This is a genomic window from Bradyrhizobium sp. WSM1253 (genome assembly GCF_000244935.1).
Classification (GTDB): domain Bacteria; phylum Pseudomonadota; class Alphaproteobacteria; order Rhizobiales; family Xanthobacteraceae; genus Bradyrhizobium; species Bradyrhizobium canariense.
On record NZ_JH600072.1, the window covers coordinates 202,023 to 258,443 of the forward strand.

Annotated in this window: 49 protein-coding genes and 2 pseudogenes (1 of these 51 cut by a window edge); 25 read left to right on the forward strand and 26 right to left on the reverse strand. The window is 59.8% G+C overall.

The genetic code is table 11. The features are described 5' to 3' along the window. The first annotated feature begins 782 nt into the window (after positions 1 to 782). Positions 783 to 1,025, forward strand: a complete 243-nt coding sequence (locus tag BRA1253DRAFT_RS44965; protein ID WP_245285834.1) for a transposase — start codon at positions 783 to 785, stop codon at positions 1,023 to 1,025. Positions 1,026 to 1,211: 186 nt separating this feature from the next. Here the strand turns inward: BRA1253DRAFT_RS44965 and BRA1253DRAFT_RS00945 are convergent, their stop codons facing one another. After that, complete coding sequence (locus tag BRA1253DRAFT_RS00945; RefSeq protein ID WP_009859325.1) at positions 1,212 to 2,186, reverse strand: integrase arm-type DNA-binding domain-containing protein; 975 nt, start codon at positions 2,184 to 2,186, stop codon at positions 1,212 to 1,214. 1,090 nt (positions 2,187 to 3,276) lie between these two features. On the opposite strand from BRA1253DRAFT_RS00945, the gene BRA1253DRAFT_RS00950 reads away from it, so the two are divergent. From BRA1253DRAFT_RS00950 to BRA1253DRAFT_RS00960, 4 genes are all read left to right on the forward strand, one after another. Continuing rightward, positions 3,277 to 4,599: an MFS transporter gene (locus BRA1253DRAFT_RS00950; protein WP_009859327.1), complete on the forward strand. Its 1,323-nt coding sequence runs from the start codon at positions 3,277 to 3,279 to the stop codon at positions 4,597 to 4,599. A 145-nt stretch (positions 4,600 to 4,744) separates the two neighbouring features. Beyond that, positions 4,745 to 5,662, forward strand: coding sequence for an NADP-dependent oxidoreductase (locus BRA1253DRAFT_RS00955; protein WP_009859328.1), 918 nt, complete (start codon positions 4,745 to 4,747; stop codon positions 5,660 to 5,662). A 156-nt stretch (positions 5,663 to 5,818) separates the two neighbouring features. Continuing rightward, positions 5,819 to 6,070 (forward strand): hypothetical protein, encoded by a 252-nt coding sequence (locus BRA1253DRAFT_RS44970; RefSeq protein ID WP_245285835.1) that lies wholly within the window; start codon positions 5,819 to 5,821, stop codon positions 6,068 to 6,070. Positions 6,071 to 6,333: 263 nt separating this feature from the next. Continuing rightward, positions 6,334 to 6,753, forward strand: coding sequence for a cupin domain-containing protein (locus BRA1253DRAFT_RS00960; protein WP_009859329.1), 420 nt, complete (start codon positions 6,334 to 6,336; stop codon positions 6,751 to 6,753). Between the two features lie 605 nt (positions 6,754 to 7,358). Here the strand turns inward: BRA1253DRAFT_RS00960 and BRA1253DRAFT_RS00965 are convergent. Continuing rightward, positions 7,359 to 7,553 carry a hypothetical protein gene (locus tag BRA1253DRAFT_RS00965; protein WP_035992154.1) on the reverse strand — a complete coding sequence of 65 codons (195 nt, stop codon included), beginning with the start codon at positions 7,551 to 7,553 and terminating at the stop codon, positions 7,359 to 7,361. Between the two features lie 761 nt (positions 7,554 to 8,314). On the opposite strand from BRA1253DRAFT_RS00965, the gene BRA1253DRAFT_RS00970 reads away from it, so the two are divergent. The 4 genes from BRA1253DRAFT_RS00970 (at position 8,315) to BRA1253DRAFT_RS00995 (ending at position 12,800) form a co-directional block, all read left to right on the forward strand. Beyond that, on the forward strand, positions 8,315 to 8,692 hold the full coding sequence (locus BRA1253DRAFT_RS00970) for a cytochrome c family protein (RefSeq protein ID WP_009859330.1): 378 nt from the start codon (positions 8,315 to 8,317) through the stop codon (positions 8,690 to 8,692). A 115-nt stretch (positions 8,693 to 8,807) separates the two neighbouring features. Beyond that, the gene (gene gorA, locus BRA1253DRAFT_RS00975; protein ID WP_009859331.1) at positions 8,808 to 10,283 is read left to right on the forward strand and encodes a glutathione-disulfide reductase; all 1,476 of its coding nucleotides are present in this window, start codon (positions 8,808 to 8,810) and stop codon (positions 10,281 to 10,283) included. A gap of 1,254 nt (positions 10,284 to 11,537) precedes the next feature. Further along, positions 11,538 to 11,807: a hypothetical protein gene (locus BRA1253DRAFT_RS00990; RefSeq protein ID WP_009859332.1), complete on the forward strand. Its 270-nt coding sequence runs from the start codon at positions 11,538 to 11,540 to the stop codon at positions 11,805 to 11,807. Between the two features lie 123 nt (positions 11,808 to 11,930). Continuing rightward, positions 11,931 to 12,800 (forward strand): hypothetical protein, encoded by an 870-nt coding sequence (locus BRA1253DRAFT_RS00995; RefSeq protein ID WP_051058377.1) that lies wholly within the window; start codon positions 11,931 to 11,933, stop codon positions 12,798 to 12,800. A 499-nt stretch (positions 12,801 to 13,299) separates the two neighbouring features. Here BRA1253DRAFT_RS00995 and BRA1253DRAFT_RS01000 read toward each other — a convergent pair whose 3' ends face one another. Next, positions 13,300 to 13,923 carry a hydrolase gene (locus tag BRA1253DRAFT_RS01000; protein ID WP_009859334.1) on the reverse strand — a complete coding sequence of 208 codons (624 nt, stop codon included), beginning with the start codon at positions 13,921 to 13,923 and terminating at the stop codon, positions 13,300 to 13,302. Between the two features lie 20 nt (positions 13,924 to 13,943). Further along, positions 13,944 to 14,462, reverse strand: a complete 519-nt coding sequence (locus BRA1253DRAFT_RS01005) for a Rid family hydrolase (protein WP_009859335.1) — start codon at positions 14,460 to 14,462, stop codon at positions 13,944 to 13,946. A gap of 687 nt (positions 14,463 to 15,149) precedes the next feature. Between BRA1253DRAFT_RS01005 and BRA1253DRAFT_RS01010 the strand changes: the two genes are divergently transcribed. From BRA1253DRAFT_RS01010 to hemC, 5 genes are all read left to right on the forward strand, one after another. Further along, complete coding sequence (locus BRA1253DRAFT_RS01010; protein ID WP_009859336.1) at positions 15,150 to 16,550, forward strand: cbb3-type cytochrome c oxidase subunit I; 1,401 nt, start codon at positions 15,150 to 15,152, stop codon at positions 16,548 to 16,550. 8 nt (positions 16,551 to 16,558) lie between these two features. After that, entirely contained in the window at positions 16,559 to 17,869 is a 1,311-nt protein-coding gene (locus BRA1253DRAFT_RS01015) for a c-type cytochrome (RefSeq protein ID WP_245285836.1), read from the forward strand. A gap of 9 nt (positions 17,870 to 17,878) precedes the next feature. Then, positions 17,879 to 18,121 (forward strand): hypothetical protein, encoded by a 243-nt coding sequence (locus BRA1253DRAFT_RS43260; protein ID WP_009859338.1) that lies wholly within the window; start codon positions 17,879 to 17,881, stop codon positions 18,119 to 18,121. Positions 18,122 to 18,125: 4 nt separating this feature from the next. Further along, positions 18,126 to 18,581 carry a cytochrome C gene (locus BRA1253DRAFT_RS40900; RefSeq protein ID WP_371261295.1) on the forward strand — a complete coding sequence of 152 codons (456 nt, stop codon included), beginning with the start codon at positions 18,126 to 18,128 and terminating at the stop codon, positions 18,579 to 18,581. A 572-nt stretch (positions 18,582 to 19,153) separates the two neighbouring features. Continuing rightward, positions 19,154 to 20,083, forward strand: coding sequence for a hydroxymethylbilane synthase (hemC, locus tag BRA1253DRAFT_RS40905; RefSeq protein ID WP_009859340.1), 930 nt, complete (start codon positions 19,154 to 19,156; stop codon positions 20,081 to 20,083). A 662-nt stretch (positions 20,084 to 20,745) separates the two neighbouring features. On the opposite strand, the pseudogene BRA1253DRAFT_RS44975 reads toward hemC, so the two are convergent. The 4 genes and pseudogenes from BRA1253DRAFT_RS44975 to BRA1253DRAFT_RS01055 form a co-directional block, all read right to left on the reverse strand. Continuing rightward, positions 20,746 to 20,949, reverse strand: a pseudogene (locus BRA1253DRAFT_RS44975) ((2Fe-2S)-binding protein); the annotation flags it as partial. Between the two features lie 152 nt (positions 20,950 to 21,101). After that, a complete protein-coding gene (locus BRA1253DRAFT_RS01045; RefSeq protein ID WP_009859341.1) occupies positions 21,102 to 22,868 on the reverse strand; it encodes a GMC family oxidoreductase in 1,767 nt (588 codons plus the stop codon). A 24-nt stretch (positions 22,869 to 22,892) separates the two neighbouring features. Further along, on the reverse strand, positions 22,893 to 23,645 hold the full coding sequence (locus BRA1253DRAFT_RS01050) for a gluconate 2-dehydrogenase subunit 3 family protein (protein ID WP_009859342.1): 753 nt from the start codon (positions 23,643 to 23,645) through the stop codon (positions 22,893 to 22,895). Next, positions 23,642 to 24,949 (reverse strand): DUF3095 domain-containing protein, encoded by a 1,308-nt coding sequence (locus BRA1253DRAFT_RS01055; protein ID WP_009859343.1) that lies wholly within the window; start codon positions 24,947 to 24,949, stop codon positions 23,642 to 23,644. The genes BRA1253DRAFT_RS01050 and BRA1253DRAFT_RS01055 overlap by 4 nt, the downstream gene beginning before the upstream one ends. 1,131 nt (positions 24,950 to 26,080) lie before the next feature. Between BRA1253DRAFT_RS01055 and BRA1253DRAFT_RS46070 the strand changes: the two genes are divergently transcribed. Continuing rightward, entirely contained in the window at positions 26,081 to 26,263 is a 183-nt protein-coding gene (locus tag BRA1253DRAFT_RS46070) for a LysR family transcriptional regulator (protein WP_371261297.1), read from the forward strand. Next, on the forward strand, positions 26,263 to 26,889 hold the full coding sequence (locus BRA1253DRAFT_RS46075; RefSeq protein WP_083869752.1) for a LysR family substrate-binding domain-containing protein: 627 nt from the start codon (positions 26,263 to 26,265) through the stop codon (positions 26,887 to 26,889). Before BRA1253DRAFT_RS46070 ends, BRA1253DRAFT_RS46075 begins: the two co-directional genes overlap by 1 nt. Positions 26,890 to 28,174: 1,285 nt before the next feature. Here BRA1253DRAFT_RS46075 and BRA1253DRAFT_RS01060 read toward each other — a convergent pair. The 6 genes from BRA1253DRAFT_RS01060 to BRA1253DRAFT_RS01085 all read right to left on the reverse strand — a co-directional run bounded on the left by BRA1253DRAFT_RS01060 (position 28,175) and on the right by BRA1253DRAFT_RS01085 (position 34,648). After that, a complete protein-coding gene (locus tag BRA1253DRAFT_RS01060) occupies positions 28,175 to 28,408 on the reverse strand; it encodes a hypothetical protein (protein WP_009859344.1) in 234 nt (77 codons plus the stop codon). 102 nt (positions 28,409 to 28,510) lie between these two features. Then, positions 28,511 to 30,454, reverse strand: coding sequence for a Na+/H+ antiporter NhaA (gene nhaA, locus BRA1253DRAFT_RS01065; RefSeq protein ID WP_009859345.1), 1,944 nt, complete (start codon positions 30,452 to 30,454; stop codon positions 28,511 to 28,513). Between the two features lie 27 nt (positions 30,455 to 30,481). Next, positions 30,482 to 31,543 carry a nitrogen regulation protein NR(II) gene (locus BRA1253DRAFT_RS01070; protein ID WP_009859346.1) on the reverse strand — a complete coding sequence of 354 codons (1,062 nt, stop codon included), beginning with the start codon at positions 31,541 to 31,543 and terminating at the stop codon, positions 30,482 to 30,484. A gap of 1,312 nt (positions 31,544 to 32,855) precedes the next feature. Continuing rightward, positions 32,856 to 33,344 carry a bacterioferritin gene (bfr, locus tag BRA1253DRAFT_RS01075; protein WP_009859347.1) on the reverse strand — a complete coding sequence of 163 codons (489 nt, stop codon included), beginning with the start codon at positions 33,342 to 33,344 and terminating at the stop codon, positions 32,856 to 32,858. A 113-nt stretch (positions 33,345 to 33,457) separates the two neighbouring features. After that, positions 33,458 to 33,721, reverse strand: a complete 264-nt coding sequence (locus BRA1253DRAFT_RS01080) for a bacterioferritin-associated ferredoxin (protein WP_028141268.1) — start codon at positions 33,719 to 33,721, stop codon at positions 33,458 to 33,460. A 132-nt stretch (positions 33,722 to 33,853) separates the two neighbouring features. Next, positions 33,854 to 34,648 (reverse strand): caspase family protein, encoded by a 795-nt coding sequence (locus BRA1253DRAFT_RS01085; RefSeq protein ID WP_157158506.1) that lies wholly within the window; start codon positions 34,646 to 34,648, stop codon positions 33,854 to 33,856. Between the two features lie 2,578 nt (positions 34,649 to 37,226). Here BRA1253DRAFT_RS01085 and BRA1253DRAFT_RS01095 point away from each other — a divergent pair. Then, entirely contained in the window at positions 37,227 to 37,772 is a 546-nt protein-coding gene (locus tag BRA1253DRAFT_RS01095) for a carboxymuconolactone decarboxylase family protein (RefSeq protein WP_009859354.1), read from the forward strand. Between the two features lie 43 nt (positions 37,773 to 37,815). Next, complete coding sequence (locus tag BRA1253DRAFT_RS01100; protein ID WP_009859355.1) at positions 37,816 to 38,178, forward strand: DUF488 domain-containing protein; 363 nt, start codon at positions 37,816 to 37,818, stop codon at positions 38,176 to 38,178. 141 nt (positions 38,179 to 38,319) lie between these two features. On the opposite strand, the gene BRA1253DRAFT_RS45790 is transcribed toward BRA1253DRAFT_RS01100, so the two are convergent. The 4 genes from BRA1253DRAFT_RS45790 to BRA1253DRAFT_RS44985 all read right to left on the reverse strand — a co-directional run bounded on the left by BRA1253DRAFT_RS45790 (position 38,320) and on the right by BRA1253DRAFT_RS44985 (position 40,465). Continuing rightward, complete coding sequence (locus BRA1253DRAFT_RS45790) at positions 38,320 to 38,442, reverse strand: hypothetical protein (RefSeq protein ID WP_256375782.1); 123 nt, start codon at positions 38,440 to 38,442, stop codon at positions 38,320 to 38,322. 638 nt (positions 38,443 to 39,080) lie between these two features. Further along, positions 39,081 to 39,767 (reverse strand): antibiotic biosynthesis monooxygenase, encoded by a 687-nt coding sequence (locus tag BRA1253DRAFT_RS01110; RefSeq protein ID WP_009859356.1) that lies wholly within the window; start codon positions 39,765 to 39,767, stop codon positions 39,081 to 39,083. A gap of 387 nt (positions 39,768 to 40,154) precedes the next feature. Next, complete coding sequence (locus BRA1253DRAFT_RS44980) at positions 40,155 to 40,319, reverse strand: hypothetical protein (RefSeq protein WP_245285837.1); 165 nt, start codon at positions 40,317 to 40,319, stop codon at positions 40,155 to 40,157. Beyond that, on the reverse strand, positions 40,316 to 40,465 hold the full coding sequence (locus tag BRA1253DRAFT_RS44985) for a DUF1003 domain-containing protein (RefSeq protein WP_245285847.1): 150 nt from the start codon (positions 40,463 to 40,465) through the stop codon (positions 40,316 to 40,318). The genes BRA1253DRAFT_RS44980 and BRA1253DRAFT_RS44985 overlap by 4 nt, the downstream gene beginning before the upstream one ends. Positions 40,466 to 41,645: 1,180 nt before the next feature. Here BRA1253DRAFT_RS44985 and BRA1253DRAFT_RS46080 point away from each other — a divergent pair. The 4 genes and pseudogenes from BRA1253DRAFT_RS46080 to BRA1253DRAFT_RS40935 form a co-directional block, all read left to right on the forward strand. Continuing rightward, positions 41,646 to 41,813 (forward strand): peptide-methionine (R)-S-oxide reductase, encoded by a 168-nt coding sequence (locus BRA1253DRAFT_RS46080; protein ID WP_354167354.1) that lies wholly within the window; start codon positions 41,646 to 41,648, stop codon positions 41,811 to 41,813. Between the two features lie 344 nt (positions 41,814 to 42,157). Next, on the forward strand, positions 42,158 to 42,547 hold the full coding sequence (locus BRA1253DRAFT_RS01120; RefSeq protein ID WP_035992376.1) for a hypothetical protein: 390 nt from the start codon (positions 42,158 to 42,160) through the stop codon (positions 42,545 to 42,547). Between the two features lie 286 nt (positions 42,548 to 42,833). Beyond that, entirely contained in the window at positions 42,834 to 43,346 is a 513-nt protein-coding gene (gene msrA, locus BRA1253DRAFT_RS01130; protein WP_009859360.1) for a peptide-methionine (S)-S-oxide reductase MsrA, read from the forward strand. Between the two features lie 1,063 nt (positions 43,347 to 44,409). Then, positions 44,410 to 44,667: pseudogene (locus BRA1253DRAFT_RS40935) on the forward strand (IS3 family transposase); the annotation flags it as partial. Between the two features lie 246 nt (positions 44,668 to 44,913). On the opposite strand, the gene BRA1253DRAFT_RS01135 reads toward BRA1253DRAFT_RS40935, so the two are convergent. From BRA1253DRAFT_RS01135 to BRA1253DRAFT_RS01145, 3 genes are all read right to left on the reverse strand, one after another. Continuing rightward, entirely contained in the window at positions 44,914 to 45,963 is a 1,050-nt protein-coding gene (locus tag BRA1253DRAFT_RS01135) for a hypothetical protein (protein ID WP_009859361.1), read from the reverse strand. A gap of 132 nt (positions 45,964 to 46,095) precedes the next feature. After that, positions 46,096 to 46,665: a cytochrome P460 family protein gene (locus BRA1253DRAFT_RS01140; RefSeq protein ID WP_009859362.1), complete on the reverse strand. Its 570-nt coding sequence runs from the start codon at positions 46,663 to 46,665 to the stop codon at positions 46,096 to 46,098. An 11-nt stretch (positions 46,666 to 46,676) separates the two neighbouring features. Continuing rightward, positions 46,677 to 47,351 (reverse strand): cytochrome P460 family protein, encoded by a 675-nt coding sequence (locus tag BRA1253DRAFT_RS01145; RefSeq protein ID WP_009859363.1) that lies wholly within the window; start codon positions 47,349 to 47,351, stop codon positions 46,677 to 46,679. Between the two features lie 1,460 nt (positions 47,352 to 48,811). On the opposite strand from BRA1253DRAFT_RS01145, the gene hemA reads away from it, so the two are divergent. The 3 genes from hemA to ccmB all read left to right on the forward strand — a co-directional run bounded on the left by hemA (position 48,812) and on the right by ccmB (position 52,072). After that, the gene (gene hemA, locus BRA1253DRAFT_RS01150; RefSeq protein WP_009859364.1) at positions 48,812 to 50,170 is read left to right on the forward strand and encodes a 5-aminolevulinate synthase; all 1,359 of its coding nucleotides are present in this window, start codon (positions 48,812 to 48,814) and stop codon (positions 50,168 to 50,170) included. Positions 50,171 to 50,652: 482 nt separating this feature from the next. After that, positions 50,653 to 51,279 (forward strand): heme ABC exporter ATP-binding protein CcmA, encoded by a 627-nt coding sequence (ccmA, locus tag BRA1253DRAFT_RS01155; RefSeq protein WP_009859365.1) that lies wholly within the window; start codon positions 50,653 to 50,655, stop codon positions 51,277 to 51,279. Between the two features lie 130 nt (positions 51,280 to 51,409). Next, a complete protein-coding gene (gene ccmB, locus BRA1253DRAFT_RS01160) occupies positions 51,410 to 52,072 on the forward strand; it encodes a heme exporter protein CcmB (RefSeq protein WP_009859366.1) in 663 nt (220 codons plus the stop codon). Between the two features lie 97 nt (positions 52,073 to 52,169). On the opposite strand, the gene BRA1253DRAFT_RS01165 is transcribed toward ccmB, so the two are convergent. From BRA1253DRAFT_RS01165 to BRA1253DRAFT_RS01185, 5 genes are all read right to left on the reverse strand, one after another. Further along, complete coding sequence (locus BRA1253DRAFT_RS01165; RefSeq protein ID WP_009859367.1) at positions 52,170 to 52,646, reverse strand: cytochrome c-type biogenesis protein; 477 nt, start codon at positions 52,644 to 52,646, stop codon at positions 52,170 to 52,172. Further along, positions 52,643 to 54,643 (reverse strand): heme lyase CcmF/NrfE family subunit, encoded by a 2,001-nt coding sequence (locus BRA1253DRAFT_RS01170; RefSeq protein ID WP_009859368.1) that lies wholly within the window; start codon positions 54,641 to 54,643, stop codon positions 52,643 to 52,645. The genes BRA1253DRAFT_RS01165 and BRA1253DRAFT_RS01170 overlap by 4 nt, the downstream gene beginning before the upstream one ends. Then, positions 54,640 to 55,137, reverse strand: a complete 498-nt coding sequence (gene ccmE / locus BRA1253DRAFT_RS01175) for a cytochrome c maturation protein CcmE (protein WP_009859369.1) — start codon at positions 55,135 to 55,137, stop codon at positions 54,640 to 54,642. Before ccmE ends, BRA1253DRAFT_RS01170 begins: the two co-directional genes overlap by 4 nt. Before the next feature lie 3 nt (positions 55,138 to 55,140). After that, positions 55,141 to 56,250, reverse strand: a complete 1,110-nt coding sequence (ccmI, locus tag BRA1253DRAFT_RS01180; RefSeq protein ID WP_009859370.1) for a c-type cytochrome biogenesis protein CcmI — start codon at positions 56,248 to 56,250, stop codon at positions 55,141 to 55,143. A gap of 151 nt (positions 56,251 to 56,401) precedes the next feature. After that, a protein-coding gene (locus BRA1253DRAFT_RS01185; protein WP_009859371.1) for a DsbE family thiol:disulfide interchange protein crosses the window boundary here: on the reverse strand, positions 56,402 to 56,421 show its final stretch. 604 nt of this gene lie beyond the right edge of the window; the window shows 20 of its 624 coding nt (coding positions 605-624); its start codon lies off the right edge, out of view; it ends in the stop codon at positions 56,402 to 56,404.

The following is a 56,421-nucleotide window of genomic DNA, read 5'->3' on the forward strand; positions in this document are numbered from 1 at the left end:
ACGTGTAGTGGCGCTGTGTATTTCGGCGGGGCTGGTCGGAGGCGAAGCGTTCTCAGTCGATGCGAGCCTGATCAAGGCCGATGTGAACAAGACTAGGCGACTTCCCGGCGACCAGCCTATTACCTGGCCAAAGGCGGAGGAAGCATCCCATGCGGTGCGCGAGTACATCGCAGCGCTTGATGCCGCCAATAGCGATAAGGACGGCGATGAAGACGGCGGCGGTTCAAGTGAAGGCAGCCGTCGCCGCAAGCCTCCCAAGGAAGTCTCGCTCACCGATCCGCAAGCAACATGGGTTACGAGGCCGGGCGTGGATCCATTCTTTGCTTATGATGCGAACTATCTGATCGACAACAAGGCCGGGATCATCCTCGATGCGGTAGGCACGCGCGCGAACCGTGCAGTTGAGATTGCTGTCACCCAGATCATGGTGGACCGTGTTGAGCGTCGCTTCGATCTGCGCCCCAAGAGATTGGCAGGCGACACGGCTTACGGCGCGGTCAGATTGCTCAAATGGCTAGTGGATCGCAAGATCACGCCGCACGTTCCGGTGTGGGACAAGTCGGCACGCCCCGATGGCACCTTTAGCCGAGCGGACTTCGTCTTCGACAAAAAGCGCAATGTCTATGTTTGCCCGGGTGGCGCGGAACTGACCAGCACCGGCAATATCGATCAAGGTCACATCGTTTACTACAGGGCCAGCAAGAGCGATTGCTCTAGCTGCGCCTTGAAGCCCAAATGCACGACAGCGGTCGTGCGCAAAATTACCCGTGACGTCAACGAAGATGTGGCGCGATCATGTCCGTGCGCTGGCGAATACGGAAGCCTTCGAGCAATCGCACCGCGAGCGCAAAAAGGTCGAGATGCGGTTTGCTCATATGAAACGCATTCTCAGGCTCGACCGGCTTCGGTTGCGGGGCCTGAATGGCGTCAGGGAGGAAGTGCTGCTCACAGCCACCGCGCAGAACCTGAGGCGGCTGGCCAAGCTAATCTGCCGTCTCCCGCCACAACTGGCAGTCCCGTGCTGAAATCCACCAGCAAAATGGAAACCGCCGACACGCCGTACCAAAAAAACCGCCGAAACTCCAAAGCCAAGCTCGCCCCCAAGTCAGAAACGAGTTTTGCAACACAATCTGGGGCAGACCGGACGTAATCGAGACTGTGCGCAACCAAGGCTTTCAAGCCTTAATGTCCTGTGGGTTGCCACGGACGCCCTACCCTGTTCTCTGGCCGTACAATCGGCTCACATGGGCGCCGCCCAGGAATACGGCCCAATCCTTCATCAACGCCCGGCGCTTTTCCAACTTCTGGCCTCGGTGATAAGCTGCGGTGGTTTCGCTCTCGTACTTGTGCGCCAGCGCGGCCTCGCGTACGCCGTCCGGATAGTCCGTGCATTCCTCAGCCCAGGTTGCGAAGGTCGACCGGAAACCGTGCACCGTTACGTGTCCGTAGTGAAGGCGATCAAGTACCGCGAGCATGGCGTTTTCGGCTGCCGTCCCAGACGCACCGGCAAGTTGCTTCATGAACGCCGGTGCCTCGATGTACGGCAGGGCTGGATGATGACGGACGACCCTCTTGGGTCGCTTTGGCAGCTTCTCACGCGGGTTGCGGAAGTCTGCATCGTCGATATCGACGTTCTTTGCGATGATCGTTTCGATCCGACCGCGGACACGGTTCGCGGTCTCGCGCTTCTCCACCCAAATCGGCTTCAGCAGATCGTGGATCTGGCTCGGCTTGATCTCCGGGACCGTGAGCCTGCCGATGGTAGGATTGGCGTAGCGCTTGAGGGAAGACGGCCACTGATCGCGATGCTTCTCGCTCCAGGTCGACCAGTTCGCCCGGATGTAGGCTTCCGCGCATTCCTCGAACGTCGATAACACCACCTTGGCGTCGACAGCTTTCGCCTCTTCGCGTGCCTTTTGCCTCTCTCTTACAATGTCGACGCCGGCAATGCTGCGATCGCCTTTCACGCGCAACCGCGCCGCATCACGGGCGAGCCGCGCATCCTTGAGCGACACGTTCTTAAAGGAGCCAAGACCGTGCCAGCGCTCCTTGCCATCTTTCCAATACCGATATGACCAGCTCTTCGATGTTGGTCCGGTGACGATCAAGTACAGGCCTTCGCCATCGGCATATTTGCCGGGCTTGTTTTGGCGCTCTACGTCGAGTGGTTTAAGCCGTCCAGCCATTGTTCCTCCAGGAAAAACCGTCCTCCGAACCGACGGTCCAAAGCTACGGTCAGCCTCCCGACTATGGAGAACATCGACGAACTGCGAAGTACAGGTCTTCGATGCAAGTAACTGATTTTGCTGTGGAGTTCGAACGACTGCGAACAGAGGAGAACAATATACTGGCGGAAGGGGAGTCGGCCTCCGGGCCGGGCCTGGAGCGATCCACGGCGGCGGTAGGTCCCTGGGTAATCAGGGACCGCGCCTCGTGCTGGTTTCCTCCAGCGTTGGAAGCCAAGTACAGGCTCCGAAGGAGATCACCATTCACCGTCGAATCGCTAGACGATCGTTATTGCCGCTCGCCGCGCGCCGTGACGCGGTCGCCGGCTGCGCAACGTACCTCGGTTATGAATGGAAGAGAGGACTGTCGCAGCACAATTCCCCGCGGGTATGAAAACTATTCGTATCGGATATTGGAAACTGTCGTCCCGCGCTGCGACCAATAACAACTCACCGCCGCGGATTAATCGAATAACGCCAGGGCAACCATTTCAGTCAACACGAAGCAGGAATCCGTGATGTCCGGCTCCTATCCGCTCCCTACTGAACCCGAAGGCATTGTCGCGCCGCTGCTCAAGCGATTTCACTCCGGTGAGATCAGCGCGATAATGCCCCCGTACGACGCAGAGGCGTATTCATCGCGAGTAAGAGGGAACCATCACTGATCACACCGAAATCGCCGCCCGACTCGGGCGCGATCTCACGGTCTGTCCAATGGTGAAGGCCAAGGCGCGACATGTGTTCGTTGCTGGCGATATTGCCCGGATCGTGCTGGACCGTTCAGTTGTGTGGCACAGGTCACGACGGCAAGCACGTGCACCTCGGGGGCTCGGAGATTTATCATGCGCCGCGCCGGAGATCGACGATTGCGCTACCTGATCGACCATATTCGAGGGACGCTAGTTCGAAAGGCCGCCGGATATATGCGCGGCACGGCAGCTCTCACCCATGCAGCCGCTCTTCGGCCTGGCGTCGACGATTAAAGCCGGTTGGTGAAAATACCTGATTGGAGAGTTTGGACCTGCGCGCCCGAATCTCCGGGAGACAACGGATGCACGGCTCGCTGCAACATCTGGCACCAGTGATCAACCAGGCTCACCGGGGCGGAACGCTCCGGCTCGCATTCGTATCCGCAGTAGTCTCGCTAGTGGTCTCGTTTGCCGCGGCGGCCGCTCCGATTCCCCTTTACAACATCTACCGGGCGGAGGACGGCTTCACGAATGTCGGCATCTCGATCGCTGTCGTCGCCTACGCCATCGGCACCATCGCCGCACTCTTGGGGCTGGGACGACTGTCCAATCATCTGGGCCGCCGGCTCACTGCGATCATTAGCCTCAGCCTGGTATTACTGGGCTGTGCGCTTTTGCTGAATGTGCACGACATCGCTACCCTGCTGGTCGGTCGCCTCCTCGTGGGTCTCGGTACCGGGTCGGCCAGCAGCAGCCTGACATCCTACATCGTCGACGCCGCACCCAGTAGACCGGAATGGTTGGCGTCCGTCGCCTCCAGCCAGGGACCGATGCTCGGCCTTACCGTCGGCGTCATCGCCTCCGGTGCCTTGGTCCAGTTCGGTCCCTGGCCACGCGACCTCATATACCTAGTTTGCATCGGCTTCCTATTATTGTCTGCCGCACTCATTGCCATCAGCCCCGAAACAGCAACTCCGACGCCAGGCGCTTGGCGATCACTGCTACCGCGGGTCAGCGTACCCGCCCGGGTCAGGCACCTGCTCCCTGTTGCGGCGGCGGTGTTCCTGGCCACATGGGCAACTGCGGGCTTCTACCAAGCATTTGTGCCCGCGCTAGTCGAAGATCAACTCCATACCCGCAGCCCCCTCATACTCGGACTGGTGTTCGCCGGCTATATGATCCTGAGCGTTCTCGGCGCTCCCATGGGGGGCCGGTTCACATCCGCGCAAGCCCAACGCGTCGGTATGATCATTTTTCTGGCCGGAATGATCGGCCTCTGCACGGCGGTCACCGCCAGCACACTGGTTTTGTTCATCATCGCAACCATCGTCGCCGGATCCGGCCAGGGAATCGCCATTAGCGCCGCCGCCCGCGGCTTGCTGCATGGCAGCACGCCAGCCGAACGGGCGCCGATCTTCAGCGCGATCTACCTTATCTGCTACGGCGGTGCCGCCTTCCCTAGCCTTGTCTCCGGCCAACTTTCGAACACGTTCTCGCTACCGCAGATAACGCTCGGATACGGCGGACTTGCCGCCGTCGCAACTCTGTTCACTGTCGTCGGCGCACGCAATCCGCATACCGATATGACGGGAAGCAGCACCTGCGACAGCTCGAACGCGACCGGTTCATCAAACAGCGAACGCTCTCATGAGAATGGTCGCTGGCCTTGCCGTCACGATCGGTGAAGAAGGCTGCGTAGTGGGATGGGGCACAATCGACCAGCAATTCCGCCGCGCCCCGGTGTAGCGGCGAACCGTACCGCCGAGCGCGAGCTCAGGTTCTCGCCGGAGCACATCCAGTAAAGAGACAAATGATCGGAGAGAAATTATCATGCAGGCGATCGTTGTGACTGACCAGGCTGCGGGAACGGCCGGGATGAAACTGATGCAGCAGCCCGAGCCGCACGCGGCGATAAACGAGGTCATCGTTCAGGTTCATGCGTCGGGATTCACCTCCGGTGAGCTGACATGGCCTTCGACCTGGACCGATCGCCTCGACCGTGACCGGACGCCGACAATTCCCGGCCAGGAGCTGGCGGGTGTCGTCACCGCTCTCGGCTATGGCACGACCGGGCTGTCGGTGGGACAACGGGTGTTCGGTCTGTCGGACTCGTATCGCGGAGGGACCTTGGCGGAGTATGTGGCCGTGGAGGCACGCAACCTCGCGCCGCTTCCGGGCGACGTCGATTTCACGGTGGGTGCGGCCGTAGCGATGCCGGGCCTCACCGCGTGGCAGGGGCTATTCGTGCACGGCCGCCTTGGGGCGGGGCAGAGCGTCCTCGTGCACGGCGCGGCCGGCGCAGTCGGTTCGATGGTGGCGCAGCTCGCACGTGAGGCCGGCGCCTACGTCATCGGCACCGGACGCGCTGCCGACCGCCAGAAGGCGCTTGACTTCGGCGCGCAGGAGTTCGTCGACCTCCAGAACGACGTCCTCGAAGACGTCGGCAGAGTCAATCTGGTTTTCGATGTCATCGGCGGCGACATCGGGAAGCGCTCCGTGGACCTGATTCAAGCCGGAGGAACGCTGGTAACCATCGCCGGGCCGACCGAGGCGCGGCCCGCCGACGGCCTGGCGATCGATTTTGTCCTCGTGTCTGATCGCCGCCAACTGGGTGAGATCGTCCGGCGGGTGCGGGACGGACGACTGCGTACAAACATCGGCAACATCGCGACCATCGAGGACGCCGTCGCCGTTTTGAATTCGACCAAGCGGACCAGCGGCAAAACCATCATCCGAGTTCGTCCGTGAGGAAACAGAAAAGGCGAAGGGTTCCCCTCTCACAAATGGATTGTTGGCGCCTTCCCCTTTGGCCCGTCTGCGCTCCACGCGCCGCCAGCGGTACAGCGCGGACTGCACGTGACGGCGCGCTAGCAAGGGTCGGCGAAAGATGAAGCGAGGATATCTTTGATTGAAATCATCGCCGACGTGGAGACGATCACCAAGCAGGCGATACTGTCGTTCGTCGCGACAGCCAACGAGGGTGGAACGCCCAATCTTTCGCCGAAGGCGTCTCTGACCGTCACAGACGGCGTTCTCTACTTCTCCGATATCGCATTCCCGGACCATACTGAAATTGAAACGCAATCCCGCCATCGAAATAAACGTGGTCGACATCTTTCCAGAGGCGCGGTTATCGATTCAAGGGCCGTGTGTTGATACTGCGGCCTGACCATGACAAGTCTTTGATGATCGCCAACTCAGTTCGCGTGACGAATGGCCAAGAATGTCCTGACGATCACGTTGTCAAAATCGAAACAGCTTCTATCACCCCGTTGCTGTCTCCAGCCGATGTCTTTGCCACCCTCTTCGAAGTCAGGACGAAATCAGGAATAGCTACTGTCCTGAGTACGGTGTGAAACCCCTCGGGACCTAGATGATGGCGTAAACGAAAGCGACCGACACCTAAAGCGAGAAAGCCCATGAAGATCCGAACCATCATCGCCGCTAACTGCGCCGCCCTCGCCATCTTGATGGCCGGCCCCATGTACGTCCGTGATGCCGAAGCGCAAACCGTCACGAAGAATTTCGAGGCTGCAATTCCTAACATACCTGGCAAGTCGCTGATCGCCTTCGAAGTCGACTACGCACCCAACGCAGCCTCCGCGCCCCACACCCACGCGAGCTCAGCCTTCATCTACGCCTATGTGGTTTCGGGCGCGATTGTGTCGAAGATGAACGATGGAGAGATGCGTATCTATCGGGCAGGTGAGAGCTGGTCCGAACCGCCCGGTGTGACCCATTCGATCAGCCGCAACGCGAGCACGACCGAGCCGGCGAAGCTGCTCGCTGTTTTCGTCCTCGACACCAATGACAAAGCGCTCACCACTCCCATCAAATAACGCTTGATACGCACTCGGCAGCGCCTAAGGATCGAGGCTCGCGGCGTGCAAGACCGGCCCTCCAAAAGGGCAGGGCAACCCTGAGGCTAGGAGTCGCGTAGCACTCCGCCGGGACGACGCATGCAGCGGTCGTTCGTTGACCCCGGCTTTGAAGCCTCGTGCTGGTCGTAACGAGGGTATAAAAGCCCGGCGACGGGACCGCTGTTGCAACGAAGCGGGTGTTAGTTCGGTCAAGTTGGTGCGCTCGGGAGCATACGCGCCTGCTCTGCCGTCGGCGTCGATCCGTGCGATCGTGGGCGGGGAAAGCAGGGGCACGATAACGCGCGAGCGGCGTTACCATCCGTCTAACGTGGGGTCCGCCGCAAACCCGGGCGTTCTCCCCCGGGTTCATTGTGTGCAGACGTCGGTATGTCGCCGCAACCCGTGACGAAGATGATCGTTTGCCGCAGCTACCTCGCGCTGGAAAAACGCGGCATCCCTCCAATGTGTTGTTTCGCGATGTGCTGTTCGCGTGGCCCCACGCTCGGCTTGCGGCTGAACTGCGATCCCGTGGGCGAAATCGCCGCTGGGGAGGCTGCCCGTCAGCTCATGTATGCCCGTCGTATTCAGCGGTCTGCGGATCGAGCTAATGCCTTAGCTGCATCGTCGAGCGAAGCCTTCTCGGCTCGCCGCTCGTAGTAGTCGGCAAGAGCCTTAAGCTGAATCGCAACCGCTTGGTCAGTGATGGTTTCGGCAGTGCGCAGCAAAGTCTGCGCTGCCTTCAAGCATTCCTTGCCTCGTCGTGAAATCTGATTCCTCATGACGCGCTCGTGCGGTCTTCGGGCGTTTGGTCGAAAGCGATCAGGAACCTATTGTGGTCACTCTGGTGTGCCTTGAAGCGATCGATGCACTTCTTAGAGCAAAGCGGCGTTCGCCATGAATAATGCCGGACGAGACCAAAGTCGCCCTCACAGACTGCGCGTTGCCTGCCCTTGTCAGACCCAAGACGTTCGAAGCGGTAAGGCATTGTCTTCCCCTTAGCCTGTGTGCAAGTCGGATGCTCCAACACTAAGAGGATCGCCACTAACGGATCAATTGAGCACAGGTTGAGCTGGGAAGTCCAAACAGGGCGTTGCGATGATACGAAAGCTTAGGGTGCTCGGACGAGACGTACAACGAGTCGGCTTGAAATGCCCCGGGACGACGGCGCGCTCGCAGTCACGAACTAGGAGCCGCGTCACCCGCTCGACAGGACGCCGCAAGAGCTATCCGGCCGGGGCACGGATCGGGGCGCGACGCATGGTGTTGTCCTGGCGTTGCGACCCGACATTGAGTCATCGCGAAGTGCTCTTTCATGTCCTCATACACCGCCCGACATCCCGAGTGCAGTACCACACTCGCCGGACGCCGGCGCGCATAGCGCTCTTGGGCGACGATATCTCTCGCCTATCGAATGCATATCCAAATGGAATTTCCAATTTCGTCCGCTGTAGCAAGAATCGCCGCCTATCACCGAGGCAGGCGACAACTACATTGGGCTGCCGTGCTACTTCTGAACCCGATCCAAGGAAGGATGTTGCCAATGGAAAGCGCAGGAAAGATCGGCGCGTTTATTGCGGTGCTCGTACTTGCGGGAGCAACAGCGAATTCCGGCTACGCACAGGACGCCGAGCACGGCAAAGCGATCTTCAAAGCCTGCGCTGCGTGCCATGCCACGGATCATGATAATCGCATCGGGCCCGGCCTGGAAGGAATCATAGGCAGAACGGCAGGTACGGTTCCCGGCTTCAGCTACAGTGACGCTATCAAGAATTCCGGCATCGTTTGGGAGGCAAAGATCCTCGATGCATATCTGGAATCGCCACAGAAGGTGGTTCCCGGAAACAGGATGCCCTACGCGGGGCTGAAGGAATCGAGGGACCGGGCAGACCTGGTTGCCTATCTTGCAACGTTGAAGTAGCAGCTTCTTGAAACAAGCGTCAGCAATCCGCCTGCGCGGACATGAGAGCATTCCGGTCCCGCACAGAAAAGATTCCTGAGTTGAGCGATACAGAAGCATTTCAGGAGCCCCAGGCGTGTCGAGACAAGCCGCCGAGGTTTCAGAGCCTTCTCGGGAAGCGGAGTCCGATGTTGATTTGTTCGTGATTGGTGGTGGGTCAGGAGGGATCCGCGCTGCGCGCGTCGCGTCGGGACATGGCGCGAGAGTAATGCTCGCGGAGGAGTACCGGCTGGGAGGAACGTGTGTCATCCGTGGCTGCGTACCAAAAAAACTGTTCGTCTACGCGAGCCGTTTCAGCGGCACGTTCGAGGAGGGCGCAGGATTCGGCTGGCGCTTGTCGGTCCCACATTTCGACTGGCCGTCATTGATCGCCGCTAAGGACCGCGAGATCACACGCCTGGAAGGGCTCTACGACACCGGTCAGGAAAGTGCAGGCGTCGAGGTGGTGAGGTCTCGCGCCGTGCTCGAGGACGCAAATACGGTGCGCCTCCTCAAAAACGGCCGTCGCGTACGGGCACGCACGATCCTGATAGCGACAGGCGCACGGCCCGAATTGCCTCGCTTCGATGGCATCGAGCTCGGCATCACCTCGGATGCCGTTTTCGACTTGAAGACATTCCCGAGAAAACTTGTGATCGGCGGCGCCGGATACATCGCAATGGAGTTCGCTGGCCTGTTTGCCGCGCTGGGAAGCGACGTCACTGTCGTCTGCCGCGGAAGCAATGTCTTGCGCGGCTTTGACGAGGACGTGCGCCAGGCGGTCGCTGGGTCCTACACGAACCGTGGCATTAAGCTGATGTTTAGCGACAGCATCCGCCGCCTCGAACGGCGGGACGGGGACGTCCGCGACGGCGACCATGCAGGAAGGATCGACGTTACGACTGAACAGGGCGGAAGGTTGATGGCCGACCAGGTGCTGCTCGCCATCGGCCGCACGCCGAACACGACCGCGCTCGGGCTCGACCGCGCCGGGGTCAAGACTGGGGCAGACGGCGCTATCATTGTCGACGCGAGCTCCCGCACGAATATTCCGAGCATCTACGCTGTGGGTGACGTGTCGAACCAGTTCAACCTGACGCCCGTCGCGATTCGCGAGGGCCACGCATTCGCCGACAGCCTGTTCGGCAAGAAAGCGTGGCAGGTCGACTATTCCAATGTGCCGACCGCGGTCTTCTCCAGCCCGGAGATCGGCTCCGTTGGCCTGACGGAGCTGGAGGCGAGGGCGCAGTACCCAGCCGTCGACGTCTACAAGGTTCGCTTTCGGCCACTGAAGGCCGCCGTGACGGGCGATTGCGAGACCGCGCTTCTGAAGGTCGTTGTGGATTGCGCAACAGACCGGATCCTCGGGGTCCATATCGTCGCCGAAGAGGCCAGCGAGATGATCCAGGTGCTCGCCATAGCGATCCGTAGCGGAGTTACCATGAAAGACTTCGCGTCAGTTATGGGCGTGCACCCGACGGTAGGTGAGGAGATCGTCGCAATGCGGAGTCCGACGGTGCGGTACGATCGGCGCGACGCGTCGACACCGCTCGTCCCAAGCGCTGCCGTCTGATGCCCGCGGCGCGTATTCGGAAGGCCCGCTTGGAAAGCCGCGGACCTTCGAGCAGCTCACTAATCTAGACTAAATGCTGCAGGCCTCATACAGACGGAATGAAATCGATAGCGCCACCCCGCGCCAGTGAGGAGTGCGCAAGCAGTGTCGCGCAGGATGCCTGAACCACCTGCCCCGCGACTCGCCGCGTGTTTGCGCTTGCGTGCCAACAGTCCGCAATCCTAAAGGTGAGCGCGATGAGTTCTTCCATTTCCACACGACGCCCAATCAGCCAAAGTCGTGGAGCAGTGGCGATAACGTATGGGCTCCTATCGAAGTCGACACGAGCAGGGGCGAGCAGCACCGCTGTCAATTCGCACCGTCAACCTCCAACGCAAGGTGCCCGCCATCGTCGACACCGAACCCTTGGTGGGAAAGGAGTAAGATTTTCGTCTCGATCGACATTTTACTACCTCCACCGAGAGTCTTGCTGAGCTGGCGCGGCACCGGCGCCGCGAGCTCGTTCCACGGAAAGGGACTCGTGATCGAGCAGGTCGCCTGACACTGCGACACCGAGGTTCGAAAGCCGCCTGCCCCTAGTGTGTAAGGCAGCTGCCGGGCAGCTGCGACATTCCCATCAGCCGCTCATCTTGAAGATGCGCGCGAGGGGCTTACTCAACAGGGTTCGACCTGGTGACGTCCCGCTGGTCAAAGGTAATGGGTATATTCCGTCGGGATCAATTATCTCGATCAACCTATCTGGTCGCATTCGGTGTTGTATGCCGGGCCGATAGCGGGCGCCACAACGGCCAGCCCACGATGATTGAAGCCAATGTCGTCGACGAAAGCGAAGTATTTGCATTGCAAACCCGCATCTCCCGGCCAGCTAGCCCGAGCAAACGGAGCACAGAATGGGTCCGTCGCTACGCGATTGCGAAGGCCTTGCGTTAACTCGGTTGTGGCAAGCTCACGTACATCAAGCATCAGTCCACGGCCCGCCAAGCTGCGGCGATCGCTAACTCATCACTCTATGCGGCGCGCGGCCCTCTGATTAATCATCCTACTTCAACAGCGTCATCCGGCTGATCGACCGATTTCGCTCGGCCGAGGTAGGACGTGCCAGCGCATCTCCTACACTTAGGTATGCTCTTCTCAGCCGAAGTACCACACGGATCAACCTTCTGTGCAATGGTGTTGGCAATCTCCTTGTGACTACGCTTGGGGTACAGCCGCACCGATTTATCGAACCGCAAGACGATGGCCAAGAGTTCACCCATGACAATCATAGATGACTCCGCGTTGTTTGGTTTTGTCCTCAAGACGGCTAAGTCAGCCTCCGACATCGCCGAGGTCGTTCGCAATCTGTTCATGGACGTGCGCGACTGTTACCGGCCCGGGCTGCACTACATGCGTGGCCCCGGCCTTAAACGGCGCACCAACCATCAGGCCTGGCTAGTAGATTCTGAAGCCGTACCGCTGCCCGGGCAGCACCAGCCGCCGCCGGTGTACATACGCCCCTGCGACGCGGCAAACCCGGCTCGATAACTCGGCCAAGGTTCTAACATGTTCGTCCTATGGGGTATCCTGTTTGCCGTCTCGCTCTCGATTAATCTGGCGACATGTATTGTAACCTCTGCCCGTAATAGTTGGGTGGCAACTCGAGGCTGGATGCGGCACGGCGTCGCCGCCATTTGCATCGCATTGCTCGGCCCGGCGACGACGCCGGCTGGTTCGGCGGGTGCCGGGGTCACCCTCGAATTGCGCAAATTGCCGATGAAGTTTAGCTGGATTGCTTGCCAGCCGAATTGCCGAGGTTGGGTCAGCGCGGTCGGCGTCGTGACCGCCGATACTCCGAGGGTTTTCGACGAATTCGCGCTAGGTCGACAGCTTGACGGCGCGACCATCGTGCTGGATTCCAGCGGCGGTGCGGTCAATGAAGCGATCGCGCTCGGGCGGCGCTGGCGCGATCTGGGGGCGCTGACCACCGTTGGCGTCAGCGTTCAGACCAACACTGCACAGAGCGCTCCTTCCGACAAGGCTCCCGTGGCTTATTGCGAATCGATGTGCGTGTTCCTGCTGCTCTCGGGCAAGACGCGTTTCGTGCCCGAGACTGCCCATGTTCGGGTGCATCAGATCTGGATCGGTGACCGCGCCAATGATGCCAAAGCCGCGACCTACAGCGCGGATGATCTGATGATCGTGGAACGCGATATCGGTCGTCTCGCGAAATACACTTTCGACATGGGCGGCGCGGGTGATTTGTTGTCGCTGTCGCTGAACGTGCCGCCCTGGGAAGATCTGCATGAACTGTCGCAGGAGGAGTTGCGGCTCACCGGGCTGGTCACGACCCGTATGCTTGATCAGCCTGGCAACAAGGCAGCGGTGGTCGAGCTGACGCGCAAACCGGTGCGGGGGCGCTTCGTAAGCAGCGCGGTCGCGACCAAGACAAATCCAGAGCCGGCAATATCGACCAAGTCGGCTGAAGCTATGGGGCCCGCGGGCAGCGTGAGCGCTGTGGGCCCGCTTGGGCAGGACTAGCGGGTACCATGTTGAGAACCGATTGAGGAATTCCAGCAAAGCCAACCAAGCGAACGAAATATTCACGCTAGATTTCCGAAACAGTCTCGGTCGTGTGAGCGGCTCGCTGGACGTCGACCCTAGCGCTCATATCAACAGATCCCCCCGATTACCCGAACAACGTTTCCGACGTGCCGTGCCCATTACCGCGGCGAATTAAGCGGGTGCACATGCCGATTGCTTCGCGGCAGCAGCCCTCCCCAATTAGCCGAAGGGTTGGTATCCGCATTGCAACTTTCGAGACCTGCTCAGGGTCTCCCCAACAGTGTGGCTCACAAGAAGCTTCTTTCCGACTTGAAGATCGAGGCAGCCAAGCGGTTGATCTGGCCAGCGAGATTCGCGTGCTGGTTGCGCTGATTTGCGGCTTCGAGGATCAAGATTAATTCACGCGCGCTCTCTCGCGCGGCGTGGGCGGCAGCCCAGGCTCGTGGCGCAGGCCGATGGATAATCGGCGCATTTCTTACGTAGGCTTGATCATATCCCGTGCATAGGCCAAACCGATACCGTATCCGCCGCCGTGAGCCTCCACGATTGCTCGCGCTCCGTCATAGGTCTCGTGCCGGGTCCAGTCGCGCTGGAGTTCCAGAAGGACCTGGATCCACGACGTCGGCTTTGCGCCCGCCGCTTCCATCCGTCGCATCGACAGATCGTGACTGACCGGAGTGAGCCCGCCGCAAGCGTCGCCGACGACGTGCACCTCATACCCCTCCGCGCGAGCGGAGAGCACCGGAAAAGTCACACACGCTTCCGTCAACAGCCCCGAAAAGATCAGCTTCCGTCGTCCCGTCGCCACGATAGCAGCGCGCGCAGCGTGGTCCTCCCACATGTTCATGTTGCGGCGCTCGATCGCGACTACTTCAGGAATCGCAGCGTGGATCGCTGGCATCAGAGGACCGCTGTAGACCTTTGTGGCGGACGTGGAAGCCACGATCGGCATGCCGAAAACGGTGGCAGTGCGCGCTAGAGCGATCACGTTGTTCAGAAGCGTTTGGCGATCGATCGACCCGACGCCGAAAGCAAGCCCGGCTTGCTGATCGACCAGCACCAAGGTGCAATCCTTCGGCTTGATCAGGATGTCGGACATCGCCGTTTCAGGTCCTTGTGTCATGTTTCGTTAACTCGGGACATCGGGAAGTTATCGTGGCGGCTTCGCTTCTGTTCCGACAGCCTAGCGGTAAACGTGATCTCAATGAGCTGTTCAGGAAAGGCCAGTCTCAGCACACCTATCAGGTTGCTGGCGCACTGAGGTCGTGCCGTGCCGTAGGCCTCCTTGCGCACCCTGCCCGCAACGGCGAATGCGGCACCGACATCGAGGACATACAGCGTCTCCTCGACGACATTGTCCAACGTCGCCCCGAAGCGCGCCAAAAGCTTGGCGGCATTGGCGTAAGTCGCCCGCATCTGCTGTTCCATCATCGAGAACTCGGCCGGCTTGCCGGATTCATCGAGAGAAGCAGGCGCGATTAGGTTCCCGTTCTCGTCGTGGCTGAGCTGACCGGAGACATGGATCGTGTCACCAACCTTGATCGCCTGTGCGTATCCGTAGGCATCTTCCCACGGCACATCGAAATAGACGGTCTCCTTACAGTTTATTGCGGCGGCAGTTATCTCGTCGCGTTGCATATGGAGCCTCCTGGCTTCTCAATCCCGTCTCGATGGCGGCACTGACTTTCGTTAGGACGATGCTTTGGAGAATGACCTTGCAAAGCCGGCGAAGGAAATCACCTCTCGTCATAGATTCGATAGACCATCGTTAGCGCCGTCGCGCCGCGTGATCTAGTAACGGGAAATGCCACCAGTCCCGCCTGCAGAGAGTTCCCATTGTCGCCCGCGCTGAAAAACGAGGACGAGCCAAAGGAGAGTTGAGTGAGACATCCCACTCGCGCCGATACGTGGAACGAACGTTGACGGGTTGTGGATGCGTGCATCGCGCAAGCCGCGCAGATGCGACCTGGCCGGTCGCGACGCTCGTATTCGAAGCTTCGCGAATAGCTGTGCCATCACACCAGACCTGAGGGTGCAAAAACAGATTGATCGTGGCGCGCGCCGAATCCACCGTAGGAGTGCGTCATGGTCGAGGAGGCGGCGCGCTGCCACCCGTGATCTGGATTGCTCCCAGGCAGCCAACGGAAATCTCTGGTGACGTTCCTCGCTGCGGAGTCACGCGGCGCGGCGGCAATAACGATCGTCTATCGAATCGATGGCGAGAGGTGATTTCCTTCGCAGGCGTTGCAAGGGCATTCTGCAAAGCATCGTCGGGCGCGCTTTCGAGCAACGCTGGACAACGACGTCGAGGGGACGGAGAGTCGGATGAAGTCATACACCGCTACGGCCATGCCGCTTCGGACGGCCGCTCCGGATGACCCCGCTCTGGCGCGGGTGTTAGCGGCTTACGTAGCGTCGGCGACAATCTGGCTTGTATTGACCACGGCCGTGGGAGTCTTAGTCAGCTTCAAGTTCGCCTATCCGGATTTTGCGACGACGCCGGCGCTGTCGTTTGGACGGTTGCGGGCGATCCACACCAACGGAACATTTTATGCCTGGGCGAGCCAGGCGCTGATCGGACTTGCGCTGTTCGTGGCAGCGCGCAGTTCGGGCGCGCGGCTCTACAGCGAGCGACTCGCATGGATCAGTCTTGCGCTCCTTAATGTCGCCGCTGTGCTGGGCACAGTTACACTCGATTTCGGTTTCAACTACGGCCAGGAGTATCGCGAGTGGCTGTGGTGGATTCGCGTAATCCTCGGGCTTGGTTTGATCACTGCGGTCTGGAATATGATCGCCACTGTCGAGCAGCGGGATGCCGAGGATATCTACATTTCTAACTGGTATACTATCGGAGGCACGCTGTGGACGATTGTCATGGTCGTGGTGTCGCTTCTGCCATGGTACCAGTTCGGACTGGGTCAGGTCGCGGTACAGGCCTTCTTCATGCATAACGCCGTCGGACTGTGGTTCACGCCCCTATCGCTCGGTGTGTCCTACTATGCGCTGCCGAAGCTCCTGAACCGTCCGATCTATTCGTATTCTCTTGGCATCTTTGCATTCTGGACCAATCTCATCTTCTATCCGATCGTCGGCGCCCATCATTTTGAATTCAGTCCATTACCGTGGTGGCTGCAGACTACGGCCATCGTCTTCAGCGTGGCCATGCTGATCCCTGTGCTGAGCGGCACTGCGAACTTCCTTCTCACCTTCCGGGGCACTCACGAATGGATATATCGCTCGCCCGCGGTGTTCATCCTCGTCGCCGTCTACGGCTATCTACTGGGTTCGACGCAAGGCACATTTGAGGCGTTCCGCTCGCTGCAGCAGCTGTGGCATCTGACCAATTACACGGTAGGGCACTCGCACCTGACGATGTATGGCTTCGTTACCTTCGCGATCTGGGGCGGAGTCTACGCACTCTTGCCGCGCGCCACCGGCAAGTATCCCTACAACCTGGCTATGGGCATCCATTTCTGGCTTTCCGCAGTCGGTGTTGTCATCTACGTTGCGGCGCTGTCGGCCGCAGGAACCATTCAGGGGCTCGATTGGTTTCGAGGACTCACCTTCATCCAGTCGGTCGAAGATGCCGCGCCATATTGGTTGTGGCGCTCCGTCGGTGGCTCGCTGATGTTCGCCGGCCATCTCGTCTTCGCTTTCAATGTCTGGACAATGACCTACGGCAGGTCCTGCGCCGAGCTTGCCGCAGCCAAGACGGTGCCGGTATGAATAGGTTGTTGGCGATTTCCGGTGGTTCAACGCTGATCTACACCGGATTGGCGGTTCTTATGGGCGTGCTGCCGGGCATCTGGCTATCGAAGGTACCTCCGACGCCGGGCCTTAAGCCACTGACCCCCCTAGAGGCGCGAGGGCGGGATGTTTATGTCTCCGAAGGCTGCTTCTATTGCCATACCCAGCAAGTACGCCCCCTCTCTGGAGATAAGTCCTTTGGCCGTCCGTCCGCACCGGGCGATTATGCTTACCAGACGACGGAATTGCTAGGTTCGGAGCGCAACGGTCCCGACTTGAGCAATATCGGAACGCGGCAATCGAGCAGCATATGGCAGTTCATCCATCTCTATCAGCCGCGCGCAGTGGTGCCGCAATCGATCATGCCAGCTTACCCTTGGCTATTCAGCGTTGTGGACAAATTACCTCCCGAAGAGAAAGCGGTGTCATTGCCGCCTGAGTTCGCGCCAGGCGGTACCGTGATTCCTAATGACGACGGCAAGGCGCTGGTGGCCTATCTGTTGTCGCTGAAGCAGCCCGCGCTCGTTCCAACGCGGCCCGGCACCGTGCCATTGAGTCGCTCGAGCGGGCCGCTAGGGTTTGATGCCGGCAAAGGTGCAGCATTGTTCGCCAACAACTGCGCATCCTGCCACGGCGCGGAAGGCAAGGGTGTGCCCGGAACGTTTCCGCCGCTCGCCGGAGATCCGGTGGTTAACGCCGCCAATCCGACGGCACACATTGGCGCTGTGCTGCATGGACTTAGCGGACACGTGATCAATGGCCAAAAATATGAAGCTCCGATGCCCGCGTTCGCGGATCAATTGTCGGATCAGGAGATCGCCGATATCATCAACCACGAGCGCTCCTCATGGGGCAATCGTGGTGCCTTGATCAGCGCGGCTGATGTCGTCGCGGCGCGCGCCAACGAACCACTGCAGAAGCAGCCGACGAAACCGGTCTCGCCGATAGCGGTCCCGGCACCGACATTCGATCCCGCGGAAGGATCGAAGCTGTTCGCCGAGAACTGCGCCGCCTGTCACGGTGCAGAGGGCAAAGGTGTGCCCGGCACGTTTCCCCCGCTTGCGGGCGATCAGGTCGTTAACGCCACTGACCCTGCCGAACACATCACCACCATGCTGCGCGGCCTTGGTGGGAAGGCGATCAACGGCCAGAAGTACGAAGTAGAGATGCCGCCGTTCGCTGACAGACTATCTGATCAGCAGATCGCTGATATCATCAATCACGAGCGCACGTCATGGGGCAACCACGGGCCGCTGGTGACGCTCGCGGACATCACGAAGCTCCGCGCCAAGAAATAGGAGGCGACGATGACTGATACGATTACCGCTTGGATCCTCTCGGCGCTTGGCTATCTCTGCACTACGCCTGCGATCGCTAATGCTGCTGGCGATCATAGTCTTACCGGACCACTACTTGGCAACGTGCTGGTGGCGGGCGGGGCTGGGCTCGTGACCCTTAGCTGCATCGTGGCGGCGCTGTGGATGCTCTTCGACCCCGGCGAACGGGATCCCAATCATCCAAAATATCGCGTCTTGGACACCGACCGTTAGAGGAATGCAACACGTGCCCGACCCGCGCATCCGCATCTATCTAGACGACACCCCAGATCCGGTCGCCGATCAGCGGCCGCCGACTGAGATAGCGCTCGACACCAAGAGCCTTGCCGACGGCGAGCACGGCCTGCGCATCGAAGCCCAAGATGCCACCGGCCAGGTCGGGGTCCGGCGCCTTCGATTCCAAGTCCGCAACGGCCCCGGGATCACGGTCACCGGGCTTGGTGATGGTGCCGTCGTCCACGGTACCGTGCGCCTCATGGTCAACGCGTTTGGAGCGGAAGAGCCGTTCGAGCCGCACCGAGCGGAATCGCCCTCGCCGACGCCGGTCTGGGTGTGGGTGCTGACGCTACTGATCGTTGCTTGGACCGCTTGGTATGTCGCAACTCTTTGGAACGTTCCGGCGGATTACGCGAAAACACCAACTTATTCCTCGTCGATGAATCCATTCAAATAGCGCGCCCCAAGATCAAACGAGTCAACGCTGTGGCTGCTGACCCATCCGGATCTCCGCAAGTGAAGACGAATATGCTCGTGCATGATCCATTGCGTGAGGCGAAGGGACGCGGTCTCATCGACAGGCGTTCGCTCTTGACGACGGAGGCGTCCACTTAAGTTAGCGTGATGCCGCACGTAAAGTTTCGACACCGTTCGATCACCTTGATCGTTCCGGTATAAACACAGGTGATGGCAGCTCGCTGCGGGGTTTGAGCTCGACCGCTTGAAGTTGAAGCGATGTACGGACGCATTCAGCGCGCTTGACATCCGAAAGGTGCGCAAGCTCCATTCTCCAGGAGCCCGCACCCTTCTCGACTTAGTCCAGTGCCTTTATAAAGTTGCGAGCTATTGGCTGCTTCTCCGTTTTCGGGGGCGACTGTGGATAGATGTGAATATGGCGTGAGAGAAGATATCCATGCAAAGACTACCACACCAGAGTCACGCTGTGCGGCTAAATGAGCAGGCGCTGATCATAGCTAGTTGCGCAACGCTATAGGTTCGCGAACTGCTGAAGAAGCAAGAGGTTTCATTGTGGAAATTCGACTCGGCACCAGGCGTAGTGATTTGGCCATCTGGCAAGCCAGTCACGTCGCCGACCTTATTCGTGGCGTCGAGCCGGCCGCTGAGGTGCGCTTGGTCTTCGTGAGCTCGGTTGGCGATAAAGATCGAAGGTCGGCCTTTCATCAGCTTGGCGGCATCGGAGCGTTCACGAAGGAGAGCGAAGACACGCTTCTGCGCAACGAAGTTGACCTGGTCGTTCATTCCCTCAAGGATCTTCCAACCAAATTGCAGCCCGGCTTGGTATTGGCAGCCGTTCCCAAAAGAGAGGATCCTCGGGACGCGATTTGTGGCGTTACACTAAGTCAGCTACGGCCGGGGCTGCGCGTCGGCACTGGATCAATTCGCCGTAAAGCTCAACTTCTCGAGTTATGCAATGGTCTCGATATTCGACCTATCCGAGGGAACGTTTCTCCAAGGCTGTATAAGGCAAAGAACCGACAGGGAATAGACGCGACTCTATTGGCGGCGGCCGGGTTGTCCCGACTAGGATTGCTGCATGAGGCTTCACAGATTTTAGATGCTCGTGTTTTCCCGTATGCAGTCGGTCAAGGTGCTCTCGCGGCCGAAGCTCGCGAAGAGGATACGGCGCTTATAGCGCTGCTTCAAAAGATTGAAGACCGGCAATCGCGCTCCGAAGTGGATGCAGAGCGCGCATTGATGAGAAGTCTCGATGCGGGTTGCAGCCTCCCCGTCGGGGTCTCTGCCACATGGCGCGCCGGGACATTAACACTTCGAGGACAAGTGACTCATCCGGATGGCCAACGGAAGATCGCCGATGAAAGTGTGGGTCTGGCCGATCAAGCCGACGCAATAGGCAGAAGTCTCGGGCATAAACTTCTTCAGCAAGGTGCCGAAGAGATATTGAAGGATGCGCTCCGTACCTCTGAATTCGCTAGTTGACATGACGACTTATGCTCTTGGGAAGCCAGCATAGCGCAGGCGCTCGGCCTTCTTGAGCAGTGTGGAACCGATTACTTTTGCGCGAATTGCAACGGCCCGGCTGGCGTTCTCCATTAACGATCTGCACCTGTGCCGCAGGGCAGTTGCCGCAGCTTCGTCAAATCAGGGAACCGAGCTTGGCCGGTGGGGCCCTCTCGCCCCACAAAGGCCTAACGACCGGCGCTTTCCAGGTTGCAGATGCTGCTGCGCATGGGTGATTGCGCCGCGGAGACCAAAGATCAATGTCGATAATCGTGAGTAGGTCAACCGGTAGCTGGGCCGGGTGGCGAACTACGCGCGTGAGTGTGTCTTTGCTATCCGGGCAGCATCAGCCGGCCGAGCGCCAAACGACGCGATAGACGATGAAGTCCGGCCTCCCCGCGCGCCACGCCTATGGAGCCAGTTGCCTTCGAAAGTTTCGGTGAAGAGCTGACCACCGCGCAGGACGACGTTGCAGCGGAAGCGGCGCGCGATCACCAGGAGCTCTACGATCCGCCACGAAGGCAAGCAGATCGTTCTCGCGGCGCTGATATCAGGTTTGGGCACGTTGGGAAACCGTTCCGCATCGCGGATACGGACATGCCCGGACCGCAATAACCTCCGCGGTGATCACTCGGCGACCGGACGCTGTCAATCGGAGTGATACAGGCTCTTGTCGCCGCGCCCTCGAGATGCACCGTGCACGCGCCGCACAGCGCCATAGCCATACCGCATCCGAACTTGGTGCCAGTCATTTGGAGCATGTCGCGAAGCACCCACAGCAGTGGGGTGTCGCCGTCAGCGTCCATCGTATGCGGCTTGCCGTTTACCGTGAGAACATATGCCATTCTGCACCAGTGATATTATCGCGTGTGACGGTAAGGCGCCGTAAGGGCCCCAACGTTGGCGTACATCGGCCGCTCCGGAATAACCTCAGATCGTGCTCCATGGGGTCGCGTTCTACTCGATGGCTGGCGCCATCGGCGCGGGTCCGACGTGCTCAGCTCGGGACCAGGCGCCCCGGCGATTTCAGATACTTCGTTGTGATTGCATCGGCCGCCCAATAGGCCAGAGCTCCGACAGTGCCCGTCGGATTGTGCGACGGGTTTTGCGGAAAGGCGCCGGCGCCCAAAACAAACACGTTGGGAACATCCCAGCTTTGCAGATAGCGGTTGACAGCGCTGGTTGTCGGATCAGCTCCCATAATGGTGCCGCCTGTCGTGTGCGTCGTCTGGTAAGGGACGATCGAATAAGGGCCCTTGCGATAGTTGATGCCCATTTTGTCCGGGTTCATGTGCTTGGCAATGTCGGCTGCACGATCGGTGCAGTACTTCGACATGTCCAGATCGTTTTTGCTGAAGTCGAACGTCATCCGCAGCAGGGGATTGCCGAAGCCGTCCTTATAGTTCGGGTCGAGGTCAAGATAGTTGCTGCGCTGGGCTGTGACGCTGCCGAAAGACGCGATCACGAAAGTTCGGTTATACCAGTGGGCAACCGATTGCTTCCAGCCTTTGCCCCAGCGAGGCTCGCCTGGTGGCAGGTTGCGGAAATCGATCGGCCGTTGCCCCTTGCTCTCGACACAGATGTAAGAACCACCCACGAAGCCGAGCGGCCCATGATCGAAGTTGTCGTAGTTGAAATCATCTATGATCATGGCGCACGCACCGGCGCCCATGAACGGATTGAAGACTTTATCGTTGAAGTGCGCGGTGACGCTGCTGGACATCTGGTAGGCATAGTTGCGCCCAACACTACCCTTACCGGTCTTAGGATCGTAGATGCGACCGATTCCCGAGAGCATCATCAGCCGTGCGTTATGCAGACCAAATGCGCAGAGCAGTACCATATCGGCGGACTGTTCGAACTCCCGACCTTGCGAGTCGATATAGGTAACGCCGGTTGCCTTTTTGCGGCCGGAGTCAAGATTGACCTTAGTGACATGAGAAAGCGTGCGTAATTCAAATCTAGGCTCTTTCAGCAGAAGTGGCAGAAGCGTCGATTGCGGGCTTGCCTTCGCTGACATTTCGCAACCGAAGCGCTCGCAGAACCCACAGTACACGCAGGAGCCCATGTCCACACCCTCAGGGTTCGTGTAGGCCTGCGTAACGTCGGAGGATGGCTGAACATAGGGGTGAAACCCCATTTCCCGCGTAGCATCCTCGAACATCTTCATTTGAAAGCTGCGCTTCATCGCCGGGTTCGGATATTCGCGCGCACGGGACCCTTCGAAAGGATTCCCGCCCTCCTGGATCACGCCGTTGATGTTGCCGGCCTTCCCGGCGGTGCCGCAGAGATATTCGAAGCGGTCGTAGTAGGGCTCAAGTTCGTCGTACGTAACTGGCCAATCTTGTATCGTCATTTCTTTAGGAATGAACGTCTTGCCGTATCGTTCGCCATAGTGGCTGCGGATCCTGAACTCGCTGGGCGCGAACCGATAGTGCTGGCCGTTCCAGTGGACGCCTGCGCCGCCCACACCATTTCCCGGCAAGAACGATCCCCAGCGCCTGATCGGCAGCGCCGTCTGGTCGACGTTGTTGCGAAAGGTGAGAGTCTCGCGGGAGGCGTCCTGCATTAGGTCATGACGAATGGCGAAACGCAATTCGTCATGTATCATCGGCGCGGCAAAGTTCGGGATAGTGTCGCGCATCCCGCCGCGCTCAAGCGCCAGCACGTTGAGTCCCGCTTTTGTGAGTTCCCTGGCCAGCACGGCCCCGGTCCAGCCAAAACCAACAATGACTGCGTCGACGGGTTTCAACTTCGTCGCCATCGGAATTCTCCTTCGACCTGAAAATCAGCTCAAGTCAGCGATGCTTTGGCTTGGTTCGGTGTAAGGCTTGTTGTAAGTCGTCTCGATCAGGTCGACGAAGTTCCCGGTCGCCCCGCTATAGCCGATCATCTTCCACGCAGCCTTATCGCGATTGCCGCCGTAAGCGGGATCGCTGAAAAAGCCTTCCATCACGTTCTGATAAAGCAGATCAAGGAAGAGGCCAGCAGGAAGCGGTCCCGAATCCGCTTTGCCTGTGCCGAGATCATTTAAGATCTCATCGCGCTGACTTTCCGTGATCGATGAAAAGTCCTTGCCGTAGGTCTTGGTGCAGTATGCGTTGATCGCCGGGATGGCGGCGCGATAAGCTTCCGCAGGAGAGAGGCGAACCTGCCATCCTTGTTGGGGCACCCCAGGATGCCATGGACCTTGCATAAACATTTTACCGCCTTGCCCGAAACCGCCTGCCAATTGCTGATCGATGAAATAGGCAATGCCCAAATCGACGCCGCTGGCCGTCAAGTCATCGGCCGGAATCATATGATTGACCGCCGCCTCGACCCAGGTGGCCTCATCGGGATTGAGGAACGTGTAAGCGCGCTTCTCGGGTGGTGCGGAAGTTGCCGTCTGTGCGGGTGAGGATGCATGAGCAGTCTGCTTCGCGCCCATCTGCATCGCATGCTCTGCCGATGCGGGTTGTGGGGCGACTGATCCGCCAGTTACGCCGACGACGCCAATGACGCCCGCTCCAACAACGAATTCACGACGTTTGATGGTCATGGCTGACCTCGCCCTTCAAGTTGTGACGGCCCGCAAGTGTCAAGGTGCCGCCGGAGTATCAACTGCTCTGCTGCTGCCATGCCTGCCATGACAGCGGTCTTGCCTGCTTTGAGTTTGGCCGCTGCCGCGGCGTAACCTCCGTCGGCCCCATCAACGAAGTGGACGTGATCTGACCGGATGTTTGAAGGCACGTAACAGGTGAGATGCGCGCTCGTCTGACGATGTGTGCCCGCTACACAAACGCCAGAGAGCTGGGCCGAAACCAGTCGAGCCTCGATAGCATCTGCGATTTCCGGCGAACAGTCCACCGTCATTTTCAGGCCATCGTCGAACTTTCGGAAATCCGTATTGTTCGAAATCTCTCGTCGATATTTGAGGGGTTTGAACTGGCCCATGCGAATACCTGCCGAAAGAACGAATCGCGTCTTGATGGCTCGTAGTGCATCTGCGATGGCCGTCAGAAGGTGCGCGTGTGAGGAGTGCTTATCAAGCAATCTCTGGATTTTGCCTCCGAGCCAGGCGGGCAACGGACCGCCCTCCGGCAACGGATGGCCCGATCGACGCGAGGAAAATTCGATCAAGGCTAAAACATCCGCCACCAAAGCCGCATACGACCTTTGCTCTTCGACCGGAATGGCGATGATAGAGAGGATGGTGCCCTGCTCAGTAGGGATTGGCCCGAATCCGCAGTAGAGCCCTGAAAAATCGGGCTTGGCATTCAACGGTGCGCGGCGTACTTTGAATTCTCCCTTCTTGAGTTGTCCTTCCGCCCACGCCATGCCGCCGCCGGTGAACATGGCGTACGAGACGTTCTCGGACGCGGCATATCGCGCGACACGAACATCGTGACCGGCTGCGCGGATTGCAGAAACCGGAACGATCGCGACTCGAAGTACAAGATCGAGAGTATCGTCTGCCCATGCCGCAGTTCGCGCCAATGCATACTTCACTTCGTCAAGATACTTGCCGGGGATCGCTACGGTCGCTCCGTCGCCGCCGAAAACATAGGGAAAGCAGAGTTCAGGTAACGCGTTGGTGATGGCGACCAGCACCGCAGCGCCCACCGTGTTGACGGCTTTGTATCGGCCGGTCTTGATCGCCGTCGTCGATTGGACGACATCGGCAATTCCGATGAACCAATCGCGCGGTAAGGGGAGATAGCGGTCGAAATGCGTTATTTGTGAGAAGTTATCGAACGGCTCCAGATTGGCGTAGAAATGCTCTGTACTCGCGCTTCCCGTATTCGTGCTTGAGAAGGCGCGTTCATGAGCTGATTTGCCCGTCAAGCGGTCTTGGAGCGTCATTTGCTCGCTCCTTTGTCGTTATCCCAAACCGTCGCAACAGGACCGGGATGCGCGCGTGAGCTTACCAATAAGCCTGTTTCACCGTTAGCTACCACGTCGTCACCGTCAGTGATGAGCTTCCGTTGATTCTTTGTTGCGACATCCTCTTTGGACCACTCGGCCAACTGAACATCCCGCATTCGGTGAATAACCAGCACTGAGCTCGATGAAATGCGCAAGGATAAGGCAGAAGACATACGCTCGCGCTGAACTCTTTTCAGCTTGCTCCAAGAACGACGTGCGAATGATCGAGGAACGCTATGATGTCTCAAATACATGTTGGCTAGCGGCAGCTCGAGGGAGCCGCACACGGCCAAGCTTTGGCCTCACCGGGATGGAAGTAATCATAGGTTGGATAGCCCCGATACGAATTATCAGTAGGATAACCTCGCCGCACCCGATAGCGCACGTCCGTCGTCGCGGCTAGTACCGCCGCCTTGATCGACGTGCAATTGATCGGAGCAGCAGACGATTCGGCCGTTGCAGCCACCGCGATAGGAACAGCAATCGCGAGGCCGCGGACTTGAATAGTCACGGTAGCTCCTGTTCGCTTTGAAGATGACTATCCACCACCCGACGAGAATGACCTTGCAACGCCGGAGAGGGAAATCACCTCTCGCCATAGAGTCGATAGACGATCGTTATTGCCGCCGCGCCGCGTGATGCCCGAGCGAGGAATGCCACCAGCTGCATCTGTAGAGACTTGCCGCCCTTGGCCCAATCGAGGTCGCGCGTGCCAACGCGCGCCGCCGTCCGAAGCAGATGAAGAGGATGCGGCAGGGCCATTGAAGGATAGGCTTATTGCCGAACTGACGGAGCACCGTACGAAAGTCATAACGTCGATTGGTGGACCGATCGCGCGGAAGTCGGCACTCGCTTAAACCGGGCAAGTGGCGAGCAACCCCGTCGCAAAGCCAGATCAAGTGGGCATGTCGCTTATCGCGACAAGTGGAGAATCGTTCAAACAGGCTGTCGTTATGTCGTGGTCGAGCGCGCAGCTTGCCCGATCACATCAACCACGACTTCCGGGTAAGTGACGGCGCGCGCACGGCAGACATTCTTAATATTCGACAGTCCACTGTAAGTCGTCGGATGCAACTGCTAGAGCGACGCATTGGGGTTCAACTGTTCGAGCGGAGCCGATCTGGTGCGCGCACGACACTTGCCGGGGAATCCTGCGGGAGGCCGCAGTCGGAGCGGAATATCTCAGAGAGGCCGTCAACGGACTTACGCTCGCCCGACGAGGTCATTTCGGAGAGCTGCGGATTGGGCTGATGGCTTCGTTGGCGAGTGGCTTCCTGGCCGATTTGCTTGGAGCGTACCATCGCAGATTTCCGGGGATTGAGATAAAGCTGGATGAGGCGACCTCTCAGGTGAATGCCAGCGCCGTGCTCAACGGCCGACTGGATGCCGCCTTTATACCTGGCGATCCAAAACTACCTGGATGTCGAGCGGAAAGACTGTGGGATGAGAAAATTTGTGTTGCGGTCCCTGACGCTCACGCAATGGCCGCTCTCGGAGCGGTCACTTGGGATGATGTAAGGCACGAGACCTTTCTCGTGACTGCGGATGCAGCAGGACCGGAGATAGAGGATCACCTGGTAAGGCAGTTATCCGGCCCTGGATTTCACCCGAGGATCTCGGTTCTTCATACAATCCTTGCAGCGTCTGACGAGGTAACCCAGATGCTGCTCATAAAATGTATTGTCCATCGTCCGGATATGGCCGTTCTTGCATCTTTCCGCTGTTCGGCGATTGTCAGCCGACCGCTGTATCGCGAGCCTCCACGTTACGGTTACTCGGACTTGCGCCGCGGCTTGTTCATTGGGCTTGGCAAGCCGCCTCGCCTCGCCTCGTCAGCCCACTCGGGGTGCAGCTCGAAATGCTTCTTGAAACGCTGAGGGGTGACCAATGCAGGGCGCATCGCTTGTCGCCAGACGTGATCCTTCGAAGCGTCTCCCCTGCGTTGAGCCGCTGCATGAACTCGCCGGCAAGCTCGGGTGTCATTCCGGGAGGGACGTTTATCCACTTCCGTCTGGCCGCGCTACGCTCCTCATGCGAACGATAGCACCTACATGCGATGGACTTTCCAGCTCGACCCTACTGGTTCCGAGACCTGTCGGCTTCAAGATGTGATGGTCCACCAGATGTGATGCGCGAACGGCAATCTCGATTCAACCGTTTCACAGAAGCACGACGGCGAGCAAATACACGCCGACCAGCAACGTGAGACTGCCAACAGTAATCGTGAGATAGACCTGTTGCATTGCGACCTCCCGGAACCCGCGCCATTCAGTGTTTGTGATTCAGGAGAGCCTCTTCTTACCGGTCGTTGCTATCCGAGCTATACATAATTGGGACCCTTCAGTGATCGGAAGCGAGCCGAGAAAAGGCCGACGGGCGCTACGCCGCCGACCTCTTCTTGCAACTGCCGGCTCGCGGGTCCGGTTCCGTTGCGACTCTCGGCACGGAGCCGTTGGACTCACTGCTATCTCAGAACGATTTCTTAGGCCATGGCACGCTTGTATCGCGTTATCGTGCTGAGGGAGGATCGCATTCCACAATCGGAATGGTCTGATCATACGTTGGTCTAATTCTAGCCTGCGATGAGCAGTATCGGCATTGAAAAGCTCAGTGTCTTCGGTTTCATGGCTGTTGGATAAATTGGAGGTTGCTCCAGCTTATCCTAAGCGCGTGCACCCTAAATGCCGTGCTCGGCGACAGGAGTTCGTGCGCTTTCCTGCATTTTTCAGGATCGCCGCCCGCACAATGTGCGTGTCGGCTGTCATAGCGGCGAGTTGCGCTATTCCCCGCGAGATCGCAGATGCGGTTCACTGATGAGATGTCGCTGTCCCGAGTAGCGAGCCTCTAACACATCAGCCTCGGCCACTCGAGGGCCTCCCGCCGTCTTGGGGCCGATGTTTTGTGCGGCTATGTCTTGTTTTCCACTTCGGCACGCCGCACGCGCTCGATGATCAATTATTGTCCAAGACGTCCGAGAAGTCACATAGTTCGGTAGCAACTTGACAAGCTCGCGATGCCGGTCTCAACCGCTGCGTTTCCCACCCGATCCGGCGCCGTTCCCGCCGGGCCTGACGGAGGCGGCAGGTAAGGTGTGCACTTTGTTGACCCGACCCCGACGAGGCTGACGAGTCGCGGGCCTCCAGCCGTCTGATATATGCGCCCTCAATTCGGCTTGCCGAGCACGGAGGTGAAGGGCACTACGAAGAGCTCATCGCCGCTGTCGTCGCTGACATGCAGGACCCAGTCACGCCAATCCTCGAGACTTCGCTCGCGGGTTAAGGATTGGACGACACGGGTTGCGTGATCGCGTGCCTCAGCAAGATCGTCCACCACAGCGCCGCGGCGATCGACGAAAACCGTCTTCGTGTTCGAACAGTGAAAATAAACCTGGGTCATGGTCAACCTCCTTCAAATGTGACGGTTCGCTGCGATACCTCAGCGCGTTGGTGTCCTCGACGGCGGGATACGACTGACGGAATCGATGATGTCTCGCGGATGTCAGCGACTGCGACTCTCATTTTCATGGCTAGAATCATCCAAAAATATCCGCGATTCCGCATAAGCACCCGCGGATTTCGACACTTGCATACCGGTGCTCTGCAGCGCCTCTTCGATAAGCTCTTGGCGCGGAGCTCCCCAGAGCAGGGCAATCCCAACGACGGCGGAAAGAATTGACGCAGCGAACACGGCAATCTTGGCGGCTGAGAAGTCAGTGGCGCTTGGAAACGCTTGCCCGGCGATGAACAGCGACATCGTGAAGCCGATCCCAGCCAGGGATCCCGCCCCGGCCAACTGCCGCCACGTGTACTCCGCCGGCTTCACGGCTATGTCAGCGCGCACGGCCGCAGCGGCCGCGAGGAAGATGCCGACCGGCTTTCCTATGGTGAGGCCCGCAATGATCGCGGCCATGAGCCAGTTATGCCCAACGAAGACGCCGGGGTTGATTGCCACACCCGCATTCGCCAGTGCGAAGATCGGGAGCACTGCGTAGCTCGACCGCGCGCCGGCGTGTCGCAGCAGCCGGTCGGCGGGCGATTCAAGTCGGTCGTAGATCGCTTCGAGCGCGTGCAGCGCCGGGGTGGAGGGGCCGTGCCTGAGAACCTCGCCCTCATGCTGGGCCTCGGAGGCAATGATCGTGCTGGCCTGCGTGATCAGGGCAGCCAGGTTGGCAGGCGGGCGCGTCGGAACGAATAGCGCCAGTACCACGCCAGCCACCGTCGCGTGGAGGCCGCCCGCGTAGACGAACGCCCACAACGCGACGCCTAAGAGAGCATAAGGCGAGAGAAGGTAGACTTTCGACCGGCTCAGCAGCGCCAGCGCGACGACCACGGCCGCGGCCGCGGCCAAGTAGCCCAGTTGGATATCGCCGGAGTAGAACACGGCGACGACGACGATCGCACCGATGTCGTCGACGATGGCCGCCGCGGTAAGGAAGATCCGCAGCCCAACAGGAACGCGGGCGCCCATCACGGCGATCAAGGCAATCGCGAACGCAGTGTCGGTCGCCATCGGAATGCCCCACCCGTGCGACCACGGCCCCGCAGGGATGACCAGCGCATAGAGAAGCGCCGGCACGACCATCCCGCCGAGCGCGGCGGCGATCGGAAGCGCCGCGGAGCGGCGGCTTGCGAGGTGGCCAACTGTCATCTCACGCTTCACTTCCAATCCCACGACGAGGAAGAACACCGTCAGCAGGCCGTCGTTGACCCAACGGAGGATGGGCATCTGAAAGGCCGCCTCACCCAAGCTCACGCCCAACTCCTGGCGCCAGAGCGCCTCGAAAGCCGGCCGGATCGGCGAGTTCGTCATGACGATGGCCGTCAAGGTCGCGAGGACTAGCAAAATACCCGCGGACGGGCCCCAGCTCGCGAACTCCAGGGCTGCCGTACGGACGCGGTGGCCAAGCGTGCCAAGCATCGCGTCGACGAGAGAGCTCTCGTCCCAGGGTCCGTCATAGCGTCGGCGGTTGATGTAGAAAGTCGGCGTGATTCTCACCCCGCTTGCGCGTGCGCTTGCGACGTCCGCCTCCACCCTCGCCCTCGCGCGCCGTAAGGCGTCGCTGTTGCCAAGCGCGAAATCGGCGCTCACACCGAGGTCCGCGGCCACCGCGACGAGGTCGTCCTCTGTGAGCTGCATCGACCTCGTCATCAGCTTGATGTGCGCGGACCAGAACGCCTCGGGCGTCTGAGCATGCTCAGCGAGCTCGGCGGCCCGAAAGGAAATGCTGTTGTCCGCGAGCGGCTTGTGGCGGAAGGCATAGCAGACGCGGTTGCCAAGTTGGTCGCGTGCTTGCGCGATGCGCTCGTTGGCAGCCCTGCAGTGCGGACAGGCGTAGCTGCCGTACTCGACGAGCGAGATCTCAGCATCCACGGCGCCGAGCACGTGGTCCGTCTCTTGGTCGACCGGACGGTCGAGACGGCCCGGGGGGATCATGAGCTGCATCACTGAACGGTCGGGTGTTCGCGCCGGCTACGACGTCGGCGCAGCTGTCGCCGGTTTGATGACGTGGAATACACCGCCGTCAGGTGACGGCGCGTAGGCTATTTTCGTGCCGACGATGCTGCTGGGGAGCCCAGCCGCGTGTACGCGCGGGAGGAAGAGGCGCACCAAGGTGCCTAAACCCTGCTTGCTCTCTATACTGATCGCGCCGCCGCGGCCTTCGGCGAAGCGCTGGACCTGGGGGAGCCCGAGACCGGTGCCGCTGTCCATCGGTTTTGTGGAGAAATACGGGGTGAATGCCTGCGAAAGGACCTCCTCAGGCATGCCCTCCCCGTCGTCGGCGACGATGATCTCAACGAATGCCGCGGCCGCACCGGAGGAAGGTTCGACGTTCCGCGCCGCGACGGTGATCACGCCGCGGTCCGGCATGGCATCGGCCGAGTTTCGACAGAGATTGAGTAGCGCAAAGTACAGTTCTTCCGGATCAGCGTTGAAGTTCCATAAATCAGAGGCAATCTCGGTGCGGACTGTGATATCCGGACGCAACGCCCGGTCAAGCGTCCCCGCTATTGCTGTGAGGCGACTGCCTGAGACGAACTCATCGGTCGACTTGGGGCGCGGTCGCGCAGCGTCGAGGAGCTGCCGGGAAAGCAACGCGCCTCTCGTGATCGCCTCCTGCATTTTGTCGGCGGTGGCCTTTCGGTGCGCGGCTTCGCTCTGGCACTCCAGCAGCTGCAGTCCGCTCCCGATAACGGCGAGAAGGTTATTGATGTCGTGGAGGAACTGCTTCAGGTCCGCTGCCCTCACCCCTGCCCGCTCGCCAGCCGCGACCGCCCCTCCGGTGTCGGGCCGCGGACTGGTGCGGCACAAAATTCCCGAGACCTTGCCGTCGGACCCGACGAGCGGGATCTCAACGTACCTGGACGCGATGAGGCCGCTACCATCATCGCGTGCGCCCCGCACGCTTGCGTTGCTCGCACGCTGCACTCCAAGCGCAAGCCCGGCGCGGTCCCTGAGCACGACGACATCCTCCAGCGGCGGGCTTTCGACCGCGCCGGGGAATGAAACGCCGGTTGTCTCTTTGATCTGCATGTCGGACCTCTTGGCTTGCGACTGTTCAACGGAAGGCCGATTTCGGCTCTTACCCGAGGGCCGGCGACCATGGGTCGAAGATTGAGTCCATGCCGGTCAAAAGGAAAATCACCTCTTGCCATGGAGTCGATAGCCGACCGTTATCGGATCGAGAGAGACGCTTGGCGCCACCGCGGGCGCGCAGCGTTGCCCTCTGCACCGCCTCGCCCGACCAGAAACTCTCGGCCACCGAAAAGGTGTTCCACGTGCCTATCTGGATAAGCCTAAAGCGGTTATCGAGACGATCATAGCTTTACCGGTCCATTCCATGGCAATGACATTGGTGCCGCGAGCGCGGTCGTGAGGCCGAAGCGCCGCCGTACACCCGCCGCAATTAGAATTGGGAGTATAGCCATGAGCAAGTATCGCAGGACAGCCTGCCCTTGAACTCGAGCCCTACTGGATCGAAGCTCGGGGAAGGGAACGTTCGCCTCTCACGAGGAACTCGCCGCGCGCCACAGGCTTCTCTCTTCTTTCAGTGTTGGTGCGGTGGCTACCACTCGCACCGATCTCCAATTCTCCAGAGGTTGGCTCACGATCCCCGCAAATGAGGACCTCGGAAACGCCGCAGTCCAGACTGCATCGAGGGGCCTACGTCAATGCGCGCGACAAGTTGCCCTTCGACCAGTAGCGCTACGGCCCCGGACCCGTCGCCCACGAGGGCCATTCGTCGCGGGGAGTTCTTACCACCACTATGGCCCACTACCGCACCGGTGGCACACCGCGGTTCGTTGCCATCGGACGCAGATCACGCCTTCGCAGAGCGTTAAGGCTGGCGGAGCGTTTTCCTCTAGCGTAGGCCTCCAATTCTCTCTGAAGGAGCCGAGCCGGCCGACAGCCGGAACAAATCTTGCTGAACTCAATCCCGAGCAGCGCCGTGGAGCAAAGCCAACACGCTAGCTCGTCGTGTCGCGCACCTTATTGTCAACGGCGCGGATCCGGGTCGAAGACTTCCAATGACCTTCTCGCGACAAGCGGCTACAGAGATGGCCGACCAAGTCCACCTCATCTATGACCGAAAGACTCGGCCGACCCGATGAACTTGGTCTGGCTGAGCAGCGATTTTCCACCACTGAGTGCCAATGGCACTTGCCTCGCCATGTACTCACGTTCCGTGAACGCGGAAACGTCACGGAGGGGGCCCTGGACCGGTTCTCTCCTTGCTCCGCCAGTAGGACCAGTGAGCTGAAGCAACCGCTCGCAGCCTACGCGGAGGCAAAGCAGGCGCAGAATGCGAACTTAGGACTGGCAGAAGGGACTATCGACGTAAATTTCAGTGCTCTTCGCTCTTGAGCTCACCGACATGATTCTGGGTGTAAAGCTCGATCCCGATCCGGTTGATCAAATCAAGCTGCGTCTCGAGGAAATCGATGTGGTGTTCCTCGTCCGTCATCAGGTTCTCGAACAAGTCGCGGGTGACATAATCCTTCACGGAATGACAATGCGTCGCCGCCTCTTGGTACAGCGCACGCGCGCTCATCTCGGCGGCGAGATCGCACTCGATGATTTCGTTGACGTTCTGGCCGATCCGCAAGGGATCGAGTATCTGCATGTTGGGAAAGCCCTCTAGGAATATCACACGGTCGGTGATGCGATCGGCGTGCTGCATCTCCTCGATTGATTCCTTGCGCCAGACCTTGGCCATCTCCGAGAGGCCCCAATTGGCCAGCAGCCGGTAGTGCAGCCAGTACTGGTTGATGGCAGTGAGCTCGTGACGCAATCCCTTGTTCAGATACTCGATGACTTTGGGGTCGCCCTGCATGGTGAACTCCAACAGTTGAGGCGGGTCTTGGAGCCTAGGAGTTTAGAATGCTTCTGGCAAAAAACAAGCAAGCAGGCATTCCAGGCGCGAACCGAGCGGCAAATCCACCGAAGTCAGGGCGCTGCGGGCGCGACTTTGGGCTCATCCCCCGCGTCATCCATGATCTGGCTATGCGGGCAGCCGGCCTGACAGGCTAGCGCACATTCCCTGTATGCCTCGTTGATGATCGTCTTGATGGTGCGGGCGCAGCGGCCGCATTCAGCGCTACAACCAAGGCAGTCATAGATCTGCTTGGCATTGCGCGGCGCGTCATCGGCCGTGTTGACGGCGTGGCGAACATCGTGGTCGCTGAGGACATTGCAGGAGCAGACGATCATGAAGCGCAAGAGACCTCCGGTGATGCGGCGTCGTCGATACGGGACGGCGTCGGAGCGCGTTGAAGGTCCCAAACAACGCGGAGATGAGTGAATGGCGCGCTCCAGGGAAAGTGAGCCCTTGATCCTTAGATCTCAGCAGAACTCTGTTTGATGACTCGCGGCGGCGGCCAGCTGCGGAGCCGACAGAGCACACGGCAGCGCGCCGTTGCGTATCGGCGAAAGGTTAATGTTCTCGGTCAGCGTAGACGACACAGCTGGAATCTGTTGGCCCTGGGTAGCAGCCACCACGGCGTTTCGCGTGTTGTTGAAGACCTCCTCGATTCCTTTCGAAGACCCGATGCGCTCAAGAAGAGCGGTCATCAGCTGGCTATGCAGTTCGTCCACGTCTTCGACGACTTGGCCAGGCGCCGCTGAGCTCAGGATGAGCGCGTTTTCACTCGTTTGAATAGGCGCAAGTCCGTGTGAGTAATTCCTGAAGCGTCGCTCGTAGGGATTGCGCCGCGAGGCCTCAATCACTACGAGCCGTACGCGTGCTCCGGAAGACTTGAGTTGCGAAAGGAGGCGGTCAATACTTACGCCTTGTCGGCGGACATCTTCTTCAGTCCAGATCTTCGCATCGACCGGAATCAGATAATTCTGTCCGTCAGATTGGACACCGTAACCTCCGAAATACACTAGCACAATTGAGTTAAAATGTACTTTTGCCGTTAGACGATCAATTGCGCGGGTAATGTCGGGACGCGTCGCATTGTCAACGGCGTCGACCAGAAAACCGTCGTTGCGAAGAGCATTTGTCAAACCTTCCGCATCGCGTGTCATTTGAGAAAGAGGAGAGTCGGCATCGGGATAGGTTGAATTGCCAATCACTAGAGCTAGCCGATTAGTACCGACGGGGGCAGATTCACCCGACCCAATGCGCGCGCTCATAGACCGAGGCGTCTCCAACCGCATTGTCCTGTCGAGGCCGGTTGAGAACAAGCCGAGCAGGACTGCGATGCCGGCTAGTATTCTGGGAACTGTCATTTCATTACGGTCTCCAGTTCACCGAGGAAATGCTCCTTTGCGTAAGACTTGGCGTTAACAGCATTCGCGCACTCGCACCCCGTCGCGTGCCCGCCGTCGCGTCCTTCAATTGCGGCGCGCGGTCCAGTAGCCCGAGCATCGTGCCATTCCTGAGTGGCCGCTCCAGGTCCCCCGACCGGACGTTGCGAACAATTTGCCCGCACCGGCGGCAACTTTGTCTTGGACCGTTACCGAAGCGCGAACCGCGCCGGACCTTGCGACGTAACCTCGAAATTTTACGAGATTGGGATGCGTGACAATTCCGTTAGTCACATCGACAGTAAAGCTGTAACTGGAATCGCAGGTTCCCCTTTGCGTCACGAAGACGAGGTCCCAAGAGCCGTCGTAGGCCGAGCGCCCATATGCTGCCGGTGCAAATGCAATGAAACAGCTTGTGGCTGTGATCATAAGCGAACGTTTTGTCATGATAGTTCTCCTATCTAGTTAGCAAGAGTTTGTCTCGATCGGTCCAGTAGTGGCGGGCATTCGCCCGGAACCGGTACGGTCTCGGATCAAAGCCATTGGGACGCTGGCGTGGAGATCGCTTCTCAGCTACCACGCGATGCGTACCCAGCCATTTAGGGCCAGGCTCACGCATATAATGACTTTCGGTCCGAAAGGGTTCACAGGCGGTCTCGAGGGGCTTGCTGCATCTGCTTTTGATACTCACCACGCATTGGCGAAGCGGCGCTATGTATGACTGAACCGCCGAGCATGCTGACTTCGATGCGACTTCTTGCCGTTTGCCGCGCCTACGACGCGGACCGCCTTTGGATCGCCAACGGCACTTGCGATCATCGCGTATCAGCGTGTCTTGGCGAAGTGAAGCACTAGCAGTGACTTCCAGATGCCCTTCTGGAATGCGGAGCCGACGAGTTCGAGGCTCGATGTGGAAGGACCTCCGTGTGCCCGCCGAGAAATGGCTGAGCTGGTCCTCCGCGCGCTCAAGGATCGGGTGGTCAACAGCCTCCAAGAGTTCGCCAAGGCGCACGCGCTTTAGATCGAAGTTTTCCGAGGCCACCGCTAAGGTTTTGTGGCTCATGAGTTTGAGGGGGTCCCCCGGTGTTTCAACAGCTTTATAGAAAAACGTCACGTCGACCTCCGTTAGATTGACCGCGCCGTGTCAGCGTTGCGGCTTTCGGACGGGCCGTTGCTGTTTCGTACGCACGCGGTAGTCCTTCAAGCTTTGGGTATATTGAGGAGACGACTTCGAAGGCGTGAAGTGCACTTCAGGCTTTGGCGGGCGCACGATGTTTCCATGAAACTCGGTCATCCTGTTTCGCTGTCGAGCTTGTCGAAGCATGCGAATAGCGGCTCGCTAGAAACGGCGATGTAGAGACCAGACTTCCTGTTGTCCCAGTATTCGTTGGAGAAGGGAACGCTCGGTCCCATCAGTCTGCGTCTCGCGATACTGCTCGGAGTCAACTTCGAGACCGCTTCGGCGGTGTTCCTGTAGGTCGGCATCCGCCGTACTCCGTGGTGTGCTACATTGAAGATATGCAGCGGGTCGTCGACCGTCCAATCACCTCCAGCTATCGAAACGATGCCATGAGTTTGCGCGAGCGGTCGCCGGCGGCGACGGCGTCTGCTTCAATCCCGGCTGAGGTCGGGTTAGGCTCTTTGCGTCCTGCGAAGTACCGGCCGAGAAGTTTGTCGCGTTTGTTCTCGGGCATGTCCCCCGGTCTCACCGCGGGTTTAGGAAAGGCTGCGCGGTTTCGTGCGACGTATGCGCACCGCCCCGCGCAGCGAGCGCGGGGGTCAATTCGCCCCGTGATGCTCTGAAGGATCATTTCTGAGCCCGGTGCCAGAGCCATCAAAGCGGTGACCGAGGCGAGCGCCGCCGCGGTCCATATCACGTGCCGGCATGCCTGAACAACAGTAACGGATGCAAAGGGCTGACGCGCAGTACAGGATCGGCAATGGCGGGGCCAACGACAGTGCCGCCGTCATGCTGATGGACTAGCCCAACGCCGGCGTCTCGAGATCTAAAGCGCTCGCGGAATTGAGAGAGTTGAAACACGACGCCGATCTGGCGCGGCGCGTCGCGTAACTTGGCAACAGCGAAGGTTGATCACGGGGTCTTGCTACGGCTTAAAGTGCCCGCAGCACATCACGCCCGCTTCCGCGAGCTCGAGCAAGCGCTGATCCGGTCAGGTACTGCATCTTTGACTGGAAGGCGAGATGGGGGCGTTCAGAGCCGCCGGTTCCACCCCGGTCAGCGCGGCGAGCAGCTGAGCACGAAGTCTTTGACTGCGACATCAGTGCCCGATCGGCGCTCGGCCGATGACCTGCCGTTATGGACTGCATGATCAACAAACATGAGCGCCGCGGTGCGACGCGTCCTAGTCTTCGAGGCGGTCCGGTCGCTACCGGTAGCTGAAACGTCGGCGTTGGTTGTTTCGTCACCAACCGAATAATCGTTGGCGGTCTAATGGAGGATCAAATGCCACGCATTTCCATTCCGAAACGCGAGGACGCTCCGGCGGGCTCCAAGCCGATCCTCGACAACGTCGACAAGGTGCTGGGCTTCGTGCCCAACCTGCACCGCCTCATGTCGATCAGCCCGAACGTGCTCTCCGGCTGGGCTACCCTGATGGCATCACTTGCTAAGACGCTGGACATCAAGACGAGAGACGGGATCGCGCTGGCGGTGTCTGAGGCGGACGGGTGCGACTACTGCCTGGCCGCGCACAGCTTTATGGCGGGCAATCTAGCCAAAATCCCAGCGGATGAAATCGAGTTGAACAGGGAGGGCCGCTCAACCGATCCCAAGCGCCAGGCTGCGGTCGCCTTCGCGAAAGCGCTCATCGAGACGCGCGGCAAAGTTTCCGACGCCCAGTTTACGGCCGTCAGGGATGCGGGGTGGACAGACGCCAACATCGTCGAGATGATCGCGCTGACTGCTCAGTTCTTGTTGACGAACTTCATCAACAATGCGGTGCAGACCCCGATCGATTTTCCCGAGGTCAGTCCCGCGAAGGCGACCTAATGCGAGTTGCCCTCCTTTACGGAGGAGAGGACTGGAGAAACCAATGTCTCGACACTCCTGTCGGCTTGGTGTTAAACGTGTGTACGAGCTGCCCGAGGGCTCGGACGGCACGAGGGTGCTCGTCGACCGCATCTGGCCGCGCGGACTCACGAAGGAGCATGCCAGCGTGGACGTATGGCTGAAGGACATCGCTCCGAGCGGCGGCCTCAGGACCTGGTTTGGTCATGACCGGAACCGGTGGCGCGAGTTTCACAAGCGATACTTCGAGGAGCTCCGCGCCAATCGCGCCGCAGTCGAGCACCTGACAAATCTTGCATTGACGGGCAAAGTCACGCTGCTCTTCGGCGCGCACGATACCAAGCGCAACAACGCCGTAGTGCTCGCGGACTATCTCGCGGCCCGCTAATCGGGGGTGATGTACGGAATCGGAAGCTCGCTCAAGTTGTCGTCATAGCTTGCCGCCGGCCCGATGCCGACGTTATCGTTAGCGCGGATCTCGGCGCAAGGCCCAGCGTCCGCTCGGCGAGACACATGTTCGCAGCCTGCATCAGTTGTGCGCGGCCTCGTCGCCAGGCGTTCCTTCGAGCTTGATGGAGCGCTCGAAGCAGTCGCAGCCGCCATCCCTGACATGGTGGTACGACACGGCTACTGCGACGTCGGATAGCGGCATTTTCCGCCTTCGCGCCTGCAGCCGTGTGGTCATCGCCGTGCATGCGGCGAGCGAAGCACTTAGCAACTCGTCGGGGCCGCCCCCCGGTGCCGCCCCTGCTGTCGGGGCCGCGATTGAGAACACCGATGCGCCGGCACGGCCGTTAAGCGTGCCAGCGTCGTCAAGGTCTCCGGCCACCTCAGCCTGAGGCGGAGAGGTCCATCATCGTTCGAATTCGTCATCGTGCTTTCCTTTCAGAGTTTGACTTGGGTCTTGGCTGGCGAGCCGAGCAGGTCAGTGCACGATCGGTTTACACGGACCTTTCCGCGCGCCTCCGGCTCACGCTCGCTAACGACGAGAGCACGTAAGCCCTGATCACCACTGGACGACAGAAGGACGCTTCGAGGGATCGCCCAAGCCAGCGCAACGAGGCCGCTATGATGTTCGAGCGGAACACGATGAGGAGCCAGACGAGCGACGCGTTAGCAGAACCCGGATTTCAGCGATGCCTCGGCCTACGCCGTCCTCATTTCGGCGGGTCTCCTTGATCGTGTTCGTCGCTGTCACCTCGCGAGAGCGACGCTGGCTGCTCCGCGGCTCGCGACTTCGCCGACGCACGGTCTAATTCGCAGCTGGGCGGCCTTCACGACGGAGCGGTTTCAGGCGTAGAGGGTCTTACCGCCCTGGGCCTCTGCATAGTACTGAGGTGCCTCGCGACGGTCGTATTTGCCATAATCGCGTACGATCCGCACTGTCCGAACCCGTGCCGTCTCATTCGGCGCGTAAGCGTCCTCGTAGGCCCGCGCTGCACCGGCGTCCTTCCAGGATATGAGCAGAATCAGGTCGCCGGGCGTAAGTACGGCCTCGAAGATGTCCCAGGACGTGGTGTCGGGAGCCCACGGGTTCAGGCCGAGCCACTCGGCGCAATCGTACGGGTTGTCGGTTTGCTTCCACTCCCCGGGGCGAGTCGCGTTGATAAGCGTCACCGTCGTTCCCTCCCCGACTTCGGTCTCATCGAGCCTTTGCTCAGTGACTGCGTACCCCGTCGGCACCTGATTGTCGGCAGTGATCTGGCCGACGCGCAGGTGATAGTCCGCGAGGATTTCCTCGCGCCCCTTCTGCTGAACCTCATGATGACGCCGGTGGGAGCGCCAGCGGACAAGCGACTTCTCGTCCCGCCAGTTTGAAAGCGAAAGGATCCAGCCCTCGCGAATCAGGCTCTTGTATCGGATATTGTCGACGAAGCCATCGACCTGCTCCAGCTCGGGGTGCAGCCTCTTGGCGTTGTCGAAATAGTCATCCCGGCTCTCTTTGTTGGGGAGCATCTCAAAAATCACTGAAAACATACTCGTATCTCGCTCCTAGAGTGCTGCGACGCAGTCGATTCTCGACGTAGAATTGCCCGGTCGATCGAGGGTCTAAGCACGGCAGTGTAGCCGTTGGCCCCATCAGCCGCACGGAAACATGCTGTCCCTGGGTGTAGCCGGACGTTTCGGATACGGTTGCGAAAGAAGCTCTTCATAGCGGCGTCCTCCGGGATCTCGACCATCGCGCAGCTCTGCCATCGCCCGGGTTGCGAGAACCGCTTCAGTCATTCGCGTATGGCTGCTCTCTGCGGGCGAGAGCCGCGTAAGCCCGCTAAGCGGCCGTGCGCCGGATGAGCAAGGTACCGTTATGCACTTCCGCGCGGCGAATGAAAAATGACATCACGCCATGAAGTCGATAGTCGCTGGTTATGACCGCCCTCCGCCTTCCGCATCGGACTCGCGTGCACCCGACGCCGGCTCTTCCAGCAGCACGGTCAGCATCCTGACTGCCTCCGTTAGCTTGAGGATTTCACGCTCGCGCAGTTGGTCGATCTTCTCATGCAACAACTCTATCTCGAGCTCCGCCTTCACGTTGATCCGTAGTCGTTCTCCGCCGCCTCGCGATCGATGTCCTGCTGCCGGTTGTGGCTCATCATGATGACTGGCGCGGCGTCGGCCGCCTGGAACGAAAGCGCGAGATTGAGAAGAGTGAGCGGGTAAGGATCCGAGCGCCTGATCGTCCCACCAGGTTGCCCATGTCCAGACGCACAGGATCACGCTCTGGACGATGATGAAGGTCCACGATCCCATGACCGCGGCGACCGCGTCCGCTATCCGTGTGGAGTCAGGAGCGCAACCGTCGGTGGCTCATCGATATCCTGAAGCCGACGTGAGCGGCGCGTTCGTCTGAGGTCGACGAGCAGGGTTTGCTCGGCCGGCTCCATGCCTCCGAGACGTCCCGCCTTGAATTCCACGCAGCTAGCACCCCTTCCGCTCGACCGCGAGGTCGACGCGGCCAGGCAACTGCCACGTTCTGATCGCGTTTGGTGAGCCGTGGAGGTTCGTGGCGGTCTCCGCGAGGGCGCGTCCCGGTACCTGGCGCCGGCAGCTGACGTCCTCCCCGAGCACGACGATCAGCTCGGATGCAGAGGCAACAGGCCGCACTCCCAACCGGCACTGGAGAAGTTTGCTGGCGTGCCCCCCCGTCGAGCGAACACTCTGAGTGACGAGAGCCGATCGTTTATCTCTCGAGACGCTCGCGGCGAGCTACACGGAATCAGAAGCGAGCGCGAAGGCCGTCAGGATCACGATGGAGCGCGGCGGTGAACGCCACTTCACCGCAGACGGGAGCGATCCTAAGTCGCCGTGCCCGGCTGAATCGAAAAACGTCAACTGCGGTCTCGAGTGCAGCTTCCATGCGTTTCAACTCTCCTCGGCGGGTCGATGCTCTCCGCTCCCTGGGGAGATGCCCGAGAACAAATTCGCCTGGCTGGTATTTCGCAGGACGCAAAGAGCCTCACCCGACCTCGGCCGGTAAAGGTTGAAGCTGACGACGTCGCCGCCGGCGACCGCTCGCGCGAACGGGCTGGATTCGCTTTCCGTGAAGACTTCCGCCCGGTGACGCCGTACCGCAGTCCCTGGTACACGCCTTCGCCGTAGCCCGATTCAAAGTCCTGTTGCAGCAGTGTCAGACCCGCCTCCTGGGAGAAGTTGAATAGGCCCTTGCAAATTGAAACACCTCCAATGTCGATCCTCATGGCATCGTTTCGATAGCCGGAGGTGATTGGACGGACGACGACCCGGTACATATCTTCAACAATGTAGCACACCACGGAGTACGGCGAATGCCGACCTACAGGAACAACCCCGAAGCGGTCTCGAAGTTGACTGCCGAGCAGTATCGCGAGACGCAGACTGATCGGATCGAGCGCTCCCTTCTGCAACAAATCCTGGGACAACAGGGAGTCTGGTCTCTGCGTCGACGTTTCCAGCGAGCCGCTCTTCGCATGCTTCGACGAGCTCGACAGCGAAACGGGATGGCCGAGTTTCACGGAAAGCGCGAGCGCCCGCCAAAGCCCGAAGTGAACTTCACGCCTTTGAAGTCGTCTTGTGCCCATTGCGTACGCCGTTTCTTGGTCAACGCGAAAGCGGAATGCAAGCAGCAGTCCTGACTTCACTCTACCAGAACGTCGGCGTTTTCCGCTCGCTTCTGCACTATCCCGGTGAGTCGTTCTTGAGTATGGCCGAGTGATTGGATGGTTGACACACCCAAGACTGACTCCACCCCAACGGCCCCAATCCAAAGGAGCCGGTTTTGGGAAGTCCGGATGAAGGGGACCGTAGTGTCGAGTGTTACCCCCGAAGAGAACTGCGGTCCTCTCATTTCGGCTTGTTACCTGATCGTCAGGTGCGTGCTCGCGAGCGCCCTAATGTTGACGATGAACCTGCCATCTTCCAACGGCCATGATGCAATGCACCCGGAGCTGAACCCGTGGTTTGCGAAACTCCGTAGTAAGTCTGGCCCCTGCTGTGATGGCTCCGACGCCCTACATCTGCGGGATGTCGAATGGACCACTCAAAACAAGAAGGAAAGCCATTACAGGGTTATGGTGCCCAAGACCGCCGACCTCTACAGATCCGCCTCCAACGGTCAGGACATGAAGAAGGGCGATACCGAGTGGGTTGATGTTCCCGACGATGCCCTCGTTACCGAGCCCAACATGGACCATAGCACGTTGGTATGGGTGTGGTATAGCTCCGGTTTTCAGATGACCGACCAACCGCACATTCGCTGCTTCATGCCGGGAGCGCTGACATGACCGGCGATGTTCATGATTGCGCCGCGCTCGAAATGAAAAGCGGCATCTCGAGGCCGCAAGTGTCCTCGAGAACGGTGACAGCTCGCAGGCATACACGGAGACAGAGGTCCGCTCCAAGCACTGAGACAGCCACCTCGGCCATGTTTTACCTGACGGGGCGTTGCCACAAGGAAGGGCTGAGATACTGCGTCAACTCGGCCCCCCTTCGCGTAATCCACCGCGACCAATTGGGGTGTGAGCGATTCGGCGAGTACGTGAGGTTCTTTGCAAAGCAGGAGGCCTGAAAATGGCAGGGACTACAGAACGCGCGATCCTGGCAGGCGGTTGCTTCTGGGGGATGCAGCAGCTGGTGCGGCGCCTGCCCGGTGTGATCTCAACGCGGGTCGGCTACTCCGGCGGCGACGTCGAGAATGCCACGTACCGCCACCACGGCACACACGCGGAAGCGATCGAGATCACGTTCGATTCGAGTCAGACTAGCTTCCGCGACCTGCTTGAGTTCTTCTTCCAGATCCACGATCCGACGACTCTCAACCGGCAGGGAAACGACCAGGGTGCAAGCTACAGGTCGGCGATTTTCTACATAAACGAGGATCAGCACCGCGTCGCACAGGAGACCATCGCCGACGTCGAGGCCTCAGGGCTGTGGCCGGGCAAAGTGGTGACCGAGCTTTCGCCCGCTGGCGATTTCTGGGAGGCGGAGCCAGAGCACCAGGATTACCTGGAACGCTATCCGAACGGCTACACTTGCCATCGTGTTCGTCCACAATGGAAGTTGCCGCGCAGGAACGCCGCCTGACGGGCGATTGCGTTGTCGGTGGCCTGCGGCGCGCGCGCAGCCCCGCGGCGGGTGTGTCGTAAGCGTTTGCAAACTGCTCTCGCCGCTCCTGCGAAGTCGCTCAGAACGCGACAAGGTGGTGAGGTTTGGACGGCCGGGCAAGGCCTCAGATTCTCGGCCCTGGATCATTCCATGACGTTTGGCGTGCGCAAGTCTATGCGCGTTGAATGGCCCATTTGATTTCTCGTGAGGACTTGCAACTGCCTTTGCGCATCCGTTCCAATCGGCGCTCGTGCTCAGGTGGCCTTGAGCAGTTCTAGCGATAGTCCGGCACACGAACGAGTAGGACGGAGAACCGATTTCCGTCGCGGGCGCAACGGACCCAGTCGATGACCGATGCGGGCTCTGCGAACCTGGCACCTCACATACGCGACCTGCTTTTTTTGGCCATCGCTCTCGCTGATCTGACGGACTACGGCCATTCGATGAGCGGTTCACATTCCTGTTCAATGCCTAGTACGAGACACTGAGGCGCGGCTGCAGCGTCCTCGGCGCGTCATGATCACGCGGGCCGGCAGTGGACGAAGTCTAATAGCGCGCGCATGTCGACCCGAGCAGTCGCTAACTTGGTTGCTCCCGGGCCGGGGAGGTCGCTGGGCTGATCGAGCTCGGATGTAACATGAGCGGCCTAAGGGCCGGTCGGGGCCGCGTAAGTGGCAGACCCCGAACGGCCAGCACGGGACGATGACGCTGAAGTCTCAACTGGTCGATCCGACCCGCCCGTCGTGCACGTCAGCTACTTCGAGGCTCATGCGCTTGCCAGGTGCTCTGGAAATCGGCTGCGGAGCCAGAGCGCAAAGGGTCGAGATGGACGGCAACCTAGGCCCAAATCCGCGTCCCTACCGAAAGCTGGGATGCAGCAGATGTTCGACGACGTCTGAGAGTGGATGCCCAACCCACTCTCGCCTTACACGCGCTTCGGCGTGGGTGGTGAGTAAAATTAGGCCGTTTTGCGGGGCCGCTCTTGCGTGACGGCGCGGGGCCATGGCCGCGCGTAATGCATAGAAAAGCGCGAGACGGCAACAAGGAAGCGAACACGAAGCTGAAGCGGCTTCTGGCTGACGCCATGTTGACAATGCGGCCTTGAAGGATCTCCTGGGAAGGAAATGGTGACGCTCGCGGGGAAGCGGAAAGCTGTCGCTCATCTGGTGGATGCTCACGGGATGAGCGAACGGCGGGCGTGTAAAGCGGCTGCTGCCGCATGACCATGAGATATCAGACAACCCAGGCTGACGCTGCTAACCACCGCCAGCGCCTGAGGGCGATTGCTCACGAACGCCGCCTGCATTCGCAGCTCGGATGGAGAACCCGTCCGAGTTCGCCATGACCTGCCGCCCGCGCCAGGATCTGGCGCTGCGCTACCCGAAAGGCTCCGCGCCAGCTCCCGTCGCTCGCACCGCCCAACCGGGCAAATCCGCCGGCAAGAGCGAACTCAAAACTGAAAAAACTTGGGGGCAACGTCAAGGGCAGAGCGGCGACGCGAGACGCGCCGCTGCCACAGGGAATTGGCAGTTATGTGGGCAAGAGGTTATTCATTGGTGAAGCCTACGACCGGACAATTCACGAGATTCCCCGTCGTCTTCACGGGCCCGCCCGCAGGACTCACCAGCAAACCTGACGCACTTTTTGCTTCGAGATCGTCGCCGTCAGTGATCAGTTTCCGTTGATCCTTCGAGATAGCCTCCTGGGTCCACTCGGCGAGTCGTACGTCCCACATCGGAGAGTATCCGGCGCTGATCTCCTTGAAGTGCGCGAGGATGTCGAGCGAGGGGCCCTCTCCGTTGATGGCACTGTCGAGCCCCTGGCGGTTCGGATCGTTCTCACCCATCTTGCCGTTCACAATCGTATAGATCACCTCAATCGCGCCGCTCTGAAGAATGTCGCTTTCCGCAGGCGCAAAGGTGGACGACTCGAGGGTCGCCGACTCCTCGGAGTTTGCGTCAAAACTAAGATAACGCAGGTGTTTGCCGTTTGCGAAGCCAAACCGGAGTTTCAAGTCAACGGTACCTTTGTCAGGACAGATGCTCGCCACGGAGTCCGTCACGACAGAGTAATCAGGACTGCCGTTGCAGAACGCGATTTTCGCGGGCTCGACATTAAAAGCGATGACTGGAGCGTTAAAGACAATGTCCTTGCGATTAGCCACCCGAGCCAATGGGCTGTAGTGCACATCCCCGACAGATCCGGCTCGGGCCGTCCTAGGCGGAAAAAAATGCGGCGCCTCCCCCCCCACCAACGTTTGTGACGGTGAGAAATCGACCCGGCCCGATTGGAACGTGAAGTTACCCGACTCATCCATTTCCGCAACCCGTGTGCTCGTCAAGTCTTTTGCCTTAGCGAGACTCGGCGCCCATGTGAGCCCCATGTCTTTCGAAGTAGCGTAGTCACTTACGTCGGTAAGCACGAACCAAACAGTTTCTCCCGAGGCAAGACGGCCGCGATGGAGCGGCAGGGTCACCACCTCCCGTACAAGGTCCACTTTGCCCGACGTGAGGAATTGCTTTGTGATTTTTTTGTAGGTTACCGGACCGGCTGCTAGACTCCCTTGGGGTGCCGAAAACGACAGAAGAAAGATCATCATCGATCCACAAATGCATCTGCTGAACTTTTTACTGTGCTTCATGACCCTACCTTTTTCTGCATCCAGTCTGGTATTACCCACACATCTGGTCTTACCCACGACATCCAAGCGGACGTGGCTAACGATCCGTCACTTCTTTAGCCCGGGATAGCCATGGACATAGATCCAGTCAGTCGCCTTGGCTGGGATGTGGCAGCCCAGGCAATCTGAACGAAAGTTCGTTGAGGTCGTTTTCACGGGATCGCCCGCGTCGAACCAAGACCAGCCCCAGCCGTTGCCCCACAACTTATTATCGGGGTGGCTGTTCTTACCGTCCTTCACCATCATGAACCAACCTTTGAGAAGTTCTTGATGGCTGACCGTTCCAGTCGTCATATCCGAAGTGGCCGCGTCGTAAACCTCCTTCACCAGGATCGAACCTTGGGGAAATTCGCCCGTTGTGCGATAGCTTGCCGCAGTTCCGGGCGAAGCGTAGACGACGTGAATTTGCTTAGCGCCTTTGTCACCTGCGACAGACCAACTCCCAAGGAATTCGTAGGTGGTTCGGTAGTTCTTCGGGATATGCATGTTGCCTGCCGCATCAACAAGTTGTTCCTGCGCAGGGGCGGGCTGGCTGGCTACGGGCTGCGAAACAAGACACCCGACCGTAACTACGATGAAGGACGCGGACGCCACGGCCGCACTTCTGAGAAATGTCATCACAGGGTTTCCTACTTTGTAATCGAAGGATTCTGGCTGGGCGGCATTTTTTTAGAAGAGTTCTGGCCAGGCGGCACCGGCACCTGGTCGAGCAACACGTAGAACTGCGTCCATACGTCATCCCGTTTCGCACTCGCAATGTGGCAATAGGCGCATTCCTCGATTGGCCGGACTTTCGCGGTGGCTGCCTTGGGTTCATGGTGGTTGAAGTTGTAGTAGCCCCAGCCGTTGGTTGCCTTATATCTCTCGCTGTCCTTGACCGTCACATCCGCGCCGTTGAAGGCGCCCGGGAAGAATCCCTTCCCAGATGGCTCAGTTCTCGAACCGTCCGGATGAGTGGCGGGCTGCATGAGCTGCAGTTCTTTCACGAAGATTGTTCCCTCGGGGAACAGACCTGTTTTCTTGTAAATATCGTAAGAACCAGGCTCGATATAGACGTTGTGAAATTCAGGGAAGTTTGCTTGAGGGGGGTTTAAGAAGTTTGGCGTCAGTGGCGAACCGACATAAACCCATTCGTGGAAGTTCTTTGGCAGAATAAGCTCGCCATCTTTCGTGTATTCAGGAAGATACCGGCTGGTGGCGTGCCAATCGTCGGGTGGTGGTAGCTGTGGTTGCTGTGCGAAGACTGCGGTCGCTATAGCGCTAGCACCGAGGACGGCGGATAGTGCTAATACTGTGCGTCTCATGATCTCTCTCCTCTGACCAGCTATAATGTCACCGAATGCTGTAGTAGCGGCATTCGTGCGCAGGCGGTCTCATCAACTACGCACAAGTCAGATTAAACGTGCGTGCCTATGTGCGGAAGCAACGAAGGGGCATGCAATTGATACCCGTCGGGAATGGTGTCCTCTCGAACTACCTATGTTTGGCGATAACGAGCGTTTCGCCCGCGCAACGCATGCCGAAATGATTCGGAGTCACCGGCGTGACAATCGATTGATTGGAGAGATTGCGCTTTGGCAATCTAATCCGCGCGATGTTACTCACCGCGAAGCGTGCGGCGTTGTGCTCCATCGTCCAGCTAAAGCACTTCGTTTCGAGTAGGCCTGGTAGCGTAGCCTGCCCGAACTGTTTCGCGCTTCCTGTCCAGCTCAAGAGCCTGCTTTTGCAAGCATGCCTTGCATGCTCACCGCTAGTCGGCCGGCGAGCCCCACCTTGGCCTTGCTCATGTTGGCGATCCGCACCGGCCCAGCTCTTCAGTTGTGAACAGCCCCTGAGCGGCTTGGTAGCATGATATGGGCAACATCGTAGAGTGCCATGCGCAACGAACCATTGCCCAGCTTGCTGATCCGGCCCGTGTAGTCCGATCTCGCTGGACTGATGCTATTCCGGTGCTCAGGACAACCTCTTGACCCTAGTGGCGTTTGCATCTGCGCGCCGAGCGCATCGTGCAAGGCCTCGAAGGACGAAGGCACAGAAGCGCTTCGCTGGAAACGAATGTTGATGCGACCCGCTTCGCCGCAACTGACCGCGCGACGCTGGATCCCAGCACCTCAGGCGGTAGTTCGCCCTCGTGCATAAGGATCTCGGATCTTCTCCGGCAGCATCGCCGAGAAGATCCGCTTTGTCGGCGGGAGGCCTGATCGACCAGGTGCGCAGGGCGTGACCAAAGCGGCAGCTGATTGTTTCACCACGCGCCGCCGCCAGAAGGATACGACACGTCGGTCGGCAGGCGCGGAGTGACTCTCTCAATCGGTCAACGCCAGCGCCCTCGCTATCGCCCGCGCGATCGTGAACGGCGGCTTCCACGCTCGACTCGGGAACGAGCGAGTTGGAGTAGGCGCTGATCGCACAACGACTGACGCACCACGATCCTGGTTGCTCATCGGCTTGCCACTGTACAAAGGGCGGACCATACCGTCGTCATGGAAAGGGCCGCATCGTAGAACAGGTATGCATTCTGACCTCGCGCAAGGCACGTCTCTACGCTCTGCAATTCAGCCGCTGTCACGGAGAGGACCGCAAAGCCGCCTCGCTGATAGTTGCACCAGAACGGGCGTGCGGTTTTCCGAAATGGACGCAGGCGGGCCAGTTGTAAGCTGGCTCAGGCGGCACCCGACCATAACCGGACCTCATGCAAACTATAACTAATACGAGCGCGAATGCGTGATGAGCTACGGTCGAGGGACGGTCAGGAGAGATTGAGATGGACGATCTGGACGTACCAGCGAGTTGGCAAGCAAGGCATCGGCCACACGGAAACGTCAGTAGCAGACGTTTGTGTGTGGACGTAGTGCCGGGGGAACGAGCATTGACGCCGCCCAACGGGACGTTCGCTGCGGACGATCACAATTGTGCGGCCGAAGCTTACGAGCGTCATTTCCACGGCTGTCTTGAGCGCCTGCACGGGGAGCAACGTTATCGCGTCTTCGCCGACATCGAACGGATCTCCGGCCGCTTCCCAGCCGCGAAATGGCGCCGGTCTGACGGAACTGTTAGGGAAATCACGGTTTGGTGCTCGAATGACTATCTCGGTATGGGACAGCACCCGGAAGTCGTGAGTGCACTGACCGCAGCGGCACACCGCTGCGGCGCAGGAGCGGGTGGAACGCGCAACATCGCCGGCAATAATTCCCCCTTGGTTGATTTGGAGGGCGAGCTCGCTGATCTGCATGGCAAGGAGGCGAGCCTCGTCTTTACCTCCGGGTACGTATCGAATCAGGCCAGCATCTCGACGATCGGTAAGCTGATCCCAGGCTGCGTGGTCTTATCTGATGCAGATAACCACAATTCGATTATCGAAGGCGTCCGCCAATCAAATTGCGAAAAGCGGATTTTCCGGCACAACGATCTCGGTCACCTTGAGTCGTTGCTGCGCGAGGCAGGAGACCGCCCCAAGCTTGTCGTGTTCGAGTCCGTATACTCGATGGATGGCGATGTGGCGCCGATCGGCGCCATCTGCGACCTCGCGGACCGGTATGGCGCGATGACCTACCTCGATGAGGTTCACGCGGTTGGCCTCTATGGCGGTCACGGTGCCGGGATCAGCGAGCGTGATGGCGTGATGCACCGCGTGACCGTGATCGAGGGTACCCTCGCCAAGGGATTCGGCTGCGTTGGCGGCTATATCGCGGCGTCGCGATCGATTTGCGACGCGGTGCGCAGCTTCGCGCCCGGATTCATCTTCACGACGGCACTCCCTCCACCAATTGCCGCCGCAGCCCGTGCGTCCGTTCGTTACCTGAAGCACTCGTCTGCCGAGCGCGAAGCACACCAACGGCAAGCCGCTGCAACGAAGCGGGCGCTCAAATCCGCCGGGCTTCCAGTCTTCCCGACCGACACCCACATCGTGCCTGTGATTGTCGGCGATGCGGAATTGTGTAAGGCGGCAGCCGATCGTCTTCTAGAGCGCCACGCCATTTACATCCAGCCGATCAACTATCCGACCGTTCCCCGTGGGACCGAGCGTCTCCGCATCACGCCCTCGCCATATCACGGCGATAGCCACATAGCGGAACTCGCAGCTGCGCTCGCTGAGACTTGGGAGACCCTCTCTCTTGCCTGAGACCCGTGCTTGGGAGCGCCCCCTTCGCAACCGCCTCCCCCAACATTGTGCATCGGAGGGGCATCGGCTACCCGGCGGGCGCGGACCGCGCTGGGAAGGCCTCGCGCCTCCCAGGTTGCGGCCGAGGCCGCCAAGTTGGGGCGACGGACCAGCCAAAGAAAGCCGTTTGAGGAGAGACCCGCCCCTTTTCGACACGCTTTCGGTTAAAAGATGTGATGCGACCCAATCCACTCCTTCTATCACGCTGCTACGTTGCGTGGGTCATCGCGTGGCAGATCTTGCTGCTTACGATCACAATAGGGCTCGCATTCTTCTAATGGGCAGCCCCGAAGAATTGACCTTCGTCATCCTGTTGGGCGGTTCTCCCCAACGGCGCCGCCCTTCGTTCGAACATGCTGATCCAGAATCGTTCATTTCGATAAGCCCTCCAACCCGGCGTTCGAAAGCGATCCGAGCGAGACAACGGGCAACCGGAAATAAAAATGGATATCACGCAGCGGTGTCATCTCTTGATCGAGGATCTGTCCGTCGCGCGCGGCGAGCGCGTGGTGTTAGGCGGAGTGTATTTGCAACTTGGCTCGAGCCAACTCGCCGAGGTGACGGGTCCCAATGGCGTGGGCAAATCCACTCTTTTGCGCGCTATCGCCGGTTTCTTGCCATTGGGATCTGGTCGCATGTCACTGGTGGAGTCCGAAGCCATGGATTCAGCGCCCTTGGCAGAGCGCCTCCACTACGTGGGTCATCTCGACGGGCTGAAATCAGCGTTGACCGCTCGCGAAAACCTCGAGATCGGCCTGGGAATTTTGGGCCAAGGTCGGCTAACCCCGTTAGACGCGCTGGAGCGTCTGGAGTTAGCCCACGTTCTCGATCTGCCCGTTGGCTATCTCTCCGCGGGGCAGCGTCGCCGTGTCGCATTGGCCCGGCTCCTGGTTGCCGATCGCCCTCTATGGCTGCTCGACGAGCCGCTAACCGCGCTAGACCGGCACGCACGAGCCTTGCTCAAGACTATTGTCGCCGACCATCTCGGAAGCGGAGGATTGATGCTCGCCGCGACCCACGAACCACTCGGTCTGCCGGGGACAATCCAAGTCAGGCTCGGAGCGAGGTGAGTGTCTTCCCGCTGAGGGGCGGCCGGCATCCTTATAGCCGTCTGTCTCAAGGTCGGGGGAGAAGAGGTCACGCCGCTTTTCCGAGTTCCCCGGAATGGTCTCGACGCAATGGCGACGCCGGATCGGGGCCATGATCCGTATTCTCCTCGTCGTCTTTCTTCGCGACGTCACGCTGGCGCGTCGCATCGGCGGAGGCGGAGTTCTTGGCCTGGTCTTCTTCCTCAGTCTCGTAACTGTGGTACCTTTCGCGATTGGACCTGACCTGCGCTTGCTATCGCGCATCGGTCCAGCCATTCTGTGGATAGCGGCGCTCCTCGCGAGTCTATTGGGCCTTGACCGTCTGTTCCAGGCGGATCACGAGGACGGTTCGCTGGAGCAGATGTTGTTGTCGCCGACGCCGCTAGAACTCATTGTTCTGGTGAAGTGCGTGGCCCACTGGTTTGTTACAGGGCTACCGCTCGTTCTGCTCTCGCCTTTGTTTGGCCTGATGTTGGACTTGGACGGCTCGGCGCTCTGGGCGGTAGCAGCGACCTTGTTGGTGGGTACGCCAACTTTCACCTTCCTGGGAGCGATCGGTGCAGCGCTTACCGTCACGCTGCGGCGGGGTGGTCTTCTGCTTTCGATCCTCGTTGTACCGCTAGCCGTACCAGTGCTGATCTTCGGTGTCTCCGCCGCGCAGAGTGGCACAGCGCCCGTTCTGACACCCTTCCTGGTTCTCTGCGCTCTGGGACTTGCATCCATCGCCCTCGCCCCAATCGCCGCAGCCGCGGCACTTCGCGGGGCGGGAGAATGACAAGCGCATGCAGCGGAAGGGTTTGCTTGGGAGCTCCCCGTCGCGGAGCGACTCCGCACGCTTCCCAAGCTAAGACGACTTGATCATCGGGCAATGCCTATAGCGGAGTATCCGCGTCTAACAAGGCCGCGAGCCGATCCCGCTCGGCTTGGCTCAAGGGCGCCGCCGGCGTAGGTTGCAGGCGTCGCAATCTGAACAGGAGAGCGATCCCGCCCGCTGCGAGCACCAAAGCCGGCATTCCCCAGAGGAAGGTGGTTTCCAAGTCGAGCGGTGGTCTCAGCAGGATAAAGTTCCCATAACGCTTCACCAGAAAGTCGCGGACCTGCTCGTCGCTCTCGCCGAGGTTAAGGCGTTCGCGCACCAGCAGTCGGAGGTCCCGCGCGAACTCTGCTTTCGAATCGTCGATCGACTGGTTTTGGCAGACCAGGCAGCGCAGTCCGGCGGAAATATCGCGCGCGCGCGCCTCAAGGTAGGGGTTGGGCAGGACCTCGTCTGGCTGCACCGCCCTGGCCAAGCCAGGCGCGAGGCCTGCGAATACGATCGAAAGCAGAAGAATGCGACGAAGCGAAGTCATTCCGCGGCCTGCGGCGCTGCTGCGGGGTTAGCTGGGGCGCGGACGCGAACCGCGCGGCGCGCAAAGCCGATTCTGAGGCGTCTATCAGACAACGACACGATCCCTCCAAACGCCATGATGACACCGCCTATCCAGATGGCCGTCACGAGCGGCTTCCAGAACATGCGCGCATCGATCGAACCATCCGCGTGCTGGTCCCCAATCGAAATGTAGATTTGGCCAAAACCCAGCGTCACGATGCCTGCCTCGCTGACGGTAGTCTGTCGTACGGGAAAACTGCGCTTGGCGGGCTCGACGGTGGCCACGGCCGCGCCGCCCCGGCTTATGACCGTGTAGGCCAGGACTTCGGAGTAGTTCGGGCCCTGTCGCGATTGTAGATTTTCGATAGTCGCTTGATAAGGCCCGAGATCGATCCCCTGACCTAGCTTGACGGTCGCGATCCGCTCCACGCCCCAACCGGTCGCCGCCAAGCCCATAAGTGTCACGCCAAGGCCAGCGTGAGCGATAGCAGCACCCCAGGCGGAGCGCGGCAGCCCGACCGCGCGGGCCAGCATCACTCGAATGGGCTGCCCACGTGCCCAGATACGCGACATCACATCGGCGAACGAACCGACTATGAGATAGACGGCGAGGCCGAGGCCAACCGTGGCGAGGACAGGGCCGCCTCGGATGACGGCAACGAGCACAAGTGCGACCACGAGGCCCCCCAAGGCTGCAACCGTCGCCCGTTGCGCCGCGCCGAGCAGGTCGCCACGCTTCCAGGCGAGCGACTGACCGATCGGCATTAGCAGAACGATCAACGCTAGTAGCGGACCGAGGGTCAAATTGAAAAACGGTGCACCGACCGAAATCTTGTCCCCGGTCAGAGCCTCAAGCGCGAGCGGATAGAGCGTGCCGGTCAGGACCGTAGCGCAGCAGGCGGTGAGCAGCAGGTTGTTGACTGCGAGCGCGCTCTCGCGTGACACGGGCGCGAACAGACCACGTTGGCTCAGGGAAGGCGCACGCCAAGCATAAAGCGCGAGGGAACCGCCGATGAACATAGTCAGGATGATCAGGATGAAGACGCCGCGCGTCGGGTCGCTGGCAAACGAATGAACGGAGGTCAGCACCCCTGAACGCACCAGGAAGGTGCCGAGCAGCGATAGCGAGAATGTAAGTATCGCCAGGAACAGTGTCCAGATCTTGAGGGCTTCGCGTTTCTCCATAACGGCGGCCGAATGCAGGAGCGCGGTACCCGCAAGCCAGGGCATGAGTGACGCGTTTTCGACCGGATCCCAGAACCAGAACCCGCCCCAGCCGAGGGTGTAATAGGCCCAGTACGAGCCCATGGCTATGCCAAGCGTTAGAAAGATCCAGGCAATCAGTATCCAAGGCCGAACGTAGCGGGCCCAAGCGGCGTCCAACCGTCCGCTGATCAGCGCCGCCACCGCGAACGAGAACACGATCGAGGAGCCGACATAGCCGAGGTAAAGGAGCGGTGGGTGTATTGCAAGGCCCGCATCTTGAAGCAGCGGGTTGAGATCCTGGCCTTCAAAGGGCGCCGGAAACCGTCGCACGAAGGGATCGGAGGTGAACAGGATGAAGCAGAGGAAGGCAAAAGAGATCCAGCCTTGGACCGTTAGTGTATTGGCGCGCAATTCCTTTGCCATGCCGCGCCCGAGAATCGCAACTGCCGCTCCGAAGGCCGCGAGAATCAGAACCCAAAGCAGCATGGATCCTTCGTGGTTGCCCCAGACGCCGGCGAGTTTGTACACGAGTGGTTTGGTCGTGAGCGAGTTCTCGGCGACTGTCACGAGACTGAAGTCGGACACCACATGAGCGTAAGTCAGGGCCGCGAAGGCATAGCCCAACAGCAGGAACTGGGTGATTGCAGCCGGGACCGCAATGGAAGTCAGCCCAGAATCGCCACTGCGGGTCCCCCAGAGCGGCAGAACTGACTGAAGCAGCGCGACGGCGAGAGCCAGAGCGAGCGCGTAATGTCCGGTTTCGACGATCATCCTTTCGGTCCGTCCCGTTGTGGTGTTTCGTGGAAGGCCGCGCTATTGCGCCCACGCGGATTTTCGTTCCGCCAAATGCCTGATTGCTTGAGTTTGTCGGCTACGTCCTTGGGCATGTATCGCTCGTCGTGTTTGGCGAACACGGTATCGGCATGAAAGACGCCCGGTCCCTCCACCGTGCCCTCGGCTACGACGCCTTGTCCTTCACGGAAGAGATCCGGCAGCAATCCGGTGTAGCTGACCTGGATGTCGTACTTCAGGTCGGTCACCGCGAAGACGACAGTCGACGATCCACCATAGGTAAGTGAGCCACGTTTCACCAGGCCGCCGATGCGCAGACGGGTTCCTCGCGGCGGCGCCTTTTCGGCCATCTCGGTCGGCCCGTAGAAGAAGACGATACTGTCACGCAACGCAAACAGGACGAGCCCAACCGCGATGGCCAAGGTGAAGCCTGCTGCGCTGATGATAGCGATGCGCCTGCCCTTTCTGGTCAAAGTCTACCTCTTCAAACCAAGCTGACTGACGAGTTCATCGATGCGCTCTGGCGCTTGCGCATCTTCTGCTAACTGGGCGCGCGCACTTGCGACGGCCGCCTCGGCCTTCTGGCGTTCACCCAATACGACGTAGGACCTAATCAGTTGCAGCCATCCCTGAAGGTCATGGCCATCCTTCGAAAGCTTCTCGGCCAGTCCTCCCACCATCCCGCGGATCGCGTCTCTCCGCTGCTCCGGTGGAAGCGCCGCGACTTCAGCCCGGCTTCGGCCGGCTTCTGCTTTTGATTGAGTTGGCCTAGAAGACTTATCCAGGTGTTGGCGGACGGCATCCATCCACGGGGCGCCGGCTGGCGTATCGGCCTCCAGCGCCTCCCAAAGTTGTCTCGCCCGATCTGTGTCGCCATCTTGCTCTACTGCGAGCGCATGGAAGAATCGGGCCAGAGGCTGTTTGGGATCATCCACGAGCGCTTGGTCAATGGCACCGCGTGCTTCTGCAGTCACAACGCCGTCGGCAGCCATCGTCAGGGCCTGCCCAAGAGACGCACGCTCCTCCGCATTTTCGCCGAGCAGCCGTAGCGCCGCCCTATACGCATGCGCCGCATCCTGAAACCTTCCCATGCGCAGGTAAATTGGCGCGACAACCTGGAATCCGCGGCCATCATTGGGGTGGCCCTTCAGACGCGTCTCGACTTCGGAAATCGCGGCAGCGAGAGTGAAGTCCTCACCCGTGCGCCTCGATGCGATCGGCATATCAGGCTGGTTGGGAGCGCCGACCTTGAGATACGACGCGAGAGCCACGAGTGGCAGCACTAGGGCGATCGCCAAGGCCGCGGCAGTGCGTCTCGGCTGCCAGCGCGGCCACGCATGCGGCCGGCTCTCCGACGCGGAGTCGAGTGACGCAAGCAGCCGGCGCCCGATCTCGGCACGCGTGGCCATGGCATCCTCGGGCCCTACGAGTCCGCAGCGGACGTCATCATCCGCCTCGGCCAGAAGGCCGCGATAGAAGGCCACGTCGGAATCGTGATCGCCAAAGCTCTCACGCCGCTCGGAGAGCGACCGGGCCAGCGCCAGCACGATTGCAAAGGTCATCATTGCGAAGACGGCCCAGAGCACGTTCAAGGCCTCCGTCCGTTTTCGCCAATCCGTAACGTACCACGTTTTCGGGCATCCGGCGCGCTTGAAAATCGGACTGCTTCTATGTGTGCCGCTCCCATGGTCCGATCGGCCACTCCCGAATGATGTAAATGGACTTGCAAGGCAGTCGTCATGGACGCTCTGCCCCGG

What these genes read in the sequence shown, in the direction of transcription:
- BRA1253DRAFT_RS44965 (WP_245285834.1), top strand. Translation starts at nt 783, where the DNA reads ATGTGGCGCGATCATGTCCGTGCGCTGGCGAATACGGAAGCCTTCGAG.
- BRA1253DRAFT_RS00945 (WP_009859325.1), bottom strand. Translation starts at nt 2,186, where the DNA reads ATGGCTGGACGGCTTAAACCACTCGACGTAGAGCGCCAAAACAAGCCC.
- BRA1253DRAFT_RS00950 (WP_009859327.1), top strand. Translation starts at nt 3,277, where the DNA reads ATGCACGGCTCGCTGCAACATCTGGCACCAGTGATCAACCAGGCTCAC.
- BRA1253DRAFT_RS00955 (WP_009859328.1), top strand. Translation starts at nt 4,745, where the DNA reads ATGCAGGCGATCGTTGTGACTGACCAGGCTGCGGGAACGGCCGGGATG.
- BRA1253DRAFT_RS00960 (WP_009859329.1), top strand. Translation starts at nt 6,334, where the DNA reads ATGAAGATCCGAACCATCATCGCCGCTAACTGCGCCGCCCTCGCCATC.
- BRA1253DRAFT_RS00965 (WP_035992154.1), bottom strand. Translation starts at nt 7,553, where the DNA reads ATGAGGAATCAGATTTCACGACGAGGCAAGGAATGCTTGAAGGCAGCG.
- BRA1253DRAFT_RS00970 (WP_009859330.1), top strand. Translation starts at nt 8,315, where the DNA reads ATGGAAAGCGCAGGAAAGATCGGCGCGTTTATTGCGGTGCTCGTACTT.
- BRA1253DRAFT_RS00990 (WP_009859332.1), top strand. Translation starts at nt 11,538, where the DNA reads ATGACAATCATAGATGACTCCGCGTTGTTTGGTTTTGTCCTCAAGACG.
- BRA1253DRAFT_RS00995 (WP_051058377.1), top strand. Translation starts at nt 11,931, where the DNA reads ATGCGGCACGGCGTCGCCGCCATTTGCATCGCATTGCTCGGCCCGGCG.
- BRA1253DRAFT_RS01000 (WP_009859334.1), bottom strand. Translation starts at nt 13,923, where the DNA reads ATGTCCGACATCCTGATCAAGCCGAAGGATTGCACCTTGGTGCTGGTC.
- BRA1253DRAFT_RS01005 (WP_009859335.1), bottom strand. Translation starts at nt 14,462, where the DNA reads ATGCAACGCGACGAGATAACTGCCGCCGCAATAAACTGTAAGGAGACC.
- BRA1253DRAFT_RS01010 (WP_009859336.1), top strand. Translation starts at nt 15,150, where the DNA reads ATGAAGTCATACACCGCTACGGCCATGCCGCTTCGGACGGCCGCTCCG.
- BRA1253DRAFT_RS43260 (WP_009859338.1), top strand. Translation starts at nt 17,879, where the DNA reads ATGACTGATACGATTACCGCTTGGATCCTCTCGGCGCTTGGCTATCTC.
- BRA1253DRAFT_RS40900 (WP_371261295.1), top strand. Translation starts at nt 18,126, where the DNA reads ATGCAACACGTGCCCGACCCGCGCATCCGCATCTATCTAGACGACACC.
- BRA1253DRAFT_RS01045 (WP_009859341.1), bottom strand. Translation starts at nt 22,868, where the DNA reads ATGGCGACGAAGTTGAAACCCGTCGACGCAGTCATTGTTGGTTTTGGC.
- BRA1253DRAFT_RS01050 (WP_009859342.1), bottom strand. Translation starts at nt 23,645, where the DNA reads ATGACCATCAAACGTCGTGAATTCGTTGTTGGAGCGGGCGTCATTGGC.
- BRA1253DRAFT_RS01055 (WP_009859343.1), bottom strand. Translation starts at nt 24,949, where the DNA reads ATGACGCTCCAAGACCGCTTGACGGGCAAATCAGCTCATGAACGCGCC.
- BRA1253DRAFT_RS46070 (WP_371261297.1), top strand. Translation starts at nt 26,081, where the DNA reads ATGCAACTGCTAGAGCGACGCATTGGGGTTCAACTGTTCGAGCGGAGC.
- BRA1253DRAFT_RS46075 (WP_083869752.1), top strand. Translation starts at nt 26,263, where the DNA reads ATGGCTTCGTTGGCGAGTGGCTTCCTGGCCGATTTGCTTGGAGCGTAC.
- BRA1253DRAFT_RS01060 (WP_009859344.1), bottom strand. Translation starts at nt 28,408, where the DNA reads ATGACCCAGGTTTATTTTCACTGTTCGAACACGAAGACGGTTTTCGTC.
- nhaA (WP_009859345.1), bottom strand. Translation starts at nt 30,454, where the DNA reads ATGCAGCTCATGATCCCCCCGGGCCGTCTCGACCGTCCGGTCGACCAA.
- BRA1253DRAFT_RS01070 (WP_009859346.1), bottom strand. Translation starts at nt 31,543, where the DNA reads ATGCAGATCAAAGAGACAACCGGCGTTTCATTCCCCGGCGCGGTCGAA.
- bfr (WP_009859347.1), bottom strand. Translation starts at nt 33,344, where the DNA reads ATGCAGGGCGACCCCAAAGTCATCGAGTATCTGAACAAGGGATTGCGT.
- BRA1253DRAFT_RS01080 (WP_028141268.1), bottom strand. Translation starts at nt 33,721, where the DNA reads ATGATCGTCTGCTCCTGCAATGTCCTCAGCGACCACGATGTTCGCCAC.
- BRA1253DRAFT_RS01085 (WP_157158506.1), bottom strand. Translation starts at nt 34,648, where the DNA reads ATGAGCGCGCGCATTGGGTCGGGTGAATCTGCCCCCGTCGGTACTAAT.
- BRA1253DRAFT_RS01095 (WP_009859354.1), top strand. Translation starts at nt 37,227, where the DNA reads ATGCCACGCATTTCCATTCCGAAACGCGAGGACGCTCCGGCGGGCTCC.
- BRA1253DRAFT_RS01100 (WP_009859355.1), top strand. Translation starts at nt 37,816, where the DNA reads ATGTCTCGACACTCCTGTCGGCTTGGTGTTAAACGTGTGTACGAGCTG.
- BRA1253DRAFT_RS45790 (WP_256375782.1), bottom strand. Translation starts at nt 38,442, where the DNA reads ATGCCGCTATCCGACGTCGCAGTAGCCGTGTCGTACCACCATGTCAGG.
- BRA1253DRAFT_RS01110 (WP_009859356.1), bottom strand. Translation starts at nt 39,767, where the DNA reads ATGTTTTCAGTGATTTTTGAGATGCTCCCCAACAAAGAGAGCCGGGAT.
- BRA1253DRAFT_RS01120 (WP_035992376.1), top strand. Translation starts at nt 42,158, where the DNA reads ATGTTGACGATGAACCTGCCATCTTCCAACGGCCATGATGCAATGCAC.
- msrA (WP_009859360.1), top strand. Translation starts at nt 42,834, where the DNA reads ATGGCAGGGACTACAGAACGCGCGATCCTGGCAGGCGGTTGCTTCTGG.
- BRA1253DRAFT_RS01135 (WP_009859361.1), bottom strand. Translation starts at nt 45,963, where the DNA reads ATGATCTTTCTTCTGTCGTTTTCGGCACCCCAAGGGAGTCTAGCAGCC.
- BRA1253DRAFT_RS01140 (WP_009859362.1), bottom strand. Translation starts at nt 46,665, where the DNA reads ATGACATTTCTCAGAAGTGCGGCCGTGGCGTCCGCGTCCTTCATCGTA.
- BRA1253DRAFT_RS01145 (WP_009859363.1), bottom strand. Translation starts at nt 47,351, where the DNA reads ATGAGACGCACAGTATTAGCACTATCCGCCGTCCTCGGTGCTAGCGCT.
- hemA (WP_009859364.1), top strand. Translation starts at nt 48,812, where the DNA reads ATGGACGATCTGGACGTACCAGCGAGTTGGCAAGCAAGGCATCGGCCA.
- ccmA (WP_009859365.1), top strand. Translation starts at nt 50,653, where the DNA reads ATGGATATCACGCAGCGGTGTCATCTCTTGATCGAGGATCTGTCCGTC.
- ccmB (WP_009859366.1), top strand. Translation starts at nt 51,410, where the DNA reads ATGATCCGTATTCTCCTCGTCGTCTTTCTTCGCGACGTCACGCTGGCG.
- BRA1253DRAFT_RS01165 (WP_009859367.1), bottom strand. Translation starts at nt 52,646, where the DNA reads ATGACTTCGCTTCGTCGCATTCTTCTGCTTTCGATCGTATTCGCAGGC.
- BRA1253DRAFT_RS01170 (WP_009859368.1), bottom strand. Translation starts at nt 54,643, where the DNA reads ATGATCGTCGAAACCGGACATTACGCGCTCGCTCTGGCTCTCGCCGTC.